58 protein-coding genes (1 of these 58 cut by a window edge) are annotated in these 56,647 nt (G+C 60.2%); 15 read left to right on the top strand and 43 right to left on the bottom strand.

The genetic code is table 11. The features are described from left to right. The 16 genes from ABVS03_RS08955 to glpK form a co-directional block, all read right to left on the bottom strand. Positions 1–102: the 5' end (the start) of a UTP--glucose-1-phosphate uridylyltransferase gene (locus tag ABVS03_RS08955; RefSeq protein ID WP_368018832.1), read on the bottom strand. Its footprint begins 795 nt before the window's first position; only the first 102 of its 897 coding nucleotides appear in the window; its start codon is at positions 100–102; its stop codon lies beyond the left edge, outside the window. A 182-nt stretch (positions 103–284) separates the two neighbouring features. Continuing rightward, a complete protein-coding gene (locus ABVS03_RS08950; protein WP_368018831.1) occupies positions 285–1,208 on the bottom strand; it encodes a homocysteine S-methyltransferase family protein in 924 nt (307 codons plus the stop codon). 6 nt (positions 1,209–1,214) lie between these two features. Further along, on the bottom strand, positions 1,215–1,637 hold the full coding sequence (locus tag ABVS03_RS08945; protein WP_330971498.1) for a metal-dependent transcriptional regulator: 423 nt from the start codon (positions 1,635–1,637) through the stop codon (positions 1,215–1,217). Between the two features lie 158 nt (positions 1,638–1,795). Beyond that, positions 1,796–3,079 (bottom strand): UDP-N-acetylglucosamine 1-carboxyvinyltransferase, encoded by a 1,284-nt coding sequence (gene murA, locus ABVS03_RS08940; protein ID WP_368018830.1) that lies wholly within the window; start codon positions 3,077–3,079, stop codon positions 1,796–1,798. A gap of 11 nt (positions 3,080–3,090) precedes the next feature. After that, entirely contained in the window at positions 3,091–3,525 is a 435-nt protein-coding gene (gene atpC / locus ABVS03_RS08935; RefSeq protein ID WP_330971500.1) for an ATP synthase F1 subunit epsilon, read from the bottom strand. A 10-nt stretch (positions 3,526–3,535) separates the two neighbouring features. Continuing rightward, the gene (gene atpD, locus ABVS03_RS08930) at positions 3,536–5,026 is read right to left on the bottom strand and encodes a F0F1 ATP synthase subunit beta (protein ID WP_330971501.1); all 1,491 of its coding nucleotides are present in this window, start codon (positions 5,024–5,026) and stop codon (positions 3,536–3,538) included. Continuing rightward, positions 5,026–5,940: an ATP synthase F1 subunit gamma gene (atpG, locus tag ABVS03_RS08925; protein WP_330971502.1), complete on the bottom strand. Its 915-nt coding sequence runs from the start codon at positions 5,938–5,940 to the stop codon at positions 5,026–5,028. The genes atpD and atpG overlap by 1 nt, the downstream gene beginning before the upstream one ends. A gap of 10 nt (positions 5,941–5,950) precedes the next feature. Continuing rightward, positions 5,951–7,564, bottom strand: a complete 1,614-nt coding sequence (atpA, locus tag ABVS03_RS08920; protein WP_330971570.1) for a F0F1 ATP synthase subunit alpha — start codon at positions 7,562–7,564, stop codon at positions 5,951–5,953. Beyond that, positions 7,561–8,028: an ATP synthase F1 subunit delta gene (atpH, locus tag ABVS03_RS08915; protein WP_330971503.1), complete on the bottom strand. Its 468-nt coding sequence runs from the start codon at positions 8,026–8,028 to the stop codon at positions 7,561–7,563. Before atpH ends, atpA begins: the two co-directional genes overlap by 4 nt. Then, complete coding sequence (gene atpF, locus ABVS03_RS08910; protein ID WP_330971504.1) at positions 8,012–8,626, bottom strand: F0F1 ATP synthase subunit B; 615 nt, start codon at positions 8,624–8,626, stop codon at positions 8,012–8,014. Before atpF ends, atpH begins: the two co-directional genes overlap by 17 nt. Positions 8,627–8,657: 31 nt before the next feature. After that, positions 8,658–8,846 carry an ATP synthase F0 subunit C gene (gene atpE / locus ABVS03_RS08905; protein ID WP_330971505.1) on the bottom strand — a complete coding sequence of 63 codons (189 nt, stop codon included), beginning with the start codon at positions 8,844–8,846 and terminating at the stop codon, positions 8,658–8,660. A 90-nt stretch (positions 8,847–8,936) separates the two neighbouring features. After that, positions 8,937–9,746 carry a F0F1 ATP synthase subunit A gene (atpB, locus tag ABVS03_RS08900; protein WP_330971506.1) on the bottom strand — a complete coding sequence of 270 codons (810 nt, stop codon included), beginning with the start codon at positions 9,744–9,746 and terminating at the stop codon, positions 8,937–8,939. Between the two features lie 34 nt (positions 9,747–9,780). Beyond that, entirely contained in the window at positions 9,781–10,053 is a 273-nt protein-coding gene (locus ABVS03_RS08895) for a hypothetical protein (protein WP_330971507.1), read from the bottom strand. A gap of 167 nt (positions 10,054–10,220) precedes the next feature. Beyond that, positions 10,221–10,865: a uracil phosphoribosyltransferase gene (upp, locus tag ABVS03_RS08890; protein ID WP_330971508.1), complete on the bottom strand. Its 645-nt coding sequence runs from the start codon at positions 10,863–10,865 to the stop codon at positions 10,221–10,223. 2 nt (positions 10,866–10,867) lie between these two features. After that, complete coding sequence (gene rpiB, locus ABVS03_RS08885; RefSeq protein ID WP_330971509.1) at positions 10,868–11,338, bottom strand: ribose 5-phosphate isomerase B; 471 nt, start codon at positions 11,336–11,338, stop codon at positions 10,868–10,870. A gap of 76 nt (positions 11,339–11,414) precedes the next feature. Beyond that, positions 11,415–12,896 carry a glycerol kinase GlpK gene (gene glpK / locus ABVS03_RS08880; protein ID WP_330971510.1) on the bottom strand — a complete coding sequence of 494 codons (1,482 nt, stop codon included), beginning with the start codon at positions 12,894–12,896 and terminating at the stop codon, positions 11,415–11,417. Between the two features lie 255 nt (positions 12,897–13,151). On the opposite strand from glpK, the gene ABVS03_RS08875 reads away from it, so the two are divergent. Further along, positions 13,152–14,030: a PTS transporter subunit EIIC gene (locus ABVS03_RS08875; protein WP_330971511.1), complete on the top strand. Its 879-nt coding sequence runs from the start codon at positions 13,152–13,154 to the stop codon at positions 14,028–14,030. A 75-nt stretch (positions 14,031–14,105) separates the two neighbouring features. On the opposite strand, the gene tnpB is transcribed toward ABVS03_RS08875, so the two are convergent. Then, positions 14,106–15,287 carry an IS200/IS605 family element RNA-guided endonuclease TnpB gene (gene tnpB, locus ABVS03_RS08870; protein WP_368018829.1) on the bottom strand — a complete coding sequence of 394 codons (1,182 nt, stop codon included), beginning with the start codon at positions 15,285–15,287 and terminating at the stop codon, positions 14,106–14,108. A gap of 2 nt (positions 15,288–15,289) precedes the next feature. Continuing rightward, positions 15,290–15,682: an IS200/IS605 family transposase gene (tnpA, locus tag ABVS03_RS08865; RefSeq protein WP_330971513.1), complete on the bottom strand. Its 393-nt coding sequence runs from the start codon at positions 15,680–15,682 to the stop codon at positions 15,290–15,292. A gap of 79 nt (positions 15,683–15,761) precedes the next feature. On the opposite strand from tnpA, the gene ABVS03_RS08860 reads away from it, so the two are divergent. From ABVS03_RS08860 to ABVS03_RS08850, 3 genes are all read left to right on the top strand, one after another. Continuing rightward, on the top strand, positions 15,762–16,238 hold the full coding sequence (locus ABVS03_RS08860; RefSeq protein WP_368018828.1) for a hypothetical protein: 477 nt from the start codon (positions 15,762–15,764) through the stop codon (positions 16,236–16,238). Positions 16,239–16,297: 59 nt separating this feature from the next. Further along, a complete protein-coding gene (locus ABVS03_RS08855; protein WP_368018827.1) occupies positions 16,298–17,785 on the top strand; it encodes a subtype B tannase in 1,488 nt (495 codons plus the stop codon). 96 nt (positions 17,786–17,881) lie between these two features. Beyond that, positions 17,882–18,643, top strand: coding sequence for a MurR/RpiR family transcriptional regulator (locus tag ABVS03_RS08850; protein ID WP_368018826.1), 762 nt, complete (start codon positions 17,882–17,884; stop codon positions 18,641–18,643). Between the two features lie 74 nt (positions 18,644–18,717). On the opposite strand, the gene ABVS03_RS08845 is transcribed toward ABVS03_RS08850, so the two are convergent. The 4 genes from ABVS03_RS08845 to ABVS03_RS08830 form a co-directional block, all read right to left on the bottom strand. After that, positions 18,718–19,356 (bottom strand): L-threonylcarbamoyladenylate synthase, encoded by a 639-nt coding sequence (locus ABVS03_RS08845; RefSeq protein WP_368018825.1) that lies wholly within the window; start codon positions 19,354–19,356, stop codon positions 18,718–18,720. 3 nt (positions 19,357–19,359) lie between these two features. Further along, positions 19,360–20,430, bottom strand: coding sequence for a class I SAM-dependent methyltransferase (locus ABVS03_RS08840; protein ID WP_368018824.1), 1,071 nt, complete (start codon positions 20,428–20,430; stop codon positions 19,360–19,362). Between the two features lie 71 nt (positions 20,431–20,501). Next, positions 20,502–21,569: a peptide chain release factor 1 gene (prfA, locus tag ABVS03_RS08835; protein ID WP_330971520.1), complete on the bottom strand. Its 1,068-nt coding sequence runs from the start codon at positions 21,567–21,569 to the stop codon at positions 20,502–20,504. A 141-nt stretch (positions 21,570–21,710) separates the two neighbouring features. Then, the gene (locus ABVS03_RS08830) at positions 21,711–23,873 is read right to left on the bottom strand and encodes a DUF6273 domain-containing protein (protein WP_368018823.1); all 2,163 of its coding nucleotides are present in this window, start codon (positions 23,871–23,873) and stop codon (positions 21,711–21,713) included. 141 nt (positions 23,874–24,014) lie between these two features. Here ABVS03_RS08830 and ABVS03_RS08825 point away from each other — a divergent pair, with 141 nt between their 5' ends. Beyond that, on the top strand, positions 24,015–24,818 hold the full coding sequence (locus ABVS03_RS08825) for a hypothetical protein (protein WP_368018822.1): 804 nt from the start codon (positions 24,015–24,017) through the stop codon (positions 24,816–24,818). A gap of 880 nt (positions 24,819–25,698) precedes the next feature. On the opposite strand, the gene rpmE is transcribed toward ABVS03_RS08825, so the two are convergent. Continuing rightward, positions 25,699–26,133, bottom strand: a complete 435-nt coding sequence (gene rpmE, locus ABVS03_RS08820; RefSeq protein WP_330971523.1) for a 50S ribosomal protein L31 — start codon at positions 26,131–26,133, stop codon at positions 25,699–25,701. Positions 26,134–26,328: 195 nt separating this feature from the next. Between rpmE and ABVS03_RS08815 the strand changes: the two genes are divergently transcribed. Beyond that, a complete protein-coding gene (locus tag ABVS03_RS08815) occupies positions 26,329–27,111 on the top strand; it encodes a type III pantothenate kinase (RefSeq protein WP_368018821.1) in 783 nt (260 codons plus the stop codon). On the opposite strand, the gene ABVS03_RS08810 is transcribed toward ABVS03_RS08815, so the two are convergent. The 3 genes from ABVS03_RS08810 to ABVS03_RS08800 all read right to left on the bottom strand — a co-directional run bounded on the left by ABVS03_RS08810 (position 27,108) and on the right by ABVS03_RS08800 (position 30,119). Then, positions 27,108–27,818 carry a hypothetical protein gene (locus tag ABVS03_RS08810; RefSeq protein WP_330971525.1) on the bottom strand — a complete coding sequence of 237 codons (711 nt, stop codon included), beginning with the start codon at positions 27,816–27,818 and terminating at the stop codon, positions 27,108–27,110. The genes ABVS03_RS08815 and ABVS03_RS08810 overlap by 4 nt on opposite strands. 3 nt (positions 27,819–27,821) lie before the next feature. Then, complete coding sequence (gene folP / locus ABVS03_RS08805) at positions 27,822–29,264, bottom strand: dihydropteroate synthase (RefSeq protein WP_368018820.1); 1,443 nt, start codon at positions 29,262–29,264, stop codon at positions 27,822–27,824. Between the two features lie 114 nt (positions 29,265–29,378). After that, positions 29,379–30,119 carry an NAD-dependent protein deacylase gene (locus tag ABVS03_RS08800; protein WP_368018819.1) on the bottom strand — a complete coding sequence of 247 codons (741 nt, stop codon included), beginning with the start codon at positions 30,117–30,119 and terminating at the stop codon, positions 29,379–29,381. A 63-nt stretch (positions 30,120–30,182) separates the two neighbouring features. Here ABVS03_RS08800 and ABVS03_RS08795 point away from each other — a divergent pair, with 63 nt between their 5' ends. Next, positions 30,183–31,082, top strand: a complete 900-nt coding sequence (locus ABVS03_RS08795; protein WP_368018818.1) for a patatin family protein — start codon at positions 30,183–30,185, stop codon at positions 31,080–31,082. Between the two features lie 54 nt (positions 31,083–31,136). After that, positions 31,137–31,916 carry an exodeoxyribonuclease III gene (locus tag ABVS03_RS08790; RefSeq protein ID WP_368018817.1) on the top strand — a complete coding sequence of 260 codons (780 nt, stop codon included), beginning with the start codon at positions 31,137–31,139 and terminating at the stop codon, positions 31,914–31,916. Between the two features lie 54 nt (positions 31,917–31,970). On the opposite strand, the gene ABVS03_RS08785 is transcribed toward ABVS03_RS08790, so the two are convergent. From ABVS03_RS08785 to tilS, 6 genes are all read right to left on the bottom strand, one after another. Next, positions 31,971–32,780 carry a phosphatase gene (locus ABVS03_RS08785; RefSeq protein ID WP_330971530.1) on the bottom strand — a complete coding sequence of 270 codons (810 nt, stop codon included), beginning with the start codon at positions 32,778–32,780 and terminating at the stop codon, positions 31,971–31,973. A 106-nt stretch (positions 32,781–32,886) separates the two neighbouring features. Beyond that, entirely contained in the window at positions 32,887–33,279 is a 393-nt protein-coding gene (locus ABVS03_RS08780; protein WP_368018816.1) for a hypothetical protein, read from the bottom strand. Beyond that, on the bottom strand, positions 33,279–34,448 hold the full coding sequence (locus ABVS03_RS08775; protein WP_368018815.1) for a pyridoxal phosphate-dependent aminotransferase: 1,170 nt from the start codon (positions 34,446–34,448) through the stop codon (positions 33,279–33,281). Before ABVS03_RS08775 ends, ABVS03_RS08780 begins: the two co-directional genes overlap by 1 nt. A 69-nt stretch (positions 34,449–34,517) precedes the next feature. Next, positions 34,518–36,449, bottom strand: a complete 1,932-nt coding sequence (gene ftsH / locus ABVS03_RS08770; protein ID WP_368018814.1) for an ATP-dependent zinc metalloprotease FtsH — start codon at positions 36,447–36,449, stop codon at positions 34,518–34,520. A gap of 56 nt (positions 36,450–36,505) precedes the next feature. Next, positions 36,506–37,054 (bottom strand): hypoxanthine phosphoribosyltransferase, encoded by a 549-nt coding sequence (gene hpt, locus ABVS03_RS08765; protein ID WP_330971534.1) that lies wholly within the window; start codon positions 37,052–37,054, stop codon positions 36,506–36,508. A 4-nt stretch (positions 37,055–37,058) separates the two neighbouring features. Then, positions 37,059–38,597 carry a tRNA lysidine(34) synthetase TilS gene (gene tilS, locus ABVS03_RS08760; protein ID WP_368018813.1) on the bottom strand — a complete coding sequence of 513 codons (1,539 nt, stop codon included), beginning with the start codon at positions 38,595–38,597 and terminating at the stop codon, positions 37,059–37,061. 93 nt (positions 38,598–38,690) lie between these two features. Between tilS and ABVS03_RS08755 the strand changes: the two genes are divergently transcribed. Further along, a complete protein-coding gene (locus tag ABVS03_RS08755; RefSeq protein ID WP_368018812.1) occupies positions 38,691–39,515 on the top strand; it encodes an MBL fold metallo-hydrolase in 825 nt (274 codons plus the stop codon). Positions 39,516–39,611: 96 nt separating this feature from the next. Here the strand turns inward: ABVS03_RS08755 and ABVS03_RS08750 are convergent, their stop codons facing one another. Further along, positions 39,612–40,034 (bottom strand): Hsp20/alpha crystallin family protein, encoded by a 423-nt coding sequence (locus ABVS03_RS08750; protein WP_368018811.1) that lies wholly within the window; start codon positions 40,032–40,034, stop codon positions 39,612–39,614. Between the two features lie 318 nt (positions 40,035–40,352). On the opposite strand from ABVS03_RS08750, the gene ABVS03_RS08745 reads away from it, so the two are divergent. The 3 genes from ABVS03_RS08745 to ABVS03_RS08735 all read left to right on the top strand — a co-directional run bounded on the left by ABVS03_RS08745 (position 40,353) and on the right by ABVS03_RS08735 (position 42,336). Beyond that, on the top strand, positions 40,353–40,931 hold the full coding sequence (locus ABVS03_RS08745) for a hypothetical protein (protein WP_368018810.1): 579 nt from the start codon (positions 40,353–40,355) through the stop codon (positions 40,929–40,931). Positions 40,932–41,102: 171 nt separating this feature from the next. Continuing rightward, entirely contained in the window at positions 41,103–41,849 is a 747-nt protein-coding gene (locus ABVS03_RS08740; protein ID WP_368018809.1) for an RloB family protein, read from the top strand. A gap of 331 nt (positions 41,850–42,180) precedes the next feature. Next, complete coding sequence (locus ABVS03_RS08735; protein ID WP_368018808.1) at positions 42,181–42,336, top strand: hypothetical protein; 156 nt, start codon at positions 42,181–42,183, stop codon at positions 42,334–42,336. A 238-nt stretch (positions 42,337–42,574) separates the two neighbouring features. Here the strand turns inward: ABVS03_RS08735 and ABVS03_RS08730 are convergent, their stop codons facing one another. The 8 genes from ABVS03_RS08730 to dnaK form a co-directional block, all read right to left on the bottom strand. Next, positions 42,575–43,270 (bottom strand): DUF4230 domain-containing protein, encoded by a 696-nt coding sequence (locus tag ABVS03_RS08730; RefSeq protein WP_368018807.1) that lies wholly within the window; start codon positions 43,268–43,270, stop codon positions 42,575–42,577. Positions 43,271–43,655: 385 nt separating this feature from the next. Beyond that, entirely contained in the window at positions 43,656–43,832 is a 177-nt protein-coding gene (locus ABVS03_RS08725; protein ID WP_368018806.1) for a hypothetical protein, read from the bottom strand. A 2-nt stretch (positions 43,833–43,834) separates the two neighbouring features. After that, entirely contained in the window at positions 43,835–45,853 is a 2,019-nt protein-coding gene (locus tag ABVS03_RS08720; protein ID WP_368018805.1) for a PASTA domain-containing protein, read from the bottom strand. A 181-nt stretch (positions 45,854–46,034) separates the two neighbouring features. Next, positions 46,035–48,713 (bottom strand): ATP-dependent chaperone ClpB, encoded by a 2,679-nt coding sequence (clpB, locus tag ABVS03_RS08715; RefSeq protein WP_330971546.1) that lies wholly within the window; start codon positions 48,711–48,713, stop codon positions 46,035–46,037. A gap of 255 nt (positions 48,714–48,968) precedes the next feature. Further along, positions 48,969–49,424 carry a helix-turn-helix transcriptional regulator gene (locus ABVS03_RS08710; protein WP_330971547.1) on the bottom strand — a complete coding sequence of 152 codons (456 nt, stop codon included), beginning with the start codon at positions 49,422–49,424 and terminating at the stop codon, positions 48,969–48,971. Then, positions 49,411–50,385, bottom strand: coding sequence for a DnaJ C-terminal domain-containing protein (locus ABVS03_RS08705; RefSeq protein WP_368018804.1), 975 nt, complete (start codon positions 50,383–50,385; stop codon positions 49,411–49,413). Before ABVS03_RS08705 ends, ABVS03_RS08710 begins: the two co-directional genes overlap by 14 nt. Before the next feature lie 77 nt (positions 50,386–50,462). Continuing rightward, positions 50,463–51,194, bottom strand: coding sequence for a nucleotide exchange factor GrpE (gene grpE / locus ABVS03_RS08700; protein ID WP_368018803.1), 732 nt, complete (start codon positions 51,192–51,194; stop codon positions 50,463–50,465). 76 nt (positions 51,195–51,270) lie between these two features. Continuing rightward, on the bottom strand, positions 51,271–53,190 hold the full coding sequence (dnaK, locus tag ABVS03_RS08695; protein WP_368018802.1) for a molecular chaperone DnaK: 1,920 nt from the start codon (positions 53,188–53,190) through the stop codon (positions 51,271–51,273). A gap of 277 nt (positions 53,191–53,467) precedes the next feature. Between dnaK and yfcE the strand changes: the two genes are divergently transcribed. After that, positions 53,468–54,043 carry a phosphodiesterase gene (yfcE, locus tag ABVS03_RS08690; protein ID WP_368018801.1) on the top strand — a complete coding sequence of 192 codons (576 nt, stop codon included), beginning with the start codon at positions 53,468–53,470 and terminating at the stop codon, positions 54,041–54,043. Positions 54,044–54,286: 243 nt separating this feature from the next. On the opposite strand, the gene ABVS03_RS08685 is transcribed toward yfcE, so the two are convergent. Further along, positions 54,287–54,511 carry a DUF2188 domain-containing protein gene (locus ABVS03_RS08685; protein ID WP_368018800.1) on the bottom strand — a complete coding sequence of 75 codons (225 nt, stop codon included), beginning with the start codon at positions 54,509–54,511 and terminating at the stop codon, positions 54,287–54,289. A 335-nt stretch (positions 54,512–54,846) separates the two neighbouring features. Between ABVS03_RS08685 and ABVS03_RS08680 the strand changes: the two genes are divergently transcribed. Beyond that, entirely contained in the window at positions 54,847–55,923 is a 1,077-nt protein-coding gene (locus tag ABVS03_RS08680; protein ID WP_368018799.1) for a hypothetical protein, read from the top strand. A 1-nt stretch (position 55,924) separates the two neighbouring features. Further along, positions 55,925–56,224, top strand: coding sequence for a hypothetical protein (locus ABVS03_RS08675; protein WP_368018798.1), 300 nt, complete (start codon positions 55,925–55,927; stop codon positions 56,222–56,224). Between the two features lie 166 nt (positions 56,225–56,390). Here ABVS03_RS08675 and ABVS03_RS08670 read toward each other — a convergent pair. Then, the coding region (locus tag ABVS03_RS08670; protein ID WP_368018797.1) for a hypothetical protein at positions 56,391–56,647 on the bottom strand (257 nt) is incomplete at its 5' end.

The following is a 56,647-nucleotide window of genomic DNA, read 5'->3' as shown; positions in this document are numbered from 1 at the left end:
GATGACCGGCTTGTCGATGACGGGAAGGAGCTCCTTCGGCGTGCACTTCGTGGCCGGGAGGAAGCGGGTTCCGAGTCCTGCAGCTGGAATGATGGCTTTCATGGAATTGACCTTTCAGAAGCATTGTTCAGTCATTTGCACTATCAGTCAGCCTGTTCAGGATAGCGCTCATTGCCTTGTACATGCCACCCATCGGCTTGTGCGGCCCGACATTGCGCCGCAGACGGCACAAATCTGCCTGTCTTGCACGGATGCTCCACAATTGGGGCCCCGAGTCTCCATCCCTAGAGATCGAGCTGGTCGAACGTGTCTGCCATGACGCCAGCCATTTCAGGGCCGGCACCTTTGCCCGGGCCGACAAGGCGGATGCCAGCACGTACAAGGTCGGCTATAGCCGTCGCCACGGCATGCATGCTGTCGAGGCGCGAGCGGTCCGTCCGGGCGCCGCGCTCCGTCGTGTCGGCAATGCGCACGAGCAGAGATACGCCTGCCTCAGCCGCTGCCTCGGACAGACGGTCCGAAAGCGCGCAGGCGCTGACCGCATCGAGCCCTTCGACACCGAGCGTGGCAAGCCCCAGCTTTCCTGCTTCTGCCACCGCATCGAAGACCGAGGCCCCGTCTGCGAGATTGTGTCCGGAGTCGAGCACGACAGAGCCGATGATCGGACGGTAAGCTCCCAGCTCGCGGGCGATTGCCGCATAGCCTGCACCCTTGGCAGCAGCCCTCAGGTGCGCCAGATCAGGCATCGAAGCCAGCAGCAGCCCATGCACGCCCTTCGAGATGAGGCAGCGTGCCTCATCCTCATAGGCCCTCACTGCTTCATCTTCTGACGAGGCATCGTCCAGGCAGCTCGGACCGAGCGCGCCTACGACGAAGGGGGAAGCACTCCTGAAGGCAAGACGCACGCCACGCGCGCAGGCATCCTCCATGCGGATGCCAGTGCCTTCCTTTGCAAGCGTCGGTGCCGAGCAGCGCTCCGTGAACGTCACGGCGACATCTGCACCCACATCGTGATAGATTCTGTGGGCATGGGCCACCGTCTCCTGCTCGAACATGAGCCATTCAGCGTCGGTCACCTCTTCGCCCGACGGGAACTCCGACAGGATGTAGCGGATATCCCCCGGGAAGACGAGCGTGCCCTTCCCATCAGGCGCCAGGAGCTCGCTCAGGCTCTGCGCCGCCTCATCATCTGCATCAAGCTCAGCCATAGGCCCTTACCTCTCGAATGTCACGCCCTGCTTCTTCATGTACTCGATCCAGCGCTTCTGCGTATCGTGGGAGAGTGCATGCTCCATGAGGCAGGCCTCTTCGTCTGCCGTCTCGGGCTCGACACCCAGATCGTTTGTGAGGAAGCTCCTGAGCACGCGGTGGCAGAGCCACACGTGCGCAGCGTATTCCTTGCCTTCCGGCGTGAGCGTGACCTTGCCATAGCGGGTCTGCTCGACCATGCCGGATTCCTTGAGCGTCGAGAGCGCCTTGTTGACCGAGGCCTTCGAGACCCCGAGCTGTTCAGCCACATCGACCGACCGCACGCCGTCCGTGCTTACCGCCTCTTTCGAAAGCCGGTAGATCGACTCGAGGTAGTCCTCGTTTGCCATCGTCAGGCTATGCTCCGGCGCGATATCGTTTCTTGCCATATGCTTCTCCGCATCCAAAGTTGCTGTCTGCGTTCTCTTACCCATCTTGGGCGCATCTGCATGCAGCCCATTTCAGACGAGCATACCAGACCCTGCCTCCGCATGAAAAAAGGGCACAGCCTTGAAAGCTGCGCCCTGAAACGTTCAATGAGTTCCTATCAGAGGAAATCCTCGTCGTCGGCCTCGATCGTCTTCCTCACGACGTGGGCTCCGAGGGACTGGAGCTTATCGACGAAGCGCTCGTAGCCGCGGTCGATATGGTGGATTGCCGATACTGTCGTCGTGCCTTCCGCGACAAGGCCTGCCATCACAAGGGCAGCGCCACCACGGAGATCGGGCGACTTCACCTGCGCACCCTGCAGGGTCTTGACGCCGTGCACGATTGCGTGGTGTCCCTCGATCTTGATGTCTGCTCCCATGCGGTTGAGCTCGGAGGCAAACATGAAGCGGTTCTCGAAGATGTTCTCCGTGATGATGCAGGTGCCTTCGGCAAGCGCGAGCACGCACATGGTCTGGGCCTGCATATCGGTCGGGAATCCCGGATACGGAAGCGTCTGGATATCGACAGGACGCAGGCTTCCCATGCGGGACACGGTGCAGCAGCGGCTGCCGCGCTCGACCTTCATGCCCATCTCTTCGTACTTCCTGAGCACGAGCCCCAGATGCTGCGGCTCGAAGCCGCGGACCGTGATCGGATCCTTCGTGAGTCCTGCCATCGCGAGGAAGGTGCCCGCCTCGATGCGGTCGCCGACGACCGCATGCTCGACCGGGTGGAGCTCCTTCACGCCTTCGACCTCGATGATCGGAGAGCCTGCACCCTTGATGCTGGCGCCCATCTCGTTCAGCATGTTCGCGAGATCGACGATCTCAGGCTCGCGTGCGGCATTGTCGATGGTCGTCGTCCCTTTTGCGAAGACGCTTGCCATCATCAGGTTCTCTGTCGCGCCGACCGAAGCGAACTCGAGCGTCACCATGGCGCCCTTGATGCCATCAGGTGCCGACGCATGGATGTTGCCGTGGTCGATCTCGAACTTCACGCCCAGGGCCTCAAGGCCCAAGATGTGCATATCGATCTTGCGGGCGCCGATGTTGCAGCCGCCAGGCATAGCGACAATGGCCTTGCCGAAGCGGGCAAGCAAGGGGCCAAGCACTGCCGTGGAGGCGCGCATCTGGGCAACGAGCTCATAGGGCGTCTCCCACTTGTCCACGTTCGAGGTATCGATCACGAGGGTATGGGTGTCGCGCACCTTGATTGTAGCGCCGAGACGCTTCAACACCTTCCCCATCACATGGACATCCGAGATGTTCGGGACGTTCGTGAGCGTCGTCGTGCCGGGCGCCATGATCGTTGCCGCCATGAGCTTCAGCGCGGAGTTCTTTGCACCCTCGACCGTTACCTCGCCTGTGACGGGATAGCCGCCCTCTATCTGGATAACTTCCATGTACTTCCTATCTATGCGGTCTGCTTGGCCGCAGCCGTCGGCGCTTCCTTCAGAAGGAGGTCGCACCAGTCGATCTTGTTCTGGTAGTACGCACGGCGGTGGTCGTCTTCCGGCAGGGCGTTCTTTGCATTGAGCGCCTTCTGCTTCGTCTGCTCGACGACGACAGGATCGATATCATCGATGTCGCGGGCATGGTCGGCCAGCACGATGACCGTGTTGTTGTCGATCTCGGCATAGCCGCCGGAAATGACGATACGACGCAGGTCGCCGCCATCCTCCTTGCGGCGGGTGATGCGCATGACGCCGTCGCCCAGAGCGAGGATCTCAGAGGCATGGCCCGGCCAGACGCCGACTTCGCCGGTATATGAGACAAGCACGACATGGGCGATAGGCCCCTCAAGGAGGAGCCTATCCGGTCGCACTATCTGACAGGTGAGTTCTGCCATCTGTACTTCCCTACTCAGCCTCGGCGGAGCCCTCCGCCTCGGCCTTCATCTTTGCTGCACGTGCACGGACATCGTCGATGTTGCCGGCATTGCGGAATGCCTGCTCGGGGATATCGTCGCATTCGCCGTCGATGATGGCAGCAAACGAGCGGACGGTATCTTCGACCCTGACGTAGACGCCCGGCTGGCCCGTGAACTTCTCGGCCACGTGGAACGGCTGGGAGAGGAACTGCTGGACCTTGCGGGCACGGTTGACGGTCTGGCGCTGCTCTTCGGAGAGCTCGTCCATACCGAGAATGGCGATGATGTCCTGGAGGTCGGAGTACTCCTGTAGGATCTCCTGCACGGCCGTGGCGACACGGTAGTGCTCTTCGCCGACGACAGCGGGGTCGAGGGCGGAACTGGAGGAGGCAAGAGGATCGACTGCCGGGTAGATGCCAAGCTGGGTAATGGCACGCGAAAGGACCGTCGTGGCGTCGAGGTGCGTGAACGTCGTGGCAGGTGCCGGGTCGGTCAGGTCGTCTGCCGGGACATAGACTGCCTGGACAGACGTAATCGAGCCCTCGCGCGTCGAGGTGATGCGCTCCTGCAGGTCGCCCATCTCCGTTGCGAGCGTCGGCTGGTAGCCGACTGCGGAAGGCATGCGGCCAAGAAGTGCGGAGACCTCAGAGCCTGCCTGCGAGAAGCGGAAGATGTTGTCGATGAAGAGCAGGACGTCCTGGCCCTGATCGCGGAAGTACTCTGCGGTCGTAAGGCCGGCAAGAGCGACACGAAGACGTGCTCCAGGTGGCTCGTTCATCTGTCCGTAGACCAGGCAGGTCTTGTTGATGACGCCAGACTCGCTCATCTCGAGGTAGAGGTCGGTACCCTCACGGGTACGCTCGCCGACGCCGGTGAAGACGGACGTGCCGCCGTGCTCCTGTGCCAGGTTGTTGATGAGCTCCTGGATCAGGACGGTCTTGCCGACGCCTGCGCCACCGAAGAGGCCCGTCTTGCCGCCGCGGACATACGGCTCCAGGAGGTCGATGGCCTTGATGCCGGTCTCGTAGACCTCCATGGTCGTCGTCAGGTCCTCGAAGGCAGGTGCCGGACGGTGGATCGGATAATACGCGAGTCCCTCAGGCATGGGCTTGCCGTCGACCGGCTGGCCCATGACATTCCAGACGCGGCCGAGCGTTGCCTCGCCGACCGGCATCATCATAGGCTGGCCCGTATCCTTTGCTTTGAGGCCACGCTGCATGCCGTCGGTCGATGCCATGGCGACCGTACGGACGACACCGTGCGGAAGCTGGGACTCGACTTCGAGCACCACATGGACCTTGCCCATGGGGGTCTCGCCGTCGACGATGAGGGCGTTGTAGATGTCAGGCACCTGGTCGTCGAACGCGACGTCGACGACAGCGCCGACGATGCGCACGACGGTGCCGACACCGGCGCTATGCTTGCGGTAGTCGCGCGCAAGCGCCTCGAAGTCGACGCTGTTCTTTTCTTGTTCTGCCATCAGTTGTCCTCCAATGCGGACGCACCGCCGATGATCTCGTTGAGCTCGGTAGTGATGGAGCCCTGCCTGACGCGGTTGTACATGCGCGAAAGCGATGTGATGACCTCGTTCGCGTTGTCCGTAGCGGACTGCATGGCGCGACGGCGTGCGCCATGCTCTGCTGCGGCGGAGTCAAGCAGCGCGTGGAAGATGACCGTCCTGATGTAGGCCGGCATCAGATATCCAAGCACCTTGGAAGCGCTGGGGTCGAACGTGAACTCCGTATAGAGCTCGTGTCCGACATGCTCGAGCGCCTCGGGATTGCGCGGTGCGTTAGGAATGACAAGATCCTCGGTACGCACGGGCAGGAGCTGCTCGGTGACCTTGTCCTGGTCGACCCTGTTGCGGGCGTGCATGTAGTAGAGCATGACGCGGTCGATGGTCTCGGCCTTGTAGCCGTCCATGACATAGGAGGCGATACGGTCTGCCTCGTCCATCGTCGGCTCGGAGGAGATGCCCACGAAGGACATGACCGGCTCGAGGCCGCGGTAGGTGAAGTAGTCCGTAGGCTTCCTGCCGCACGTGATGAGGAGGCTCTTCTTGCCCTGGCGCTTCAGGGTCTCCATCTCATGCTGGACCTCGCGCTGGAGATTGATATTGAAGCCACCAGCAAGGCCGCGGTCGGATGCGATGAGGATGAAGAGGACGCACTTCTCCTTGTCGTGCGTGGCCAGGAGCGGCTGCGACAGGTCGACGCCGGCATTGGCGACGTTTGCGAGCATGCGCTTGATTGCATCCTTATAGGGTGCTGCCTGCTCGGCGCGCTCCAATGCCTTGCGGATCTTGGCGGTGGAGACCATCTCCATCGTCCTCGTGATCTGCATCGTCGCTGTGACGGAGGAGATGCGCTTGTTTATCTCGCGAAGGTTCGACATGTGCCGTGCCTCACGCCTTCTCGTTCTCGTCCGTGTCTTCCTCTTCCTTCTTCACGCCGTGCTTCTCGAGGAAGCTCGCCTTGAAGTGGTCGAGGTGCGTCCTGATCTGGTCGGCCATTGCGTCGGAGATGCGGTTCTTGCGGATCTCCTGGCGAATCCCGTCATGGCGGGTAGCCATGTACTGGACCATCTCATCCCTGAACGGGACGACGAGGTCGAGATCGAGATCGTCGACGTAGCCTTCCTTGCCCGCGAAGAGCGTGAGCACCTGGTCGGCGACATCGAGTGCGGCATAGCGGCCCTGCTTCAGCAGTTCCGTCATGCGTGCGCCGTGATTCAGCTGGTACTGGGTCGTTGCATCCAGGTCGGAGCCGAACTGGGAGAAGGCCTGCTTCTCGCGGTAGTATGCAAGGTCGGAGCGCAGCGTGCCTGCAACCTGCTTCATGGACTTCAGCTGTGCGGCGCCGCCGACACGAGACACCGAGATGCCGACATCGACTGCCGGGCGCTGGCCTTGGAAGAACAGGTTCGTCTGCAGGTAGATCTGGCCATCCGTGATGGAAATCACGTTCGTCGGAATATAGGCCGAGACATCGCCGTCCTGCGTCTCGATGATCGGGAGTGCCGTGAGCGATCCTGCGCCGTTGGCGTCAGAAAGCTTGCAGGCGCGCTCGAGCAGGCGCGAATGCAGATAGAAGATGTCGCCCGGGTAGGCCTCGCGTCCAGGCGGACGATGAAGCGTCAGCGACATCTGACGATAGGCCACGGCCTGCTTCGACAGGTCGTCGTAGACCACGAGCACGTGTCCGCCGTGATGCTGCGCATCTGCGGGATGGCCATGCTCGTCGTTGTACATGAAGTACTCGCCGATGGCAGCGCCTGCCATAGGAGCGATGTACTGCATAGGAGCAGAATCGGCAGCCGTAGCAGAGACGATGATCGTCTTGTCGAGGACGCCGTGCTGCTTCAGGGACTCGCGGATCGATGCAACCGTCGAGGCCTTCTGGCCGATAGCGACGTAGATGCAGATGATATCCGTGTCCTTCTGATTCACGATCGTATCGATTGCAATGGCGGTCTTGCCCGTCTTGCGGTCGCCGATGATGAGCTCACGCTGGCCACGTCCGATAGGCACCATTGCATCAACGGCAAGCAGGCCTGTCTGGACAGGCTCGCAGACCGGCTGGCGCTCCATGATGCCAGGAGCCTTGAACTCGATCGGACGGCGGTGCGTCGTGTTGATCGGGCCAAGACCGTCGATCGGCTGGCCGAGCGGATTCACGACACGGCCGAGCATCTTGTGGCCGACAGGAATGTCCATGACGCGACCGGTCGTGCGGCACTCGTCGCCCTCCTTGATGGAGTCGACTTCGCCGAACAGGACCGCGCCCACATCGTGCTCGTCGAGGTTCTGCGCCAGGCCGTACACGGTATGTCCCGTCTCAGAGCTCGTGAACTGCAGAAGCTCTCCTGCCATGGCAGACTTGAGTCCGGAGACACGGGCAATGCCGTCGCCGACCTGGGTCACCACAGACGACTCCTGCGTATCCACCGTGGCGGTCACGCCAGCCAGCTGGCTGCGCAGCTGCGCCATGATGGCTTCGGAGCTGATTTGGCTCACTATTCTTCACCTCCGAGGAAGGATGTAGAAAGCTTCTTCCTGATGTTGACGAGCTGCGCCTTCACCGAAGCGTCATAGCGGTTGCCACGCTCCTCGATGACGATGCCGCCGATGATTGAAGGATCGACACGCTCGACGAGATAGATCGGGGCCTTGAGGTCCTTCTCCATCTTTGCGCGCACCTCTCCCCTCAGCTTGTCATCCATCGGCACAGCTGTCGTGACCGTGACGGACACGGTCTTGTCATCCTGGTCGACCAGGGTCTTGTACTGATGTGCAACATCCTTTACAAGATCGAGGTCATTGTCCTCACGCATCGCCGTGAGGGTCTCGAGGACCTCAGGCGTGAACTTGACGGCATGCTGCCATTGGACAAGGTCGGCATTGGCTCTTCCCTCGGAACGGGCTGCATCGAGCAGTGCGCGGGTATAGGCCTCGACCTTCTCCTCATCATTCTTGCTTGCCATCAGCGCTACCTACTTCCGCAAGGTACTTCTCGGCCAGCTGACGCTGCTGATCCTGGGTCAGTCCATCGCCGATGATCTTGCTGGCGATTTCGACCGAGAGGTCGACGACAGAGCTGGAAATCTCGATCATGGCCTTGTGGCGCTCGGAATCGACCACATCATGGGCCTTTGCGACGGTTGCGGCTGCATCCTTCTGGGCTTTGGCAAGCACCTTGGAGCGCTCGGCTTCGGCCTCCTTCTTTGCAGCTGCGACAATCTCGTCGGCCTGGCGGTTGGCATCTGCGAGACGCTTCTCGTATTCCTTCTTCGTCGCCTCGGCATCTGCCTTTGCCTTTGCGGCATCGTCCAGATCGCCCTTGATCTTGGCCTCGCGAGCATCCATTGCCTTCAGCACGGAAGGCCAGGCGAACTTCGCGAGAACGATCCAGATGATGATGAAGGCGATGCAGGCCGGGATGAACTCTGCCGGCCTCGGCATGAGCAGTGCCATGCCGCCCGAAGACTCCTCAGCAAATGCCAGCGTCGGGAGCGCAAAGGCGACGACGCCCGCCGCGCTCGCAGCTATACCGCGGAAGAAGCTGTTGTTCTTCAAATCCATATTGCTCCCTCTTTCCGCTTGCTGGCCTGGACTACATAATCGAGACGACGAAGCCAATCAGGCACAGAGCCTCGATGAATGCCGCTGCCAGGATGAAGACGGTAAAGAGTCGGCCCTGGACCTCGGGCTGGCGAGCCATGCTGTTTGCAACGTTGGCTGCAGAGAGGCCGATACCAAGTGCTGCACCAATGACGCAGAGACCGTAGCCAATAACGTTCACGATTCCTCCTTTGTCATTCGCCAGTCCTTATGGCCGGCGAATACCGAACTATGTACTAGCAGGAAGTCCCTGCGAGTAACCTCGAAGCTATTATTCTTCCGTGCTCTCGGCGCCATTGATGTAGACGGCAGAAAGCAGAGTAAAGATATACGCCTGGATGAAGGCGATCATGAGCTCGACGCCGTAGATCATGATGAGCAGGACCATCCAGAGGGCAGACATGGCGCCCGTGCCGACTGCAGCGGCAGAGATCGCACCATTGATGAGCGGCTCGAGGAAGATTGTGCACATGATTGCGAAGGTGCCCATGACGACATGGCCTGCGAACATGTTGCAGAAAAGACGGACGGCCAGCGTGATCAGGCGAAGGAACGTCGAGAAGACCTCGATGATCCACACGACGACGCGGATCGGAAGCATGAGGCCGGAAGGCGCGAGGCTCTTCACATAGCCCCAGAGGCCCTTCTTGCGCACGCCGATGTAGATGAAGTAGCAGAACGACATGAGCGCGATGGCGCCCGTGACACCGGTGGAGCCGGTGCCCGGCTTCCACGTCGGCAGCATGCCGATGTAGTTGCCGAAGAGAACGAAGAAGAAGAGCGTTGCAAGGAACGGGAAGTGCTTCCTCCACGTATCGCCGAGCATTGCCTTCGCGATATCGTTTCTGACGAACTCGATCAGGTACTCGACGCCGTTCACGAAGACGCCGTGCGGCACGAGGCTCGCGCTCTGCTTCTTCGTGAAGACGAGCAGCACAGCTACGCACAGAGCGCATGCAACGAGGAGCCAGAACGTATAGATCGTCAGGCCGAACGTCGTATCGCCGACAACCGCAGTCGGATAGAACGTATTTATGAGCTCGCTCATCGAATTCGAGACTTCGGCAAAGGCTTCGCCCACGATGACTACTTCCCTTCACTCACACATATCATGCTCAGTCTGAAGAGAGGGCGGAGCGTATGGCTTCGACTACCCATGCAGACAGGAACACGCCTATTGCTGATACCCCAAACATCAGGACATCTTTCGGTTTCAGCACGTACACCATAACAAACGCAGCCATCAGGAGAGCAAAGGAGAACACGGCTGCACCGAAGGCACGGCCCAGGCGCGCTTCTATCCTCTTCCTCCTGACCAGCTCCAGAAGGACAACGCCTGGCAGCGCCGCCAGAAGGCCACACATGAGCCCTGCCGCGGTCACGCCCAAGCGCTACCTCCTTCTTGCTGCAGCATTCGCGCTGAAAAACGTCTTCAGACAATATTCGTACCCACCGAGAATGTCCACTCATCCACCTAAACTCGGGTCTGCACCTCAGTTTCGACACATTTCTGACTTGCGTTCAAAAACAGGAGACACCCCCGGTGGGAACGGAATTACTTCGTGCCGTAGATGCGGTCTCCCGCATCGCCCAGGCCCGGCAGGATGTAGGCATCCTTGTTGAGCTCGCGGTCGAGCGCGCAGGTGTAGAGGCGCACATCCGGGTCGTAGTCGAGGACAGCGTGCACGCCTTCGGGAGCAGAGACGAGCGTGAGCGCACGGATGTCCTTCACGCCGGCCTCCCGCAGGAACTGGATTGCCGCTGTCATGGATCCGCCCGTGGCAAGCATCGGGTCGACGATCAGGCAGGTGCGCTTGTCCACATCGGGCGGGAACTTGCAGTAGTACTGGTGCGGCTCATGCGTCTCGGGATCGCGGTACATGCCCACGTGTCCCACGCGGGCAGACGGCACGAGGTCGAGGATGCCATCGACCATGCCCAGTCCTGCACGCAGGATCGGGATGATGGCGACCTTTTTGCCGGCGATGCGCTTGCAGACCGTCTTCTCGAGCGGGGTCTCGACCTCGACATCCTCGAGCGGGAAGTCGCGCATGGCCTCATAGCCCTCGAAGATGGCAAGCTCGGTCACGAGCTCGCGGAACTGCTTCGTGCTCGTGTTCTTGTCGCGCAGGATGTGGAGCTTGTGCTGCACGAGCGGGTGGTCGATGATCTGGAAGCGTGGATCGTTGATTTCTGCCATATCTAGCACCCCTCGGAATCGACGCCAGCAAACTTCGGATCGTCCTCGCGCATGATCTTCGTGACCCTGCGCTCATGCCTGCCACCCAGAAAGTCGGTCTCGAGGAACGTCTTCACGAAGTCCATGTTGTCGGAAAGCGACACGAAGCGGCCCGAGAGGCAGATGACATTGGCATTGTTGTGCTGGCGGGCAAGCTCTGCGAACTCATGCGACGTGATCGTCACTGCACGCACGCCCGGCACCTTGTCAGCCGTGATGGCCATGCCGAGGCCGGTACCGCAGATGAGGACGCCGAAATCGGCCTCTCCTGCTGCAACCTTGCGCGCCACCTTGTCGGCGTAGTCAGGATAGTCCACGGAATCGAAGCTCTCAGGCCCGAGGTCTTCCACCTCATGGCCCAGAGACTCGATGAACTGCACCATAGGCGGCTTGAAGCCGTATCCGCCATGGTCGGATGCTATGGCAATGCGCACGTCGTGCTCCTTTCAAAGGCTATACCTCTTTCGATTATGGCACCAAACGCGCAGCTTGGCTATGTGCGCTCCTGCCTCACGAGAGGGCACGCTCAACAGCGCGGCGCCACCCTGCGATGAGGCGCGTGCGCTCTTCCTCTTGCATCTCGGGCACGAATGTACGCTCGATGCTCCGGAGCTGGCAGAGCTCTTTGCGCGAGCCCCAGACGCCTGTGGCGAGCCCTGCGATATAGGCGGCACCGAGAGCCGTCGTCTCGCCGACTGCGCAGCGCACGACATTTGCCTGGAGCAGGTCCGCCTGGAACTGCATGATGAAGTCATTGCGCGACGCTCCGCCGTCGACCTCGAGCGAGGAGAGCGAAGACGAGGTGTTCCCGAACATGGCCTCGGCGATATCGTAGGTTTGGTACGCAAGAGACTCGCAGGCAGCGCGCACGATGTGCGCCCGCTTCGTGCCGCGCGTGAGGCCGCACAAAAGGCCTCTGGCATCTGCGTCCCACCAGGGTGCACCGAGTCCCGTGAATGCAGGAACGAGATAGCAGCCCTGCGTATCTGGAATGGAGAGTGCAATGTCTGCCGTCTCCTGCGCAGAGGAGATGAGGCCCACGTCGTCTCTCAGCCACTGGATGACCGTGCCGGCATTGAAGACAGAGCCTTCGAGCGCATAGGCGATCTCTGAGCCCTGGGCGATGCCGATTGTCGTGACAAGACCATGGTCAGAAAGCTTCGGCTCGGCACCGACATTTGCAAGCAGGAAGCAGCCCGTACCATACGTGTTCTTGGCAGATCCCGACGCAAAGCAGCAGTGGCCGAAGAGCGCTGCCTGCTGGTCGCCTACGACGCCCGTGATCGGAGGCCTGTGCGAGAGGATATTGTGCGTCACATAGCCGAAGTCGCCATCCGATGGCTTTGCCTCAGGCAGGAGATTCATGGGCACGCCGACAAGATCGCACAGCTCCTTGTCCCAGCAGAGCTTCGTGATATCGAAGAGCATTGTGCGCGAGGCATTCGTATAGTCTGTCGCATGCACCTTGTGCGCCGTGAGGTTCCAGACAAGCCACGTATCGATCGTGCCGGCCAGAAGCTTTCCTGCCTCCGCATCAGCACGCGCTCTCTCCACATGGTCCAGGATCCAGGCAATCTTCGTGCCCGAGAAGTATGGGTCGGGGATGAGGCCGCACTTCTTGTGGATGAGCTCCCCTGCCCCTTCGTCCAAAAGCTTCTGGATCTGGGGCGCCGTGCGGCGGCACTGCCACACGATTGCGTTGTAGATAGGATGCCCCGTCTCCTTGTCCCAGACGACCGTCGTCTCGCGCTGGTTCGCAATCGAGACCGCAGCAAGCCGGTCCGAATGGATGCCGGTCTTGAACTGCACCTCGACCATGCAAGCCACGATGCCCGAGGCGATCTCTTCGGGATCCTGCTCGACCCAGCCCGGATGAGGATAGAAGTTCTTGATCGGGCGGCTGGCCTGTCCGACAGGCTTTCCTTCCTCGTCGAAGATGATGGCACGCACGCTCGTCGTTCCGGCATCGAGCGACATGATATAGCGGGACATGGGCTGCCTCCTGGGATGGCTTCCTCCGAACAGACGCCCCCATTCTGCGAGCCAAGGCCGCAGAAAACACTACCAGTTCCGCAGACGTCATCCCGCTCTCGGTTGAACTCCGCCTTCTGCCGCCCACCCGCGAAATCCTGCCGTTCGCTGATTCTGATTCATCGATTCAGATATTTCTGAATCATTTATCTATTCTGATTCATTGTAGACTGGTTCGGCGATTCAGATCGCCCGGATGAGCAAAGGAGAAGTGGGGTGGCAGATTACAAGGCTCTTGCCCAGACCATCGTGGACAACGTCGGAGGAGCGAACAACGTACGCGCCCTCACGCACTGCGTGACAAGGCTGCGCTTCACGCTCAAGAATCCGAAGCTGACAAAGACAGATGTGCCCGAGAAGACCGATGGTGTCATCAAGGTCATCGAAGCCGGCGGCCAGTACCAGGTCGTCGTCGGCGCCAAGGTCACAGGCCTCTACGACGAGATCCTGGCAGACTTTGACGTCCAGGGTGCAGGCGCGGTCGAGCCAGCACCGGCAGAGGCAGACGGAGATGCGAAGAACAACGCCGTGAACCGCCTCATGGGCACGATGTCCGCCATCCTCATGCCGACGCTTCCGGTCCTTACCGCAGCCGGCATCATCAAGGGCCTCGTCGCCCTCTTTGCTGCCCTCGGCATCCTCTCCACGACAGACGGCATCTACATGGTCTTCTACGCCGTCGGCGATGGCTTCTTCTACTTCCTGCCGATCATGCTCGGCTACACGGCAGCGAAGCACTTCCACTGCAACGAGTTCATCGGCGCCACGATCGGCGCTGCCCTCGTCTATCCGAACATGGTGAACATCGCGACGACGCTTCCGGTCGCAGGCTCGCTCTTTGCCGGGACGCCGTTCCAGATGGACTTCTACAACACGTTCTTCGGCATCCCTATCGTCATGCCTGGCTCTGGCTATACGTCCCCTGTCGTCCCGATCATGATTGCCGTCTGGTTCGCCTCGATCCTGGAGCATGCCTTCAGGAAGCACCTCAATGAGATGGTGCGCGACCTCCTGACCCCGCTCTTCGTGCTTGCGATCTCCGTGCCTGTGACCTACCTCGTGATGGCCCCGTCGTCCAGGGCATCTGCGGCTTGACACTCCCCATGGCTAGAGCCAGGGGATTCTCGCTTCACAGCAGATAGCCTTTCCCCGCATGCGCGGGGGCGGGTCTTACGCCTGCTCCACGAGCGTTCGGGGCACTCGCGCGCCCCCGGTTCCCGCAAGCCCTGCGGTACCGTTTCCTTCCGCCAGCAGCCTCGCGCCCTCGGCGGCGATGTTCTTCGCCGCGTTGAGGTCGCGGTCGTGGCGGGCCCCGCAGGCGGGGCAGGTCCACTCCTCGACGCCCAGCACGACGTTCTTGTTCACGTAGCCGCAGCACGAGCACGTCTTGCTTGACGGGTAGAACCTCCCCACCTTCACGAAGGCACGCCCGTACCAGGCGCACTTGTACTCGAGCTGGCGGGCCATCTCGGACATGGAGGCATCGGACACCGCCTTGGCGAGGTGGCGGCTCTTCTCCATGCCAGCCACGTTCAGGTCCTCGACGGCGATGGCTTGGCTCTCGCGCACCGCGCTCGTCGTGGCCTTGTGGATGGCGTCCTTCCTCTGGTTCGCAATCTTCTCATGGACGCGGGCCACCCGGACCCGCTGCTTGCTCCGCCTGTTGGAGCCCTTCCTCTTCCTCGACAGCCTCCTCTGCTCCCGCGCCAGCCTCTTCTCTGACTTGGCGAGGCTCCTGGGGCTGGCGACAGCCTTGCCGTCCGAACGCGCCATGAGGCAGCGGATGCCGGCGTCTATGCCCATGACCTCGACAGGGCCTTCCGGCATGTCGGGCGCAGGGCAGCCCGTGCAGCAGACGGTGACGAAGTATTTGCCCGTCGGCGTCCGCTTGACGGTGGCGTTCACGACGCGGCCCTCGGGCATGCGCGAGACGCGGGCCTTCACCGTGCCGAGCTTCGGCAGCCTGATATGGCCGGCATCCGGCACGGCTATCCCCCAGTTGGTGCGGTAGCTCTGGCGGCTGTCGCGCTTGGACTTGAAGCGGGGGTAGCCAGGCTTGCCGCCGGTCTTGCAGCGGCGGAAGAACCCGTCGAAGGCCCTGCCCAGGTTCACCACGGCCTGCTGGAGCGCGTGCGAGTCCACCTCGGAGAGCCAGGGGGCCTCTTCCCCCTTCCAGGCGGTGACGAGCTTCTGGAGCTGGTAGACGGTAGGCGACTTGCCCGTCTTCTCGTACTGCTCCCTTTTCGTCTCCAGGCACCTGTTGTAGACCCACCGGCAGCAGCCGAAGGTCCGCTCGATGAGGGCGCACTGGTCTGCGCTGGGATAGATGCGGTATTCGTAGGCCCTCTCCATCGCTAGACCCCCTTCTGGCTCTCGATGTACTGCTTCACGGCTGAGAGGGGCGCTCCGCCCACGGTGGAGACGAAGTAGCTGTTGGTCCAGAGGGACGGGAGCCTCTTCTTGAGCCAGGGGAACTCCTCGCGGAGGTCGTGGCTGGTCCTTCCCTTGATGCGCTTCACGGCCCTGTGGATGCCGAGCTGCGGGTCCACCTCCAGCAGCATGTGGACGTGGTCGGGCATGACCTCCATCTCGATTATCTCGAAGGAGAGCTCTTCGGCGACCTCGCGCGCTATCTCCTTGAGGCGCTCGTCCACGCCGTCCACGAGCACCCGACGGCGGTACTTCGGGCAGAAGACCACGTGGTACCTGCAGCTGTAGACGACGTTGTTGTTGCTCTTGCACTCCATGCAGGCATTATACCACATCGACCTGTCTATTGTCGCCTTCGGCGATGCGCGGCTTGGCCCCATGCCTGAAGGAAGAGGCTTGCGCCGCGGGTCTGGCCATCCCCTCGGCCTCTCCAACATCGCCCTTGCCGGCTTCGATTACGTCATGGCTGCAGGCGGCATCGGACCTATGGTCGGCATGGCGCAGGGCCTGTGCATCACGCTGCGCACGAAGTCCAAGAAGGTCCGCGACCTCGCCCTTCCCTCCTTCATCTCCCAGGTCATGGGCGTCGGCGAGCCCCTCATGTACTCGATCCTGATCCCGCTCAGGAAGCCCTACGCGATCAACATCATCGGCGGTGCCATCGGCGGCGCCATCATCGGCGCTCTCAAGGGCAAGATCTACGTCTTCGGCGGATCTGGCCTCTTCGGCCTTGCGAACTACGTCGATCCTTCGGGCGATCCGACGAACTTCATCCACTGCCTGATCGGCATTCTCGTCGCAATGGTCGCTGTCTTCATCATCCAGTGGATTGCCTATGATTTCGATGCCGAGAAGAAGGTCATCGGAGAATAGAAAGCCTTGCAGAAGAGGCCGGCCAAGGCCGGCCTCTTATCTGAAAGAGAGAGTGTCTCATGCTCCAGCATCTTGCACCGAAAGACTTCGAGCCGGAAACCATCACGCTCGATGGCCGTACGCTCAGATACCGCTCATGCCGTGGCGTCCGCTACTGCGAGCGTCCCCAGGATCCGATACAGGTCCTCAACATCTTCGTTCCTGAAGCCTACTTCGAGGGTGGCAGCATCTCGGGCTACACGGCAGAGACCGCCCCCGTCTTCTGCCCGAGCACGGTCGGCGGCTACATGCCAGGACCAGCTGCAGAGCCAGGACCCGACCACTTCTTCCCGACGAACGCCGTCTTCGAGGCCCTTGCGCATGGCTACGTGATTGCAGGCATCGGCGTACGCGGAAGGACGACCGGCAGCACCTCCACGGAGTTCTTCATGGGAGGCTCCGTGGAGGCCAGGGAGGCCGCAGCCACCGGCAGGCTCTGCGACCGCGCCCCTGCCTTCATCGTCGACCTCAAGGCGGGCATCCGGTACCTGCGCACCTATGCCCAGGATGTGCCAGGAGACCTCGGCCGTATCGTGACGAACGGCACCTCTGCCGGAGGCGCCCATTCAGCCCTTGCCGGCACCTCGGGCGACTCTTCCGACTACACTGACGAGCTCGAGCGCATCGGCGCTGTCATGGACGCCTCCGATGCTATCTTCGCTGCCAGCTGCTACTGCCCGATCCACAACCTCGATCATGCAGATATGGCATACGAGTGGCAGTTCAAAGGCATTGCCGACTGCCACTACACACATTTCAGGAAGCGCGATGGCAAGATCGTGAAGATCAGCGAGGATTCCGTCCTGACGGCGGAGCAGCAGGAGCTCTCCGAAGAGCTTGCCTGTGCCTTCCCGGTCTATGTCCGAAGCCTTGGCCTCACAGACAAGGACGGCACCTCCCTCACGCTTGCAGAGGACGGCACCGGCTCCTTCCTTGACTGGATCGAGCGCCAGCTCATTGCCTCAGCACAGCGCGAGCTCGAGACCGGGGCAAACACGCAGAACCTTCCCCAGCTCATGACAGAAGGCTCTGCTCCTGAAGCGCTTTCCTGCCTCTCGATCGAAGACGGCACCGTGAAGGGCATCGACTGGCCTGCCTTCGTCCGCACGATCACCCGCATGAAGCCCTGCCCCGCCTTCGACGCCCTCGATCTCCATTCTCCCGAGAACGAGGAGTTCGGCACAGAGGACATCATCGCCCGCCACTTCACGGCATTCTCGCAGGAGCACACAGCAGTGCCGGCAGAGCTTGCGCCTGACAGGACGATACGGATGATGAATCCGCTCTCATATGTGAGCTCGCCTGGCTGCTGCACGCACTGGCGGATTCGCCATGGCTCCTATGACCGCGACACGTCGCTTGCCATTCCTGCCATCCTTGCGCTCTCGCTTGCGAATGCAGGCAAGGACGTCGACTTCCGCTATCCCTGGGGCCTTCCCCACAGCGGAGACTACGACCTGCCCGAGCTCTTCAGCTGGATAGACGGGCTCTGCCTGAACGGACGCTAGACAAGATGCGGCCCCGGCTCAAAAACCGAGGCCGCTTCATGATGGTACGGTATGGAACATAATGTATGTGATGCCTGATGCGGGAAAGGACATGCGATGGACGTCTTCGACGAGATAGCGCTTCACAAGGACTCCCTCACGCCTGCTGAGCAGGCCGTGAGCCGCATCGTCCAGGAGCATCCCGATGCGATACTCGGATGCACGAGCAACGAGCTTGCCCGCCGCTTCGGCGTCTCCCAGAGCGCCGTCTCCCGCTTCTGCCAGAAGCTTGGCTTTGCCGGCTACGGAGAGTTCCGCATGGAGCTCCACAAGACATTGACGCTCAGGAGCTTCGGAGGCGATGCAGAGCCGGAAGACCGCATCTCCTGCTTGACCAGGCTCATGCAGGCGGTAAGCGATGCAGTAGGACCTAAGACCTTCGCTTCCTTCTATGGACGCATAGAGAAGGCCAGAAATGTCTATGTCTTCGGCGCCGGCCAGAGCTCCATCCCTGCCCGCATGCTTGCTGGCAGGCTCCTCGAGGATTCGATTCCCGCCCGCTATGTCGCGCTCGGCTACGAGACCGAAGTGCTCCACTGCATGTCGGACGCAGATGAAGTCGTGATCTTCTCTGCGAAGAACGACACGTTCAAGCAGCTCCTTACGACCGCATCGACCGTAGAGCCCAAGAGGCGTCCGCACATCACGCTCATCGCGAATACGGCCAAGCACCCTGAGCGCAAGCATGTGGACGACGTGATCGTCCTTCCGACGTGGTCAGACCTGAAGCTTCCGCTCTATCTCGAGCCGCAGCATTCCATGATCTTCTTCTGCATGCTTGTAGGCGGTGCGCCGAAGAAGCGGTCCCAGCAGTCCTAGGCAGAAAAAGCCGGGCCCTGCTCCATGCTTGGAACAGGGCCCGAATATTGTGCGCTGCAGAATCTGCCTCTTAGCTAGGCAAGCGCCTCTTCGATGTCTGCGCCTGTGATGGCACCCTCACGCAGAGTCTCTGGCTTCCCCCTTGTGCAGTCGACAATCGTCGAGGCAGCACCGATACGCGACACTCCCCCATCGACCACGAGATCTGCCAGCTCGAAGAGCCTGTCCTCAATCTCCGAAGCCTTTGTGGCAGCAGGGTTTCCATGCGTATTGGCGCTCGTCTGCGCAAGCGCGCCGACCTTCCTCACAAGCGCCCGCACAAGGCCTGAGTCCGGCACGCGCAGCGCCACCGTGCCGGTGCTCTGCTGCACATATTCAGGTGCCAGCCTGTCCGACGCACGCACGACAAGCGTGAGCGCTCCTGGCCAGTACTTCTGCGCAAGCGTATGCGCCCAGGCGGGCACGTCTCTTCCATACACGTCGAGGTCCCACTCATCTGCGATGAAGAGTGGAAGGGTCTGCGCGAGCGGACGCTCCTTGATCTCGAAGATGCGCCTGTGCGCCGGATTTCCTGCTGTCGCCCGGCAGCTGAGCCCATAGACCGAGTCGGTCGGAAGGACGCAGACCCCATCGTGCAGGAGCACTCCTGCAATAGCATCGATAGCGCTTTCCGCAGGCGCCATCTGGTCAGCTTGAAGCATCTTCTCCTCCATGGCCTATGCCTTCCTTCTTGCCACAAGCACGCGCGGGCGGTGCGTCAAGTCCTCGCGCACCTCGGCTGAGGCCCAGCCGTCACGTGCGCGCACATAGGCAGCTGCGGTCTCGAGCGAATCCTCGAAGAGCTCGACGGCGAGCATGCCGCCCGGCAGAAGCGCATGCTCAGCCACGGGCACGATCCTTCTGAACACATCGAGGCCGTCAGCGCCTCCGTCGAGCGCGAGCCCTGGCTCGAAGCCGATGACCTCTTCGGGAAGCGTCGGCAGAACCGACGTCGGGATATAGGGCGGATTCGAGACAAGGACAGAGAACGTGCCCATGAGGGACTCATCGACACCTGAAGCGAGGTCTCCTTCGACGATATCCACATTGTCATTCAGATTGAGGGCATCCCTGTTGCGTGCGGCAAGGGCCAGCGCCTGCTTCGAGATGTCTGTCGTGACCACATGGGCGCCCGGGCGCTCCGAGGCGATGGAGAGGGCAATGCAGCCCGTGCCGCAGCCGATCTCGAGCACACGGGGACCTGCCGGCACCTTCACATGCTGCTGGAGCGGCAGGAGCTCTGCATCCTCTGCATGGAGCGGAGCGTCATCGCCGAGCTCGTCTGCATCTTTCGTCGATTCCTGGATCTTCTCTTCTGCCGCAGCACGGGCCTCCTGGGCCTTCTGGTCGCGCGCCTCGAGCTTCGGCTCGATATCGTCGAAGACATCTCCGCGCGCCATAGCCTCATCGACCCCTTCGAGCGCCGCATCGACGAGGATCTCCGTCTCAGGACGGGGAATCAGCACACCCTTCTCGCAGCGCAGGATGATGTGCCGAAACGGCATCTCTCCTGTCACGTACTGGAGCGGCTCTCCCCTGCCCCTCCTCAGCACCGCGTCATGCATGAGAGCAAGCTCCGACTCGTCGAGCGGACGGTCGAAGCTGATATAGATCTCGACCCTCGAGAGGCCGGTCGCATTGCTGATGAGCCATTCGGCAGAAAGCCTTGGATGCTCGTCTCCCTTACCCTCAAGATAGTCGGTGCACCACTTGAGCATGCGCCCGACAGTCCAGGCAGCGTCTCCCATCGCTTTTGCTCCTTCAGAAAGCAGGGCGCCCAAAGGCGCCCTGCACATGGCTTACGATTCAGATGAGGGCATCAGACGGTCTCTGCAAGCTTCTCTGCACGGTCTGCTGCTGCAAGAGCCTCAATGATCGATCCGAGCTGGTCGCCCTCGAGGACGCCCGTGTACGTCGCATTGAAGCCGATGCGGTGGTCCGTCACGCGGTCCTGCGGCTGGTTGTACGTGCGGATCTTCTCGGAGCGGTTGCCGTGGCCGATCTGCGAGAGGCGCTCTGCGCCCTGCTCTGCCTGCTGCTTCTCGAGCTCCATCTCATAGAGGCGGGCACGCAGCATCTGCATGCAGACGGCACGGTTCTGGATCTGGGAGCGCTGGTCCTGAGACTGCACGACCGTGTTCGTCGGCAGGTGCGTGATGCGCACGGCGGAATACGTCGTGTTGACGCCCTGGCCGCCCGGGCCGGAGGCGCAGTACGTATCGATGCGGAGATCCTCGTCCTTGATATCGATATCGATCTCGTCTGCCTCGGGCAGGACGGCGACCGTCGCTGTCGAGGTCTGGATGCGCCCCTGGCTCTCCGTCTTCGGCACGCGCTGCACGCGGTGCACGCCGCTCTCGTACTTCATGACGGAATAGACCTTGTCGCCCGTGACCTTGAACTCGATGGTCTTGAAGCCACCAGCCTCGCCGGGGCTCGAAGAGAGCACCTCGATCTTCCACTTGCGGGTCTGGGCAAAGCGCTGGTACATCTGGAAGAGGTCGCCTGCGAAGATGGCAGCCTCGTCGCCGCCGACGCCGGCGCGGATCTCGACGATCGTATTCTTCTCGTCGTTCGGATCGCCCGGAATCAGCATGATCTTGATCTCGTCCTCGAGCTTCGGCAGGCGCTCCTCGTTCGAGGAGATATCCTCCTGAAGCATTGCCTTGTCGTCCGGGTCGGACGTCTCCTTGAGCATCTCCTTGGCCGTCTCGATGTCCTCGAGCGCCTGGAGATACTCGCGCGCCTTTGCGACGAGCTCTGCCTGGTCGGCATGCTCCTTTGCGAGGCGGGCATATTCTTTCGGGTCTGCGATGACTGCCGGGTCTCCGAGCTTCTGCTCGAGCTCCTCGTAGGCAGCCACCAGCTTCTTCAGCTTCTCTGGCATGGCTGTGCTCCTTGCATATGATGCCGCATAGCGCGGCCGTGGCTTTTCCATCCATAAGGGTACCACCGAAGGGGCACTTCCATGCGCCTTGCAGATGGCTCCACCTGCCGCACAAGGATGCGGCAGGTGCATATTCAATTGCTAGTAGCAGAAGCCGACGACGACGCCGAGCTCCTGGGTCGCATTGTCGACCGCGTAGGGGCCGGAGACCGTGCTCACAGCACGGAAGTGATCAGAGGAGGACGGAGACGAGGTCCTCGTCCACCAGGTGTTCGCATCGGTGCCGATGCCGGATTTTGCCTCGACCTCGGAAGCCGTGCCGAAGCCGCCCGTGACGCCCGACTCGGAGAAGACGGCATACTGCGTGCCTTCAGACCCGAGGATCGTGTTGTAATTCGACGTGTAGCTCGATTCCCAGTTCCAGTTCACCGTGCCATAGACCTCGACGAAGGACGGAATCCAGAGGCTGTCTGTGGTCGACGTGACGGCAGCCGTGTTCACGGTGTAGCCCGTGTTGTTCGTCATCTTCTCGACCGGCACGATGTAGGTGGCAAGCTCATCCGGCAGAAGATCCATAGCATCGGAGGAGAGCCAGGAACGGAGCGCGGAGCTCTCCCAGCCGCCCTGGTCGGTCGCGGTCGTATTCATCGCATGCGTGAGCGAGCTTCCGGAAAGCAGGAACGTTATGCCAGCCTTTCCGCCGTCTGCCATATCGTCCGTATAGATGTCAGCGACACGGAGCTCGGCTGTCGTGCCATCCGTGAGCGTGATTTCGTTTGCCTCGGTCGTGACCGTGCCATCCTCGCTGCAGATGCCATACTGCTCGGCAACAGAGAGCGCCTCATCGCGCGAGGACGTCTTCTCGATTGCCTGGGCGATGCCCGCAAGCTCGGAGGCGCTGTACTCGCTGAAGCTCTTGGCAGAAGAGGGCAGTGCGGCCTGGGGCTCAGGCGACGTCTCCTCTGTCGTGGCAGCCTGCTCCGAGGTGGTTTCCTCGGTCGTCTCGCTCGTGCCCAAAAGGGCGCCCGAGTGCACGAAGGCGACAATCGCCACGACCGCGCAGACGCAGAGCACTGCAATGGCTACAGGCATCGCATGCGGTGCATGCTTCTCCTCCTGCTTCGCGCTGCGGCTGCGCACCACCGGTGCTGGCGGCAGGACGCCCGTCTTCTCTGTATCCGGCTCCTGCACGGCAGCAGCCGTCCTCTCGTCCTCGAGTGCCTCGTCCATTCCATTGAGGCTGTCCCAGGAGACGTAGCCGTCGATCGGATGCAGCTGGTCTTCGGATGCCTCCATACGGCGGACTCCGGCATGGAGATGCCTATGCGGGGCTGCGACAGGAGAGAGCGGTACAGGCGAGGAGACAGTCTCGTTCTCGTCTGTGGCATCCTCTTCGCTCACCGGTGCTGCTTCGGGGATGTCTGCCACATCGTGCGAGGCAAGCTCCTCGTCCATTCCATCGGTCAGGACCTCGGTCCTGTCTGCCTCATCGGAAAGCGCACCGATCCTCTGCTCGAGCGCCTCCTCGTCAGCTTCCGAGAGCTCAGGCTCTTTCGCAGGTGCACCCTTTGAATCGAGACGCGGAAGGGCTCCCGTCGGCTCGTCGTCCCAGTCGTCTTCATCCTCTTCGGCTAGAGGCTCAGGTACAGGCTCGCTTTCAGGCTCTGCCATCTCGCCGAGCTCTTCGGAAGCAGCTGCCGGCGCTTCGGCTTCAGCGGACGGAGCAGCAGGGGCAGCCTCTTCTGATGCCACAGGCTCTTCTGCGGGCGCTTCCTCGACAGCCGTCTCCTGAGCAGGAGCCTCTTCGGCAGCCTCTTCTGCCGCAGGGGCTTCCTTGCCTTCAGGCACATGGATATGGATGCGGGCCACCTGGGGTCCGCGCTGGACCGTCACCTTCCTGCTGCCAGCCTGCGTCTTCCCGCTCTCCTCAGAGGCAGGAGCTTCCTCTTCTGCAGGCTCGGGCTCTGCCTCAGGCTCCTCCTTTGCGCCAGCCAGGAATGAGGGGGCCGAGCCCTCTTCGGCGGCATCGGCTGCAATGTCCGCTGCCACGTCGTGCGGCAGGACCTGTGTCGCTTCCGATGCGATATCTGCTGCCACCTCATGGGGCAGCACGGTCGTCCTGTCTGCATCAGGCGCCACTATCGCAGAGGCACCGCCAGGAATCACATGCGTCTCGTCGGGAGAGCCGAGCGCGGCCGTCTTTCCTGGCGCATTGATATGCTTCGTGCCCTTGACCCTCATGCCGCATTCAGGGCAGAATTTCATGCCTTCCTGAAGCTCATAGCCGCAATTGCTGCACTTCATGCGTCACCTTTCACCGCGTGTTCTGTATGAACCGATGATACCTTGTGCATGCGCTTGGCGCATGCGGAAGGCCAAGTCTTGGGTATGTCTGCACACCGGACAGGGAAGATTCTACCCGTACCGCTGAAAGAAGGATGGACCATGGCTGAAGATGAAGGGGCAAGCGGACCGCGTCTGCGCTCCTATGAGCCCCCTGAGATAGAGATTGTCGTGCCCCAGGCAGGAGAGATGGATGTGCTTGCGGCGGCAGAGGCCTATCTCTCCTCTTCGGGAGCACATCTCCCGGATCTCACCGACGAGTGGGTCAGGAGCCACGCAGGTACGCTCCATGTGTCAGAGGGCACAGGAGCCAGAGGCTGGCTTGCAAAGCTCAAAGAGCAGCTCGTACAGGCACAGCACGATCAGGCGCTTGCAGAGAAGCCCGCCCGCTGCGCCCAGGCGCTGGCAGAAAGGCTCATCGAGCCTCCTGATGACATGACGGTCGAGCACGTAAGGCTCGGGCTTCTCCAGAGCCTTGCTGCCGAGCGCACGCATGACCCCAAAGGCTTCGAGGAGAGATTGAGGCTCCAGAAGGTTGCCTCAGCCGAAGAGCTTGCAGCGCAGCTCGCCCCGCAGGTGGCCGCACAGGCTTCTGCGCTCGATGCCTGGGGCGCACACGAAAACATAGAGGTCACCGAGGCAGAGCTTCCGCGCTATCTGCGCATGGCACCCATGCAGGCCAAGGCACGCATCCAGCAGGCAAGGCAGGACGGGAGCTATCCGGTCCTTCTCAGAGATGCCCGGCGCAACAAGTGCGCGCTTCTGCTTGCAGAGCGCTGCCAATGCCATCTTGTCCCTGAGTCAGAGGCTTCAGCCAAGGCGCGCTGGCAAAGCTACGAGACATATCCTGCCTTTGCCCATATCGACCTTGAACACGAACGTCAGCGCCTCTTCCCCGAGACATGAAAAGAGGCTCTTCGAGAGATCCATGGGGGCCGGGGACGAAAGAAAGGCTCCCGCTGTCTGTAGCGAGGCGCGAGAGAACACAGAAGACGGATCTTCCGCTACGGCACCTCAACCTGGCAGATTGCGACCTGAAGGCCATCTCCTCATCCATCCTCCCCATGCTCCACGGCGAGTGGAAGGGCCTCATGGCCGCAGAGAAGCACGTCTGAAGAGTCCCGCAGCGCTATATCGGGCACCGAAAGCCAAAGTCCGGTACTGTGCTGCCGGTCACCTGAAACCCTCTGCGACACCACAGCCAGCAGTGGGCGGTAGCGAGCGATAGTAAGGCGCATGCAGCGAACTCGAAGAGGAATCGCCATCTACCAATCCTTTTGGAGTACAGCATGCAAGGGCTCAGCCTCAAAGCTCTCTCCACGCGGTAGCGAGCGATACTAAAGAAGAGGGCCCGGTTTCCCGGGCTCCTTCCTCCATCTGCCTCAGTCAGAGCTGCTCTGCAGCGGGTGCCTCTGCGGCGTTCGTTGCCTCGGCAGCTGCAGTCTCTGCAGCCTCCTTGGCAGGCTCTCCCGCAAGTGCGTGAGGATCTACGGCTTCCTGCGTTACTCGGGGAAATCATAGGCACCTAGAAAATGGAAGTCCCCTGGCCTTCACCTGCAGTCCGCGTGACAGCACGCGAGCCTAGGTCCAGCCAGGGGACATACTCCCAAGCTTGGCGGCTCTCGCCGCTCCGTCACATCATAGCAGCTCCTCGAAGGCCTCCAAGCCCCAAGACCTCACGCATCATCCAGTACTTGTCGGCCCGTCAATCGCGCACGGGCCCTCAGCATGAAAGGAGGGAGCCCGGACATTCCGGACTCCCTCCTCCATCTGCTCTCAGTCAGATCTACTCTGCAGCGGGTGCCTCTGCGGCGTTCGTTGCCTCGGCAGCTGCGGTCTCTGCAGCCTCCTTGGCAGCCTCTGCTGCAGCCTGAGCCTCGGCCTTCTTTGCGTACTCTGCAGCACGCTTTGCCTTCTCGGCAGCCTTGGCCTCCTTTGCAGCCTTGCGGGCAGCCTCCTGCTCGGCAGCCTTTGCAGCCTTGGCAGCCTTGGCGGCCTTTGCAGCCTCGAGGCGTGCAGCTGCTGCTCCGCCGAACTTGTCGGAGAAGCGCTGGACACGTCCGCCGGTGTCGACGAGCTTCTGCTGGCCCGTGTAGAACGGGTGGCACTTGTCGCACAGATCGACGACGATCTCGCTCTTCGTGGAGCGGGTCTTGAACGTGTTGCCGCAGGTGCAGCGAACGGTGCACTCCACGTACTGAGGATGAATACCTTGCTTCATGGCAGGACTCCTTTGGTAGGTCTGGTTTCCGACCAGACGAGGGGCTATGGCCCTGATTGTATCCAGGGCTCGCAAGTTAAACATAGTACGCTTTTTCGCGCCTGATGTGCAAGCATTCGCGCAGAATATGGAGACACTGAGGTGCGCATCTGCGATACTGATGAGCTGAAATGTGGCAGGAGAGAAAGGTCGCGCATGTTTCTCGCGGTCGATGTAGGCAATACCCAGACGACGCTTGCGCTCTATGGCACGGGCGGCGAGCATGTGCATGGCTGGCGGCTGAAGACTGACCGCACCGACACGGCAGACGAGCTTCTGGCAAAGCTCCATGCCTTCTTCGCTGCAGCAGGCCTCGGCGCCACTGCAATCGATGCGGCAGGCATCTCCTGCGTCGTGCCGACGCTTGCCCGCGCCTGGAGAAAGGTCTTCCTGATCCTGACCGGGCAAGAGCCCCTGATCGTCTCTGCCAAAGACGTGTCCGATCTCGAAATCTCCATGCCCTACCCCGAGACGATCGGTGCAGACCGCCTCTGCAACGCCGTCGCAGCCAAGGAGCGCTACGGCTCTCCTGCCATCGTCGTGGACTTCGGCACTGCGACGAACATCGACGTCGTGGACAAGGATGGTGCCTTCGTGGGTGGCGCCATCGCTCCCGGCCTCATGCTCTCGGCCGCGGCGCTCTTCGAACGTGCCGCGAAGCTGGCAAGCATCCCGATCGAGGCGCCCGAGCATGCCCTCGGCAAGGATACGGCCGGCGCGCTCCAGTCAGGCCTCGTCGTCGGCACCGCCGCTATGGCAGAGGGGCTGGTGGAGCGCATCAAGCGCGAGATCGCAGCCCCTTCAGCTCCCGTCATCGCCACGGGTGGCTTGGCGCGCACCGTGAGCGAGGCGACCGACCTCTTCTGCGCAATCGACCCCGACCTGACGCTTCGGGGCGTCTACCTGATCTGGCACGCCGCGCAGGAGCGGCACTCCTAGCCCCGAATCTGGGACTCTGCGGCAGCGAACTCGAGCTCAGACCCGTCCTCGAGCACGACCGTGGCCCTGCCCCAGATATCGATGCCGGCAAAGCGGCCCTGGGCACGCACGCGTCCGTTCGGATACACGACATCGACGGTCTCGCCCATGAGGTGGACGCGGTCGAAGTAGCGGTCGAGCACTGGCGCCATGGGTCCTGCTCCGTTCGACTGCAGGCCCTCCTCCCAGACGCGGCACTCAGCAAGCAGCGCCTCGCGCACGATCTCTGCCAAGGCAGACGCCTGGGGAAGCGCGCCGCCGAATGCTCCTTCGAGCGCAGGCACGGATTCGTCGGCCGAGGCAGCCGTCAGCGTGACCGTTGCGGCACAGAACATGCCGGCATCTCCATATCCTGCCTTCGCGCGCACACGCCCTACCGTCGCGCCTTCGAAGACCACCGTATCTGGCCAGCCGACAGAAAGGCCCTGCGCCCCTGCGCTCTCGAGCCCTTCGACGACGCCCAGGGCAGAGACCGCAGGCAGGCTCTCGTAGTACGGCATCGGAATCTTCGGCGCAAGCACGACCGAGACGCAGAGAAGCGACGTACCCTTCTCCTCCGCGACCGCGAAGAAGGCGGTTCCTGCAGGAGCGCCTGCACGCCCTGCCTCCTCTGCCTTCGCCTGTGCCTCCTCGAAGGAACCGGTCCCGGAAAGCGGCATCTCTTCCATCTTTTATGCCTCCCAGAGGATGCGGCCGAGCTCGCGGCGGACATGCCCCACGCGCTCTTCAGGCGGCAGCACCTCGACGCCGGAATGCGCCAGGAAGCGTACGGGGTCGTGGAGCAGATCTTCCATCGGCACGAGCACGTAGTCGCGCTCGCCGAGCCCCTTATGCGGAAGCGTCAGCTTGTTGCCGGCATGGGTCTCCCCTTCATACCACGCAAGGTCGCAGTCGATGGTCCTGGGGCCCATCGATCCGTCTTCCGGACGTGTGCGCCCGAGCTCCTGCTCGACCTTCATGAGGGCATCGAGGAGCACGAGCGGCGCAAGCTCCGTCCTGATCTCTGCCACGGCATTCGCGACCTCATCCTTGAGCCCATAGGCAGGATCGGTCTCGTAGGCATGGCTCACGTTCACGACACAGGTGAGCGGAATCTCGTCGATCAGGCGGCAGGCATGGCCCAGGGTATCGAGCCGCTCGTCCACATCTCCCATATCTGTGCCGAGCGAGATGAAGGCCTGGCGTGCATCCGGGTGGCGCACAGCCCAGAAGGCATCGACGGCCTGTGCGACCTCGGGCACGTTGTGGACACGCAGAAGCCGGCAGCCGCCTTCGACCGCACCCAGGCAGATGCCGATTGTCGCAGCATCGCGCTTGTCTGCTTCCGTGACGCCCGAGACGGCACCGACGAAGCGCTTGCGTGACGGTGCGCAGAGATAGGCATAGCCCATGCTCACCATCTTCGGCGTCGCACGTTGAATCACGACATCCTCGTCGGCAAACTTGTCAAAGCCAGGACCCGGATCGATGCAGATCCTGTCATGCGCGATGCCGGCACGCATGAGCTTCCTTGCCTGGTCGCCCAGAAAGCCCATGACCTGACGCATGATCTGCGCCTCTTCGGGAAGCGTGAAGCGCCTGGACGAAGGAACGCGGCGTGCCACGGGGCGGTTCGGCCTGTTCACGTCGAGCTCGACAGAGCGCCTCGTCGCATGGGTGCCGAGGCCTTCCTTGTTCCAGTACATGACAATGAGGCCGCAGTCGCTCTCGGAAGCGACAAGCACCATCTCCGGGTCCGTGAAGCCGGTGACATCGTTCAGGATCGATGCTCCTGCCTCGAGCGCGGCCTCTGCGACCTGCGGATGGTAGGTATCGACCGAGACGATGGCGCCAGCATCGGCCAAGGCACGCACGACCGGAAGGATGCGTGCGAGCTCGGTCTCGGGATCGACCGGTGTCGCTCCCGGGCGCGTGGACTCGCCGCCGACGTCGATGATGTCAGCGCCGTCGTCGAGCATCTTGAGGCCATAGGCAATCGCAGAGTCGGCGTCGGCGTGCTTGCCGCCGTCGCTGAACGAGTCAGGGGTCACATTGAGGATGCCCATGATGTGCGGACGCGCCAGCGAGATCTCATGTCCCGCACAGTGCCACGTGGCATAGTTCTCTCTGAGCATGATTGGTCCTTCCATGCCGCAAGGGCAGCAGAATCTGTAGATGGATGGTTTCGATTGTAGCCGTCGCGCGCACCTTGTGCCGCTGAAGGCCGTACCTGTGCGTTCTTCGAAACCTTAGAAGTCGAAGGTCTTTGCGATATCGCAGGCGCAGATAAGGTCTGCAGCACTGTCGCGCGGCCCCGCCTCGAGGTTGCAGACGACAAGCGTATCGCCCTGGAAGTAGTCCACCAGCCCCGCCGCCGGATAGACGACCAAGGACGTGCCGCCGATGATCAGGACGTCTGCCTTCTGGATCGCCTTCACGGCACCGATCAGGTTCTCCTCTTTGAGGCTCTCCTCGTAGAGCACGACATCGGGCTTCACATCGCCTCCGCACTTCGGGCACTTCGGCACGCCTTCCGTATCCAGGATCCACTCCTCGGAGTAGACTGCTCCGCACTTCTGGCAGATATTCCGGTGCGTCGAGCCGTGGAGCTCTATCACATGCCTGGAGCCTGCTGCCTGGTGGAGCCCATCGATGTTCTGCGTGATCACGCAGTCGAGCTTTCCTTCTTGCTCGAGCTCGGCAAGCTTCCTGTGGCACTGGTTCGGCTTGGCTGAAGGCACGCACATGACATGGCGATAGAAGTCGAAGAACTCCTCCCTGTGCGTCATATAGAAGCTGTGCGAGAGCATCTCCTCGGGCGGATACTTGTAGCCACGCTGGTTGTAGAGGCCATTCGGGCTCCTGAAGTCAGGAATGCCGCTTGCCGTGGAGACGCCAGCACCTCCGAAGAAGACCGCATGGTGTGCCTTCTCCATCACCTTCTTCATCGCAGCCTGTGCATCGGCCGGATTGGTAAGATATTCTCCCATAGCACCTCATCCCTTCTCGCATGCCACAGTGCTCATGAGCGCTGTTCCAGAAAGGTCGCAGTCATGGAGACAGCTGCACATGAGCGCCACGTGAGCGATTGCGCACTCCTCTTCGAAGGAGGAGGCTACCGAGCCAGTTATACCGCAGGCTTTGCCAATGTGCTTCTGGAGCACGGCGTATCGTTCGATTTCGTCTGCGGCGTGAGCGCAGGAGCAAGCCATACGGTCGATTTCGTCTCGGGAGACCAGGAGCGCGTGAAGAACGCCTTCATCGTGCTCGCCGACAGGCGGCCCGAGGCAGGAGGCGTGCGTTCGTTCCTGACGGGGCACGGCTACTTCAATGCATGGTACGACTACATCGGCTGCATCGACGATGGCTATCTGCCCTTCGACTACGAGGCGTTTGCGAAAAACCCGACACCTATCGCGATCCAGTGCTTCGAAGGCGACACGGGACGCACGCTTGTCTGGACGAAGGACGATATGCCCGATGTCCATGAGCTCATGAGGAAAGTCTGGTCAAGCTCGACGCTTCCCGGCATGATGAAGCCGCAGGTATTGGGCGGCCACAAGCTCTTTGACGGCGGCATAGGAGACGGTGCCGGCATCCCGCTCCACCTGGTCCGCGAGCGCGGCTTCAAGCGCCTCATGGTCATTGCGACCCGTCCCAAGGGCTACCGCAAGAAGGAGCCGACACCTCTGATGCGCCGCGTCTACCACAGGATCGCAAAGGGAGACGAAGCCTTGGAGCAGGCGCTCCAGACAAGGAACGAGCGCTACAACGAGAGCCTGGATGAGCTTGACCGGCTGGAAGAGGAAGGACGCGCCCTTGTCGTCCGGCCACGCGTCATGCCGGTGAAGTCCACGACGATCGACCGCCCGAAGCTCGAGGATGCCTATGCACAGGGACATGCCCAAGGAGTCGAGGAGTGGCCCCGATGGGAGCAGTGGCTCTTTGGCTGAGGCCTGAGATACGCTAGTCTTGAAGCATCATTTCCAACCAGCAAGGAGCATCCTATGGGTGATACACATACGCAGAAGTTCATCTCCTGGAATGTGAACGGCCTGCGCGCCGTCCTCAAGAAGGAGCCAAGCTTCCAGGAGATATTCGAATCATTGGATGCCGATATCTTCGCAATCCAGGAGACGAAGCTCCAGGAGGGCCAGGTCGAGCTCGTCCTTCCCGGCTATACGCAGACCTGGAGCTATGCCGCACGCAAGGGCTATTCCGGCACGGCGGTCTTCAGCCGCGAGGAGCCAATCCAGGTGATCCGCGAGATCGGCTCGCCTGTCGCCGAGGACGAAGGCCGCGTCTGTGCCCTCGAATTCCCGAAATTCTGGTTCGTCTGCGTCTATACGCCGAACTCGAAGCAGGGGCTTGCCCGCATCGACGAGCGCATGGAGTGGGACCGTGCCTACACGGACTTCCTGGCAAAGCTTGCAAAGGACAGGCCGGTCGTCACCTGCGGCGACTTCAATGTCGCCCACGAGGAGATCGACCTCAAGAACCCTGACACGAACCACGAGAATGCAGGATTTTCCGACCAGGAGCGCGAGGGCTTCACGAAGCTCCTCGCTGCCGGCTTCCACGATGTCTTCCGCGAGGCGAACCCGACACTCGAGGGTGCCTATACGTGGTGGAGCTACCGCATGCGTGCCCGTGCCCGTGGCATCGGCTGGCGCATCGACTACTTCCTCGTGAGCGACGGTGCAGAGGACCGCGTCCAGAACGCAAAGATCCACGATGAAATCATGGGATCGGACCACTGCCCGATCGAGCTCGATATCGCACTTTAGAGCAGAACATGCAGCTACGAGAAGAGGCCGGGGTGACCCGGCCTCTTCTTTCATCTAGTCGATCTGGATATCTGCGACGTTGGCAACTCTCAGCGCCTTCAGGAACGCATCCTTCGAGCGCGTGGCCACAAGCTCTTCGGGGAAGTGGATCTCTTCGAGCATCGAGCGGGCAGCATCGAGATGCCCGATATCCGTCGCAATATGGGCATCCGTGCTCACGGCAATCTGGACGCCGAGCTCGGCCGCACGTTCGGCAATCTTCCGGCACTTCTTGCTGATCTTGCCTGACGGGGAGATATCGAGGCTGTGCTCGTTGATCTCGACCATCTTGTGGAGGCGAGCTGCCTCCACAAGCACGGGATCGAGCTCGAACTTCAGGCCTGAGCGTCCGATATGCCCCAGGATGGCGACCTTCGGATCCTGCAATGCCTTGATATACATCTCCGAGACCTGCACCGGATCGGCGCCATCTGCAAATGCCTTCCCATGCACCGAAGCGATTGCATAGTCGATGCCGCGGAAGACCATATCCTTCAGGCTCCGCTTCTTCTGGTACGGCATGTCCGTGATGCCTGTGGGCACGTCGATATCCCAGCCGAAGAGATGTCCCTGCATATCGACGATATCGGCCTCGCAGCCACGCAGGACAAAGACCCCGTCCCAGACCCTTGGCCAGACGTCGAGATTGATGAAGAACTGGAAGTTGCGCAGGTCCTGCTCTGTAAAGAGCATCGAGGAGAAGTGGTCGGTCGAGCCCAGGAGCTCGAGACCCTGGGCCTTCGCTGCCGTCACGTTCTCCTGGATCGTCGAGTAGGCATGGCGGGAGAAGAGCGTATGGGTATGGACATCTGAGACCAGATTCATGGGGCACCTCAAAGATTTCTGGATTGTCGTTTTCATGCCCATCGTAGCGGCAAGGGGGCAGGCACCGCATGGATGCCTGCCCCCTCTCACGCTATGCCCATATTTTTTAGGACCGCTTCTGGCGTGCCCTCAGGCGTGCCTCGGCGAGCTCTGCCTCGGCTTCTGCCGCCTCGGCCCGGGCCCTGGCAGCACGTGCCTTCGCCTCAGCCGCAGCAAGCGCGAGGTCGTCGTCAGTGGCCTCGACGGTCTCTGTGACCGTGACTTCCTCTCCTGCCTCCGCACGCCTCACGTTCTTGTGGGCCCAGAGGTTCATGGCCTCAAGGTTCTGGACGGCGTTCAGGCTCTTCATGCGCGGCACGAACCGCGGGCAGTGCCTGCCGCCTTCTGCGGTATCAGCACCTGACCCTTCTGGTGCCAGGCACACGGCCTTCGAGCGGAGAAAGCCCGGCTTCTCCGTCGAGAGCGCGCACTCCTCGCAGCTCCTTTTCTTCTTTGCCATTACTGGTACAGCTCCTTGAGCTTCTTCCAGGCAGGCATGGAGTTCACAATCGTGTCGTAGCTCACGCAGTAGCCGACGCGCACCCAGCCATGGCAGCCGAAGGAATCGGACGGCACCGGCAGGAGCTCGAGCGACTTTGCCTTCTCGAAGAACGCGTTCTCGTCCGGCTCGAGCGACTTCACCCAGAGATAGAAGGCGCCTTCCGGCTCGATGTACTCATAGCCAAGCGCAGAGAGGCCCTCGGTCAGAGCCTTCCTGTTCCTCTCGTAGGCGGCGACATCGGACGGCACATCGACGCAGTCTGCAAGCACACGCTGGAAGAGCGCAGGTGCGCAGACAAAGCCCATGGAGCGGCCAGCGCCAGCAACGGCCGGAATCAGCCTGTCGTGGTTCGGGTTCGTGTCAGGCACAAGCACCCAGCCGATGCGCTCGCCCGGAAGCGAGAGGCTCTTCGAGTAGGAGTAGCAGACGACTGTGTTCGGGTAGATCGAGGGCACCCAGGGCACCTCGGCGCCGAAGGCAATCTTGCGGTACGGCTCGTCGGAGACAAGGCAGATGTCCTGGCCAGCCTCGGAGAGAACCTTGGCCAGCTTTTCGAGCGTCTCACGCGAATAGACCGTGCCGATCGGGTTGTTCGGAGAGTTGATGACAACAGCCTTCGTGCGGGGCGTGATGGCAGCACGCACGGCGTCGCAGTCGATCTGGAAGGTTGTGGGGTCTGCCATGACCTCGACGCAGGTGGCACCTGCGGCCTCGATGAAGACCTTGTACTCCGGGAAGTAGGGAGCGATAACGATGATCTCGTCGCCCGGGTTCGCGATTGCGTGGAAGGTGATCGTGAGCGATGCTGCGGCGCCGCAGGTGAGGTAGAGGTCTCCGCCCTTGTAGGAGGTGCCGTACTCCTTGTTGAGGTGCTCTGCCACGGCGTCACGCACGAAGGGAAGGCCTGCTGCCGGCGTATAGGAGTGGAGGGCGACCGGATCGAGCTCGAGCGACTTCTCGATGGATTCCTTTACCTCCGCAGGAGCCGGCACAGAAGGATTGCCGAGCGAGAAATCATAGACCTTGTCTGCCCCGATCTCTGCCTTGCGGCGCGAGCCGTAGGCGGCAATCTCGCGAATCGATGACTTGGATGCACCCAGGCCATAGCTCGTCTCGTTGATATCCATGCTTCCTCGCTTTCTGCCTCCGGCAAACCGAAAGGCTCAGTCCTCTGTGTGGCCTGTCTCCTCGGCAGCCTATTCTTCCTTCTTCTGCTCCTCAGGATGGGACGCCAGGTACTCGTCCCACTTGTTGTCGAGAAGGGCCTCGACAGCTTCGCCCTCGACGGTCTCACGCTCCAGGAGCACCTGCTCCATGAGCTTCAGCTGGTCCTTGCGCTCGGAGAGGACGTTCTGTGCACGCATGTGCGCCTCGCGCATGATGCGCTCGACCTCGTCGTCGATCCTCTTTGCCGTCTCAGCCGAGTAGTCCTGATGGTTTGCATAGTCGCGGCCCAGGAACACCTGGTGCTGCGCCTCGCCGAAGACCTGCGTGCCGAGCTCTTCGCTCATGCCGTAACGGGTGACCATCTCGCGGGCCATCTTCGTCGCGCGCTCGAGGTCGTTCGAAGCGCCTGTCGTGATGTCGCCGCAGCAGAGCTCCTCTGCCGTGCGGCCCGCCAGAAGGACGGCAATCTGGTCGAGCATGCCATTCTTCGTCTCGAGGTAGTGGTCCTCGGTCGGAAGCTGGAGCGTGTAGCCAAGAGCTTGCCCCCTGCTGATGATAGAGATCTTGTGGACAGGATCGGAGTTCTCGAGCACATGTCCCACAAGGGCATGGCCGGACTCGTGGAAGGCGATCGTCTTCCTCTCCCCTTCTGTCATGACGCGGGTCTTGCGCTCGGGGCCGGCAATCGTGCGCTCCATGGCCTCCTCGATCTCTGCCTGCGAGATCGTGTCCTTGTTCCTTCTGGCCGAGAGGAGCGCTGCCTCGTTCATGAGGCTCGCAAGGTCGGCACCGGTGAAGCCCGGCGTGAGCTTTGCAAGCTTCGCGAAGTCGATGGATTCGTCGATCGGCTTGCCCTTTGCATGGACCTTCAAGATCTGCTCGCGTCCGCGCACATCCGGCCTGTCGACCGTGACCTGGCGGTCGAAGCGGCCCGGACGCAGCAGTGCCGGGTCGAGGATGTCCGGCCTGTTCGTGGCAGCGATGAGGATGACAGCCTCGTTCTCCTCGAAGCCGTCCATCTCGACGAGAAGCTGGTTCAGCGTCTGCTCGCGCTCGTCGTGTCCGCCGCCCAATCCAGCGCCACGCTGGCGACCCACGGCGTCGATCTCATCGATGAAGATGATCGAGGGAGAGGCTTCCTTTGCCTGCTTGAAGAGGTCGCGCACACGGCTTGCGCCGACGCCGACAAACATCTCGACGAAGTCGGAGCCAGAGATCGAGAAGAAGGGCACGCCTGCCTCGCCGGCAACGGCCTTCGCGAGGAGCGTCTTGCCCGTGCCCGGAGGGCCGACCAGAAGGACACCACGAGGGATCCTTGCGCCCATCCTGTGGTAGCGATCAGGATCTTTCAGGAAGTCGCGGATCTCCTTCAGCTCCTCCACGGCCTCATCGATGCCGGCGACATCCTTGAACTTGACCTTCGGGCGCGTCTCCTCGGTCGTCTTTGCCTTCGTGCGGCCGAACGACATCGCCTGGTTGTTCTGTCCCTGCATCTGGTTCATGAAGTAGATCATGACCGCGACGATCAGGATGGTGGGAACGACCGAGATGAGGATCGTCTCGAGCCAGTCATCCGTGCTCGTGTTCACATCGAACTTGACCTCGGTATGGTCCTGCATGAGGTCGTCGAGGTTGTCCGTGCCGACATAGGTCGAGCTGTAGTGCTCGAGCTTGCTGTCATTGCCGACATCGCCCTTGTTCTCCCAATACGTGCCTGAGAGGGTGCCGTTCTTCGTGGCGTAGGTCGCCGTATCGACACGCCCGTCCTGGACCGCAGCCACGAACTCGCTCGTGGTCAGGCTCTTCGTCTGCGGGGCGCCGAAGCTGCCGCCCATGTTCACAATCAGATAGACAATCAGGGCAATGATGATGAGGAGGGAGATGATGGAAGCGCGGCGGGTCGTGGTCCCGTCGAGCTTGTCGGGGTCGAGTCCCCGCTTCGGGTCTTTCTTGTCAGGCACGAATCGCTCCTTAAAGGCAGGGTCGAGCCGCCTGCGGAGGCAGGCGGCTCAAAAGATCAGCTATAGACTTCAGGCTTCAGCACGCCGATGTAGGGCAGGTTGCGATAGCGCTCGGCGTAATCGAGGCCATATCCGACGATGAACTCGTTCGGGACATGCGTTCCGACGTAGTCAGGCTCGACGGCCGGGACATGGTCGGGGATATCCTTGACGGCAAAGGCGGCAATGCGGACCGACTTGGGATTGCGCGCCTTGAAGAGGTCGATCAGGTACGAAAGCGTGAGGCCCGAGTCGAGGATGTCTTCTGCGATCAGGACGTCCCTGCCCTCGAGCTTCGTGGACAGGTCCTTCACGATACGGACGACGCCCGAGGTCTTGACGCCCGAGCCATAGCTCGAGACGGCCATGAAATCGACCTCGCAGGGCACCGTGATGGCACGCAGAAGATCGGACGTGAAGACGAAGGCACCTTTGAGGACGCAGACGACGAGCGGGTTCTTCCCCGCATAGTCGCGCGAGATCTCGCTTCCGAGACGCGTCACGATATCGTGGATGTCTTCCTCGGTCAGAACGATATGGTCTACATCAGGATGCAGCTGTTCCATGGGCTCATTGCTCCTTTGCATTCGCACCTTTGGACTTGGCTCCCTCAGAGGGACTCTCAAGCCGTAATTCTAGCAGCAGCTTCGTGGCAGCGCTCACGCGGCATCGCTCATCTGCCCGAAGACCGGCCACCCAGACGATGTGTCCGGTCGGCCCTGTATGGACGACGGCGACGTCCTGCTTGTCGGCAGCAGGAATCTTCGCATCGCAGAGGGCGTCAGAGAGCTTCTTCGACTGGCCATGCATGCCAAGAGGGCAGAAGACCTCCCCTGCCTGCGGCGGCTCCACCCAGAGCTCTGCATCATGGGCAGAGGCACCTGCACGCTCTGCATCGAGCAGGACCGAAGATCCTGCCCACTCGCGTCCGTGAACCCGGGCGATTGCCACAGGGTCGGAACCCTTGGCAACAGGCGTGATAGCAGCCGTGAGCACCGAGCCATCCGGAAGCTCGAGCGTGCCCGGCACCGGAAGAAAGCCGCCCGTGAAGCGTTCCCTCGCAGACCGTGCCCGGACAAAGAGAAGCCCATGCTCCACGCGCACATCCACACCGAGAGGGATGGTCTGGGAACCTGTGCCTTCTGCCACAAGCTCGAGCGTGCGCTCGATATGCCTGGCCTCGAGGCGGGCGTCAGGCGCCACCGCAAGGAAGGCTTGCCGTACGACGCGGCGTGCCACGGCGACATCGGTCGCAGCAAGGCGTGCAGCATCGAGCGCGACCATGCCCTCCTGCCGCCGTCTCTCCAGCTCATGGAACGTGCGGGACGTCACCTGCGTGAGGTACGCATCCTCATCAGAGAGGATGTCGCAGGTCGTGGCAAGGCTTGCGAGCACCTTCGGATTCCTGGCCTTCACGACCGGCATGATCTCATGCCGCACGTACGCACGAAGATAGGCGGTATCAGCGTTCGTCTGGTCCTCGCGCCAGACGATGCCGCGCATGCGCAGAAGATCGCAGAGCTCTTCGTGCGAATATCCCAGAAGCGGACGCACGATCCTGTTTCTCTGCCGAGGGATCGAGGAGAGGCCGGAGGGGCCGGTGCCACGGATAGCATTCATGAAGAAGGTCTCGGCACGGTCGTCTGCCGTGTGTGCCGTGACGATCCTTGCTGCTCCATGCGGAGCGCCGTATTCGGCACAGAGCTCGTTTGCGAGCTTTGCTGCAGCGGCATAGCGGAACTCGCGTCCCGCATTCTCGACGTTTCCGTCGCCCTTCTTTGCAAGCGCTGCTATGTCAGCATGCTCCACATGGCAGGGAATGCCGAAGCGCTCGGCAAGCCCCCGTACGAACTCCTCGTCCTCTTCCGCATCGATGCCACGAAGCCCATGGTTCACATGGAGGACGACCAAGCGCTCCCGTGCGATATGGGCCAGGCCCCTGCCATCGCCGATATCGAGCTTCGAGGTGGCTGCCAGAACGAGCAGGGCCGTCGAATCAGCGCCGCCCGAGACCATCAGGACGACAGGAGCTCGTCCCTCTGAGCCGGGCGCCGCTTTGGCAGGCGGCGCATATCTTCTGGCAACGCTTGTCATTTCTCTCCCTTGCATGTTCCTTCCCTAGGGTTTTCGGTGCCCCAGGCAAGGAATGTCTAAGCTAGTAAGGTCTGATTCTAGAACAGCGCCCCAAGAAACGGGAAATATATGACACCTTCAATACATCTTTTCGTGCTGGCAAGCGGCTCCAAGGGCAATGCTGCCATCGTCCAGGGCCCTGAAGGCTCAATTCTCATCGACGACGGCATCTCCTACAAGGCCCTGAGAACCAGAGCGCAGGAGGTAGCAGCCCCTCTGGACGATATCTGTGCCGTGCTTCTGACCCACGAGCACGGAGACCATACCTCGGGCCTCTCTGTCTTCTGCAACCACTTCGACGGCCCTCTCTTTGCCACGGCAGGCACCGTGGCAGGAAGGTCCTATCTCTCTGAGATGCCCTTCGAGCTCATCCAGGACAACGACTCCCTGGATCTTGCCGGCATGCACATCCGCGCCTTCCCTACCTCACACGATGTGAACGATCCCGTAGGCTTCCGCTTCGATGTGATAGACGGCGAGGGAGAGATCCAGGACTCGCTCGGCTGGTGCACCGATACGGGATATGTGACAGACGAAGCCTTGGATGCACTCTACGGCTGCCGCATCCTGGGGCTTGAGAGCAACCACGACGAGAAGATGCTCGAAACGGGTCCCTACCCCCGCTACCTCAAGGACCGCGTCAAGGGAGAGGGCGGCCATCTCTCGAACGCCCAGGCAGCAGCCGTGCTGCCGCACCTCGTCACGAAGGATACGGAGTGCGTCGTAGCCCTCCATCTTTCCGAGGAGAACAACCGCCCGAGCGTCTGCATCCGCACGCTCGCAGAGCCACTGGGCGCAGAGCCTACGAACACGACTTTCACGGAAGCCAGGACACCTGATGGCCTGCTTACCGTCTTTCCCGCCTCGCAGCATGAGGCAGTGAGCGTCTGGTAGAAGACCGCTCTGAGAAAACCTGCCAGTACAGAAAAAATGGGGGCAGAGCCCGGAAGCTCTGTCCCCATTGCTATCTCATACAGCCGACGTCAGCAGCTAGTCGATTGCAATCTTCGTTGCGTTCGGCTTTGCAGACTGCTTCGGCACCGTGACGGTGAGCACGCCATCTGCGTAGCGTGCGGTGAGGCCCTGCGTTGCGGCATCCTTCAGATAGACGCTGCGCGTAGCGCTCCACTCGCCGGTCTCCTTGTGGAGGTAGTTCTTGCCCTTCTCTTCGTCGGATTCCTTCTTGTCGACGGAGACGGACAGGGTGCCTTCATTCAGCTCCACATCGATCTGGTCCTTCTTCAGGCCCGGAAGCGGAGCAGAGACGACGTACTTGTCATCTGCATCCTCGACATCCATCGGGAAGGCAGGGGTGCTCTCGACGAACGGGAAGCTCTTGAAGAGGTCATCCATACCATCGAAGGCACGAAGCATATCACGGTCATAGCGATCAAACGGAACAAGGCCCATCATATCTATCACTCCTAGCAGATCCTGCGCGCCCCTCTTCTGGGACGCTCTTGTTGTCTGCTGGTATATGTGCCCTCCGAGAGGTCTTTTAAACACTAGAACAAAGATATTCTGCTCTTCATAGACTGAGCATATCTAAGTCTATATTGTTAGATATTGAGCGTAACAGTCTAACCCATTTAGTCTGCCGCAAGACACAGCGCCGCTTTGTGGTTTCTCGGAATCTGAAAGCCGCCAGCTGTCCAGTTTTGCATGGGGCAGGGCTCCATGAGATAGAATGGGGCGAGATGAAACTTCGCTCGCCTATGGGAGAGGATATCTGTGGACGAGAACGATTATAGATATGAGGATGCAGACGCCGGAGAATACGAGGGCTCTGCAGGAGAGCCCCGTCCGAGGACCCAGGCGCAGCATGTGAACAATATGGACAATACGGGATACGCTCCCGCACAGGATGGCTATGCCCCTGCTCCCCAGCAGCAGCCTGAAGCAGGCTATGCCGCTCCTGCCGAGCGAGATGTCCGTCCTTCCGGCAGCTTCCCGCGCCAGGGTGGCTACGTGCATCCGTCCCGTCCCCGCAAGACCCAGCCGACGATCTCCGAACCCCAGAACACGAAGTATCCGAGCGACTATACGCATGATTCCGGCATCGCTATCGGCGGTGGCGGCCCGCTCTCCGGCGCTTCCTACCGCCGTTCCCGCTCCGAGATGAAGCGCCTGCAGCGCGATCTGCACTACGGCCAGTACCTCGAGATCCCGAAGGGACGCCGTTCCATCTTCGCTTCTCAGGAGCGTGCACGCCGCACGAAGTCCGTCATCGCTCTGGCAGTCGTTGTTGCCATCCTCGCTATTGCCGCCATCTGCGTCTTCCAGCTTCTCGTGTCCAACTTCGGAATGTAGCCGGAGGCTTCATCCGCAGAGCGTGACTCAAAGCGGGTGCCTGTTCAGCAGGCACCCGCTTTCTTATAGTTCGGATATCTTCCAAATGTCTGAGATGCCGCAAATCGTCAAATTGGCTTCATTTGCCCTGCTCTAAAGACTTTGGCATGTTGCCTTCATCAGGCAGGGGAGGTGAGGGCACTGGCAAGTATCCATAGCCATAGCCGCAGGCGTCCCTCAAGAACTCCCGGGTCTTCGATTGCCATCTTGGTGGAAGGCAAGGTGACTGAGCCCGAATACCTCGATGCCCTCAGGAAAGCACTCGGGATACCGAAGGGACTCGTCGAGATTGAGAAATCAAGATGTACCGATGCAAACGGAATTGTCGGCGAGGCAAGAGAACTTCTGGCTAAATCCAGCAAGAAACGGGGAGGAGAAAACTTCGACGAAATCTGGGTTGTCGCTGACGCGGAGTCTGAGCACGAGAACGGATCATCAGAAAATATCTCCCATGCCATCAATCAAGCAGGAGACGACGTTCATCTCGCGCTTGATTCTCCGAGCATCGAGTACTGGTTCCTGCTGCATTGTGTCCGGACCACACGTGATTTTCCCACAGCAGCTGATGTCATCGCTGAACTTCGGCGGCATTGGCCTGGATACTCCAAACAGAGCAGGAAGCTCGACTGGTCTGCTCTCATCGAAAGGACGGAACCAGCCATGCAGAATGCTGCTTGCGTGAGAAGAATGCGCAGAGGCGCACGTGCCAGCCGTCCGCTTGCGGATATGGACGTCCTGGCAGCAAAGCTAGGCAGCATGGGCAAGCAGAGCATCCCGCGCGCTGAAGACAAGGTGGCCACACACCGTTCAGCATTTGAACCGCCCACCTGCAAGGATCTCTATTCCTGGGAGCGGCTCCATCAGAATCTTTCGCAATGATAGGTTGCAAGAGTCTGTTCGCAACCAATACCGCTCACATGGTGAGCGGTTTGTTCTCAGGGCATAGCTCTCACATGGCCTGCCTTTCAGCGGATGCCTGCAAATCAGGCATCCGCTTTTCTTCTGAATGCTTTGCCTATTTACGAAGTTCCATCAGGGGGACTGGAAGAGGCTTCGGGACGACATTGATGAGGCAGCCGAATCTGTTACCGATTTGGCTGCAAGCGCAGACATAGAAGACATCATGCTTTGCGATCTCGAGGACGTCCTTGTCTTCTTGAATCTCCCAGCAGACACACCCTTGCCGAGCGGGCGCAAAGGAAAGGTACGGATGAAGCGCCTCTTCCGGATGGTGGCAGTAAACCATCCGTACCATGAAGCGGAGAAGGCGCGACCTCTCATACAAGCTCTTGATATGGGCAAGATTGCGGAGAGGGCGCCCTTGCCTCTCGGCAGATTTGAAAGCACGCTCTTTGGTGGGGGCTAGAGGCAAGTGTAAATTTTGGGGCCCCAAAATTTACACTTCGTCTCACGGAAATGACGTTTGCCCAGTTGGCATCTTCCCCCTCAGAGGGCAAGTGTCATTTTACTGACGCAGTTGCTTGCACGAAGGACAAAATCATGACCACTCGCATAGCGGGTGGTTCTTTGTGCCGCACTGCGTGCGGCACAGGCTAAAGCCATGAAGAGGGAGAGACGGGCCTGTTGCCCGTCCCTTCTAATGCCTACTGATTGCTCGTGGAATCAGCGTCACGATAGATGAAGTTGATCGTGTATTTGCCCTCGTCAAAGGCTGCATTGTATAGGTTTGTAATCTGCTTCTCAGCATTGGTCCTTGCTTCTTCCAGGAGTCCTCCATTCATGGCCTCCTGCTCGCTCCTTTCGATACATTCCTTCTGGAAGGCATCAGACTCCTGGATGCTGATCGGATTGATAAGGTTGTTGTTCTCCTCCAGCACGCCCGACAGGTCCATATTGGGAGTGTTCGAGACGATATAGGGCTGGTCGAGGGTGATATTCAGCACAGTCGAGTCCTCGCTATCCTGCTCGATAGCAGCGGTCTTCAGATTGACACCGGCCTTGAGCGTGCCTGAGTAGCGATACCAGAAGCTGTTCTCAGTGAAGGGGACATCGAACTGGTTGAAGAGGTCACGGTTCGAATCAGTGACCTTGTCGACGTAGGTATAGTCCTGCGAGGCACTGACAAGCTCGCCCTGGTCCTGAACACGCGAGAAGACAACGGTCGGCGACAGCGTTTCGACATCAGAAGTCACCACCTCTTTGGAAGTCATGGCAAAGATGTAGTAGATGACAGCACCGCACGCCAGTGCTCCGATTATCAGGCCGATGAAGAACACGGAAATGGTGTGCTTGATGTTCTTGCCCTTGGCGGTCTTGGCTGGCTTGTTCTGGGTTTCCATGGATATCTCCTAGCCTGCGAAAGTTTCCCTCTCATTATGGGACGTGTAATTTTCGCGAGCGCAAGGCGATGCAGTGTCTATCTCTACGCGGCAGGGATTGAGCCGGGAGTGGCACATGCAGGGACGAAGAAGCAAGACGATGCTTGCGTCATGGTGGAGGAAATCTCCGAGACGCGCTCGCCTACGCTGACGCAGGGCAGGCACGAAAAACAAGGGGCCAAGAGCTGCATTTGCTCTCGGGGAAGCGACATTTGCTCAGCTGATATCAGCCCGCCGCGAGCTCAGACGTCATTCTGCTGGCGCATCCGCCCATCCGAAGGGCAACGACGGAGGGGCGCCTGCACTTCGCAGACGCCCCTTCTTCTCTATCTTCTGAATGGCAGAGCTAGTCCCACGGATCGCGCTCGAAGAGCGGCTCTGCCTTGGGCCTTCTGTCAGACCACGGGTCGTATCCGTCGTCGTCCTCGTTCTCAGGACGGGCGAAGGCTGGGTCTACATCCGGCTTCTTCCTGTCCTGTTCCTTCTTCAGTTCCTTCTTCTTGCTATCGTCTGGCTTCCCCATGGCTACTTCACTCCCAGATACGTATCTGCTGCATACTGTGCAATCTGCTTCAGGTCTCCCGACTGTGCCGAATAGGCATCCTTCGGAGCGCAGGTCACGACTGCCTGGATGGTCGAAGAGCCCGACTCCTGATAGAGCAGCACGGTCCAGATGAGGTCTCCCTGGCTGCCAGCACTGCAGATATAGGAAGTGCTGGATGTGGTCTTCGTGCTCGAGCTGCCCTTCGAAGCATCCGTAGAGCCATTCGAGTTCGCATTCGTGCTTGTGGACGTGCTCGAAGAGGAGCTCGAGGAGTTCGCCGTCTGGCTCTGCGACGACGTGCTGGAAGAGCCCGTCCCGGACGTGGATGTCGTAGAAGAGCTGCTGCTCGATACCGTGGCACCCTTCGTGGAAAGGCCGCAGAACGACATGGCCGCAGACACTCCGTCATCCGTCAATGCCGTGGCACCGGCATCGGAGGCGGCAACCGTGAGCTGCACGCCCGAAATCGTGGCGCCAGAGGCAAGCACATCGTCCGTCGCACCTGACGTCTGTGCCTTTGCATGAGGCGTCGGCGTGAAGGCAATGGTAGGTGCATATTCCTTCGTATAGGTGCAGGTGGCTACATTGTCAGAAGACGCGCCATAGACGAGCGCATAGCCCTGCTGTTCCATGAACTTGGCAATGTCCTGCGGGGTGGCAGAGAAGTAGTCTGCGATATGGTCTGCATCGGTGAGAGACGAGCTTTTCTCTTCCTTCTTCTCGTTCGCGACACGCACGGTCACGACCGTGCCCGAAGAGACCTGGGTTCCGGCGGCAGGATCGGTCGAATCCACGGTGCCTGCCGTACGGTCTGCATCCACATAGACGACCTTTGCCACAAGGCCGCTCTGGGAGAGCGTGCTCACAGCAGCGTCTTTTGTCATGCCTATGACGTCAGGCACTTCATAGCCCTGGGCAACCGTGAGCGTCACGGTATCGCCTGAAGAGATTGTGGTACCCACATCAGGATCAACAGCTAGGACCGTGCCAGCATCGGAGTCTGAGCTCTGGTACACACAGTGAATCGTGCCTGCACCGATCTCGGAGAGTGCGGCAGATGCATCCTCCTTCGTCTTGCCGATGATGTCGGGGATGGTGCGGGCCTTGCCCACCTCAAGAGAGATCGTCGTGCCCTTGGCTTCGCGCTCTCCTGCTTTGGTTCCCTGCGAGAGCACCTTGCCGGCATCTGTATCCACATACGTGTAGCCGACGTCTGCCACAAAGCCGGCCTCCTCGATCTTCTGGACCGCTACATCTTCTGTAAGTCCCTGGACATCAGGGACGCTCACGCCTCCCCACCACTGGAACATGTAGCCGATGAGGCCAATGGCAAGAGCGGCAGCCACGGCGCAGATTGCGATAGCGGTCGTGCGGCGGCGCTTGGGTGTGGAGCCGTGCTCTGTGCCATCTCCCTCTTCTGGCTTCTCCTGATCTGCAGGAGCCTCCGCGCCCTCTTCTCCTGCAGGCCCCTCCTCGGAGGGCAGCTCTTCTGGTGCCGGCTCAGGCGCTGCCGCCATATCGAGTGGCACCGCGACCGGCGCGACCTGTGTGAGCGTGGAATCGGAATCGATGCTCTCGCCGTCTATGCGCTCAAGGCCCAAGGAAGGATCTGTGTCCTCTTCCTCATTCTCGAAGACAGCCTCGGTAGCCTTCTCCTTGATATAAGTTTCGAAGTCCACCGCATTTGTGGGCCCCTCTTCGACCTTGGCTGTTTCTGCCATGGCTTCAGGGACGACGCGGGCCGTCGCTTCAGGTGCATGGGTCGTAGGGACCGTGGCATCTCCCACCGCCCCCATAGGCTGGGTCTGTCCCTGGGAACGTGCTTCGGCGGCCTTCCTCACTGCCTCATCGATCTGGCCTGCAGCAACGGTCGCTGCAGCATCCTTTGCTTCCACGACATGCACCTTCGGCGCCTTGGCACCAGGCTTCAAGGGATAGCCGCACTGCGTGCAGAAGCAGGCTGTATCCAAGACTTCTGCTCCGCACTTCGGGCACTTCATAATCGGCAAGCTCCTTATCTTATGGGCAGGCATGCGTCTGCCCGAAACATTTCTGAATGAAATGATACGCCAGCGCCAGTTCCCCGGCATATATCCGCATACGCAAAGAGGCCTCCTGCACCATTGCTGGCACAGGAGGCCTCTCATATCAGGCAGCTGGCTAATCAGCTGCTATGCGCAATTACTCGACGTCGTCAGGCTCGAGCGGCTCGTCTTCGGAGCTTTCGGAGGAACCTGCCTCCTGCTCCTTCTTCCGGGCCTCGGAAGCGGCATCGTCGCGCTCTGCATAGAGCCTGTCGTCTGCCCCCACATCGACCTTCACGACATCGCCCTCGTGGAGCTTGCCGTCGATGATGAGGTTGGCGACATTGTCCACGACCTGGCGCTGGATCAGACGCTTCAGAGGACGTGCACCGAAGACCGGATCCAGGCCATCGAGAGCCAAGGACTGCTTTGCGGGGTCCGTGAGCTCGAGCACGATGCGGTCACGCTCGAGACGCTTGCGGACGTCCTTGAGCTGGATATCGACAATCTTCTCGATGTCTTCGAGTCCAAGCGGATGGAAGACCACGACGTCGTCGATACGGTTCAGGAACTCCGGCTTGAACGTCTGGCGCAGGGCATTGTTGACCTGGCGCTGGACCTCTGCCGGGTCGCTCGATGCATTGGCACCGGCGATGTACTGGCTGCCCACGTTCGATGTCATGATGATGATCGTGTTCTTGAAGCTCACGACCCTGCCCTGGCCATCCGTGAGGCGGCCATCGTCCAGGACCTGGAGCAGGATGTTGAAGACATCAGGATGTGCCTTCTCCATCTCGTCGAGCAGGATCACGCAGTAGGGATGACGGCGTACGGCTTCGGTGAGCTGGCCACCTTCGTCGTAGCCCACATATCCAGGAGGAGCACCGATAAGACGCTGGACCGAGAACTTCTCCATGTACTCGGACATATCGATACGGACCAGTGCCTTCTCATCGTCGAAGAGGCACTCAGCCAGAGCCTTTGCAAGCTCCGTCTTGCCGACACCGGTAGGGCCGAGGAAGAAGAAGCTGCCGATAGGACGGTCAGGATCCGAGAGTCCCGCACGGCTGCGCCTGACAGCGGCTGCGACGGCACGCACGGCCTCGTCCTGCCCCACGACACGCTTGTGGAGCTCGGTCTCGAGGTTCCTGAGCTTGTCCATCTCGCCCTGCATCATCTTGGACACAGGAATGCCGGTCCAGCTCGAAACGACCTCTGCGATCTCTTCCGAGGTGACCTCCTCTTTGAGGAGCCCTCCCTCTTCCTGCTTGGCATTGAGCGCCTTCTCTGCAGCGTCATACTGCTTCTGAAGGGCCGGAATCGTGGCATAGCGGAGCTCGGAGGCACGGGCCAGGTTGCCTTCGCGGGTGACGCGCTCCATCTCGGTCTTCGCGTCCTCGATCTGGCTCTTCAGGTCCTGCACCTTGTCGATGGCAGACTTCTCGTTCTGCCAGTTCGCCTTCATGCCATCAAGCTTCTCCTGGGTCTGGGCAATCTCCTTGCGGAGCGTCTTCAGGCGTTCCTTCGAAGCATCGTCCTCCTCCTTCATGAGAGCCTGCTCTTCGATCTGCATCTGCGTGAGCTGGCGATCTACTGCATCGATATCGGCAGGCATGGAATCGAGCTCCATGCGGAGCCTCGATGCTGCCTCATCGACGAGGTCGATGGCCTTGTCCGGCAGGAACCTGTCGGAGATGTAGCGGTTCGAAAGATCGGCGGCCGCAACAAGCGCCGAGTCCGTAATGCGGACGCGGTGGTGCTGCTCGTACTTGTCCTTGATACCACGAAGGATTGAGATTGTATCCTCGACACTAGGCTCGCCGACCATGACAGGCTGGAACCTGCGGGCCAGAGCCTGGTCCTTCTCAATGTACTTGTGGTACTCGTCCAAGGTCGTAGCACCGATTGCGTGAAGGACGCCACGGGCCAGGGCCGGCTTCAGGATGTTGCCTGCATCCATCGAGCCTTCCGTGGCACCGGCACCCACAATCGTGTGCAGCTCATCGATGAAGAGGATGATCTTGCCGTTCGACTTCTCGACTTCCTTGAGGACGCTCTTGAGCCTGTCCTCGAACTCGCCACGGTACTTGGCGCCAGCCACGAGCGCGCTCATATCGAGCTCGATGAGCTCCTTGTCGCGCAGGGTGGACGGCACATCGCCGTTAACGATACGCTGGGCCAGGCCCTCGACGATAGCGGTCTTGCCGACACCCGGCTCGCCGATCAGCACTGGGTTGTTCTTCGTACGCCTCGAGAGCACCTGGATTGTGCGGCGGATCTCCTCCACTCGTCCTATGACAGGATCGAGCTTGCCCTGGCGGGCAAGGTCCGTGACGTTCCTGCCGTAGCGCTCGAGCGCCTCGAACTCAGGCTTTGCATCCTGCGATGTGACGCGGGAGTCGCCCCTGAGCTCTGTATAGGCCTCTTGGATGCGCTTTGCCGTGACGCCCGAAGCCTTCAAGATCGAACCTGCATCTGACTTGTCGTCAGCCAGCGCAATGAGCAGATGCTCGGATGTGACATACTGGTCATCCATCTTCGCTGCAATCTTCTCTGCGTCGTTCGTGAGGCGCACGAAGTCATTGCTCATGCCCATCTGAGAGCTGTCTCCCGATACCTTGGGAGCACGGGCGATTGCCTGGTCGGTCTGGTTCTGTATGCTCTTCGGGTCTGCGCCGACACGCTCGATGATGGCAGTGATGTTGCGCTCGCCGGAATCGAGCAGCGCCTTCAGCAGATGGATGGGCTCCAGAGCGCCAGCCTGCGCATCAACAGCCACACCCATAGCGCTCTGCAGCGCTTCCTGGGCTGTCACAGCCCATTTGTTGATGTTCATATAGCACTCACCTCTCTTTGGAATGGAAGGCATCTCTTCCAATCCGTCTTTCCTTTTCAGGTATTAGTGTTCCCGCATTGCCCCTCTCTCATACATATCTAAGTCATCTCATATCAGATTTTTTGTATCTCCATGACTTAGTCTTTGAGGGCTATCGGGAGTATCAGTGACGATAGATAGGGTCAGGAGGTTTCTCTCCTACGAAGGAAGGCAGCCGCGAGGCTGCCTTCCAAGCACGCTCGTATGCAGTTTTCCCTAGACGTCCCGATCTTCATCGACGTCGTCGTCCGCATCTGCCCCTGAAGAGAGGAGGCCGCGCATGACCTGCTCTGCGGTCTGTCCCTTGTAGGGAGTAAGCGCCACTATCTTCTCGCGCATGCGGAGCTCGTGGACCTCGTCCTCGAGCTCGCGCACACGTTCTCTGAGCTCGTCTATCTCCTTGTTGCGCTTGTCTGCAACCTCGCGCATATCGAGGATGCGGATGACGCCTGCAAGGTTGATGCCTTCGTCCGTGAGCTTCGCGATAAGGTTCAGGCGCTCGATATCTGCCTGGGAGTAGAGACGGGTATTGCCTCTCGAACGTCCCGGTGTCACAAGCCCCTTCTGCTCATAGACACGAAGCGTCTGGGGATGCATGCCGGTAAGCTCTGCGGCTACGCTGATCATGTAGAGCGGCTTGTTCTTCCCTGTACGGTCGTCACTGCGAGCCATAGCGCTCCGCATCCTTTCTGTAGTCGCGGGTATCTGCGTCCTTCAGGACCTGGAGTGCCTCGCGCTCCTTCTGCGTGAGCTTGCGAGGAACGGCAATCCTGATCGTGACGTAGAGGGCGCCCTTCTGTCCCTTGTGCTTCACATCAGGAGCGCCAAGATCGCGGAAGCGGAACGTCTTGCCATCCTGCGACCCTGCCGGGACCTTGAGACGCACCGTCTCGCCCTGAGGTGTCGGCACATCGACGACAGAGCCCAGTGCCGCCTCATAGAAGCTCACCGGGAGCTCCATCCTGATATCGGCGCCGTCACGCTTGAAGAGCGGATGCTCCTGCACGCGAGTCGTGATGACGAAATCGCCGCGCTCGCCGCCGCCGTAGCCATAGTCGCCACGTCCGCGGTAGCGGAGCTTGCCGCCGTCGACCGCACCTGCCGGAATCTTGACCGTGATGGTCTGCTTCTCCCCCGTCGAGGGAATCGTATAGGAGACCTTCCGTGTCGCACCCTTCAGGGCATCCTCGAAGGGCACCTCGATAGTAGCGGTGAGGTCTCCGCCCTTCTGGGGCCTCGGCTCACGGCGCGTATTCCCTGCACCGCCGCCAAAGATCGTCGAGAAGTCGAAGCCGTTGAAGGCTCCGTCTCCCGAGCGGATATTGTCGAAGATATCGCCCCAGTCGACGCCCTGGCCGTTCGTGGTGTACGTATACGTCCTGTTGCGTCCGCCCGAACCGCCGAAATCGGCACCTGGAATGCCGCCGAACATCAGGAGCTGGTCATACTCGCGGCGCTTGTCCGGATTGGACAGCGTCTCGTAGGCTTCCGAGAGCTCCTTGAACTTCTGCTCGTCGCCGCCGTTGTCCGGGTGGTACTTCACGGCAAGCTTGCGGAATGCCTTCTTGATTTCGTCCTGGGTGGCGTCACGCTTTACGCCCAGCACGTCGTAGAAGTTTCTCTTGTCAGCCATAAAGCTTCTCGCCCCCTTCTTCTCTTCTCATAGACAAGCGCCCGAACCGCGAGGCCCGGGCGCGCATCTGGTGTGGCTTACTTGCTGCCTTGAGCCGCGCCATCCTTCTTCTCCTGCGGGCGCTTCTTCCCGCCGTAGGTGACTGTCACCATTGCGGAGCGGATGACCTTGCCTCCCATGCGGTAGCCCTTCTGGTAGACCTGGGAGACCGTGTCCTCGTAGACATCGGCATTCTCCTCGCGTCCTACCGCCTGGTGCGTCAGAGGATCGAACGGCTCGCCTGCCGGGTCGATGACCTCGACCCCCTCGCCGCCGAGCACCCCGAGCATCTTGGTGTGCACCGCCTGGATGCCATCAGCAAACTGCGCGAGGTTCGCATCCTCGCCTGCCGTATTCTTCGCATGCTCGATGGCGCGCTCCATATCGTCAAGCACGGGGAGGAGCTTCTCCACGAGGCGCTCGTTTGCACGGGCGCGCTCGTTTGTGCGCTCCTGCTCGGTCCTCTTGCGGAAGTTCTGCCACTCTGCCTGGAGCCTCAGGTACTTGTCCTGGGCCTCCTTGGCGGCATCCTCGGCCTTCTTCTGGCCTTCCTCTGCCGCGTCAAGCTTCTTGGCATACTCATCGCGCTCGGCTGCAAGCTTGTCGGCATCCTTCTTCAAATCGTCTGCCGCTGCCTGCTCGCCTGCCCTGATGGCAGCCTCAATCATATCCTGCTCTGACATGCCCGATGTGTCGGTCTTCTGGGCAGCATCGGATGCACCCTTCTCAGGGCCTGTCTTCTTCTCATCGCTATCGATGGGCACCTTCACGTCGCCCTCCTTCCAAGGCGGGGAAGGCGCAGCAGCCCGAAAGCTGCTGCGCTTCCCTTATTCGCTGCTATAAGACCTACTCGGACTTCTTCTTGTCGTCGTCCACGACTTCGTAGTCGGCATCGACCACGTCGTCAGCAGAGCCGGACTGCTGCTGGGCGCCTGCGTCAGCCGTGCCGCCAGCGGTCTGGGCATTCGTCGTGGAGTACACGATCTCTGCGAGCTTGTGGCCCACGTCCTGGAGCTTCTCGCCTGCGGCCTTGATAGCATCGATATCGGTGCCGTCGAGTGCCTTCTTGGCCTCTGCAACTGCGTCCTCGACCTGCTTCTTCATGTCAGCAGGCACCTTGTCGCCGAGGTCCTTGAGCGTCTGCTCGGTCGAGTAGGCAAGAGAGTCGGTCTGGTTCCTGACCTCGATCTCGTCCTTGTGCTTCTTGTCCTCCTCGGCGTGGGACTCTGCGTCCTTGACCATGCGGTCGACTTCGTCGTCAGACAGAGCCGTGGAGCCAGAGATCGTGATCTGCTGGGACTTGCCGGTGCCCTTGTCCTTTGCCGTGACCTTCACGATACCGTTGGCATCGATATCGAACGTGACCTCGATCTGAGGGACGCCACGCGGTGCCAGAGGAATGCCGGTGAGCTGGAACTTGCCGAGCGACTTGTTGTCGCGTGCCATCTCACGCTCGCCCTGCAGGACATTGATCTCGACGGACGTCTGGTTGTCTGCTGCCGTGGAGTAGACCTCGGTCTTGGAGGTCGGGATCGTCGTGTTGCGGTCGATCATCTTCGTCATCACGCCGCCCATGGTCTCGACACCAAGGGAAAGCGGGGTGACATCGAGGAGCAGGATGCCATTGACATCGCCGGTAAGGACGCCGCCCTGAACAGCTGCGCCATCAGCGACAACCTCATCCGGGTTCACGGACATGTTCGGCTGCTTGCCGGTCATCTGCTTCACGAGCTCCTGGACAGCAGGCATACGGCTGGAGCCGCCGACGAGGATGACCTCATCGACCTGGCTAATCTGGAGGTTCGCATCGCGGAGAGCCTTGGTCACAGGCTGCTTGCAGCGGTCGAGCAGGTCACGCGTGATGCGCTCGAACTCGGCACGCGTGAGCGTATAGTCGAGGTGCTTCGGGCCATTGGCATCAGCGGTGATGAACGGAAGGTTGATCTGTGCCTGCTGGGCAGAGGAGAGCTCCTTCTTCGCATTCTCGCAGGCCTCCTTCAGACGCTGCAGTGCCATCGGGTCCTTGCGCAGGTCGATGCCGTTCTCCTTCTCGAACTTCTCTGCACACCAGTCGATGATGCGCTGGTCCCAGTCATCGCCACCGAGGTGGTTGTCGCCGTTCGTGGCGAGAACCTCGACGACGCCGTCTGCAAGGTCAAGCAGCGAGACATCGAACGTGCCGCCGCCCAGGTCGAAGACGAGCACCTTCTGATCGACATTCTTCTTGTCGAGGCCGTAGGCAAGAGCTGCTGCCGTCGGCTCGTTCACGATACGCTTGACATCGAGGCCTGCGATCTTGCCTGCATCCTTCGTTGCCTGACGCTGGGCGTCATTGAAGTAGGCAGGGACCGTGATGACAGCTTCGGTGACCGGCTCGCCGAGATACTTCTCAGCGTCTGCCTTCATCTTCGAGAGGATCATTGCGGAGATCTGCTCCGGCGTGTAGTCCTCGCCGTCAATCTCAACGACAGCACGTCCGCCGGTGCCGCTCTTCACCGTGTACGGAACGGTCTTCAGCTCAGAGCCGACCTCGTCGTAGCGACGGCCCATGAAACGCTTGATGGAGAAGACGGTGTTCTTCGGGTTGGTGACAGCCTGGTTCTTTGCTGCCTTGCCGACGATGCGGTCTCCGTCAGAACGGAAGCCCACAACGGACGGCGTTGTACGGTCGCCCTCAGCGTTAACGATAATGGTCGGCTCGCCGCCCTCAAGAACGGCCATAGCCGAGTTGGTTGTACCAAGGTCGATTCCCAGAATCTTTCCCATGGTCTATTCCTTCCTTCGCTGCGGATTGCGTGCCCTCTGCACGTTGTGCCGCATTCCTTTTGCTTTACAGTCTCTATGATATCCCATCAATCCGATTCTTATACATAATCTAAGTCTCAAAACATTAGATTTTTTCTAGCAGCCACCGAAAGACTTCTAATTCAAGCTCACGCATGCTTTCTCACAGCCACGATATGCCCTTCATGCTGCAGAAAGACCAAGTTCCTGCGCGTACAATCAGACATAGATATAGAGATACGAGTGCAGAGGAGCATATATGAAGCTTCTGATCGCTTCCGATATCCACGGTGCCGCCAAATGGTGCCGCTCCCTCATGGACGAGATAGAGAAAGAGAACCCGGACAGGGTGATCCTTCTGGGAGACCTCCTCTATCACGGGCCCAGAAACGACCTGCCCGAAGACTATGCCCCCAAAGAGGTCATAGCCATGCTCAATGGTATAAAGGATCAGGTCATCGCCGTACGCGGCAACTGCGAGGCAGAGGTAGACCAGATGGTGCTCGAGTTCCCGTGCATGGCAGACTACGACGTGCTCTGGGATCCGGAAGCACAGAATCCCGTCACGCACGGCAAGGGCCAGGAGCTCTTCTTCACCCATGGACACATCTGGGGTCCCGGCATCCACAACTCGGTGGACCATCTGCCAAATCTCCCCAAGGGTTCTGCCTTGGTCTATGGGCACACGCACAAGAAGGTCAATGAGCCAGCACCAGGCAACCCAGACATCCTCTGCTTCAACCCAGGCTCTGTCGGCATCCCCAAGGACGGCACCCACAGCTATGGGATCTATGAGAGCGGCGTATTCAAGCACTGCTTGCTTGAGACGGAATAGCTTATTGCCCCCCATAATGTGCAGCAATGAGTCAGCACGGGACGGAAGCTAGCATCTGCTTCCGGCCCGTGCTTCGTCGAGATGGAGTCTCTTCCTACAAAGCAATCAGTCCATACTCGAGCCCGCCAGAGCCGCAGAACCGCAGAACCGCAGAACCGCAGAACAAGTCTGTAGTACAGGGCATCTTGTGCAGGCTGCAGCTGGTACTGGTCAAGCTCCAGATAGAAGAACTCTGGTTGCGGCCTATCCGCGTGGAGGGTATGGATCGTTGCCGTACGAGCGCTTGTCGCGAATCTTGCCATCAGTTCCGAAGATGGTAAGTTCGCTGCCGCGCTTGCTGGCAATCTCCTTACCACGGGCGATTGCCTCGGTCTGTGTCTTGAACTGTCCTGCCGCACGCGAAGCGCCCTCGCTCTTTGTGTACCAGCCATCGTCATTCTTGGCCACGAAAACATTCTGCTTTGTCATGTGGCATCACCTCCTCACCTGCCGAACTCCGGATGTGCATCGGGCATATCTTGCCCTCATCTAATTTAGAATCTCATAACGACGAGATTCCCTCGTGCCTGTTATGCGATGGCTCTAGTCTTGAACCGAGCGACACAATCGACTGTGCTGCCCTCACAATCCGACATGAGACATTCGGAGAAACAGTGTTTACTCCATTACAGACAAATGTTTCATCCCGCACCGGATCTAGGCCAATCGACCATTTCAAGTCAGGTCAGGCCGTTCGCCTGATGTCTAATTGCGTGGTTCCATCCAAGCAGCATAATTAAGGCACAGCGGAAGGTGGTGTCAACATGTCAGCGGGCACAAGCGATTTCAAGCATCGTCTAGTTGATCGAATGACCATCCATGTTGATACCGAGAACCTTCAACATGAGATTGCATATAGTCGCTTGCGCGAGATTCTTGACGGCTACGACATCCTTATTGACGCTCTTGAAGACGATCGCGCATATAACGCGGATGACACTCGTACTCATCAGCGCAAGTCAGCCGAGGCGAAATCTAGTCACAAGCTATATCTTGCACCAGCTACCGCAGGCTCATATGCATGCGAGGCCCTGCTATATGATGACTCAGAGCTCGGTAAACAAGCTTCTCCCCTATTCGGAGAGGGCTTTACCCGCATGTTAAAGGTCATGGACGCCGTGTCCGAAGGGGATAAAGCAAAGTTTACAGAGAGGGTCCCAAGTCGCTTTGCGCGATCTCAAGTTCTCTCTGGAATGAAGAAGGTAACCCCACATGCTGGAGAGAAGATAACAGTAACTGCTGGACTAGAACATACAGTAACGGAAAACCTCAGGCAGGCTGATGTCATTCCGTTCAAAGAGCTTGAACCATATGATGACAGCTATGTGGATGCCGAAATCATCGGGACAATAGCATCTGTCGATTTTGAGAATAGAAAGCTTAATCTAAGGATTCACGGAGCGTCGAAAAAGTTCTCGATTCCATATGACGCCGAGATCGAAGACCGCCTTATGGAATCGAGGCATAAGACCATGACGGTCAAATGCAAGGTGAGATACAACCTTAATGGCGATATAGACGATGTACAAGACGCTGACGGTATCGAAGAGCTAGTGCTTAAGCCAATCGAGATCAAAACCTTCAAAGCAGATGGCATTACCCACACATTTAAATCTCCAATAAGCGTCGAGGTAAGCCTGGACGAAACTGGACAGGTTTATCTTGGTATATTTGAGCCGCTCGGTCTCTGTGTATATGCAACTCACCAAGACGAACTAAGAGAAGAAGTACTGAACGATCTTGCATGGAGATGGTCAGAGATAGCGGTGGCTGATAATGAAACTCTTGCCTCAGATGCACTAGCAATCAAAGAAGCCTTCATTAAGCTTGTAGGTGATTAATATGGCCTCGCTTAATAAAGACTTGGTTATCCGTAACCTGACAAAAAAGGGCTTCGTGCTGTGCGAAGGAGATCACCACTACCTCCACTATGTTACCCTTGACGGGAAGAAGACCGGTATCCGGACAAAGATCAGCCATGGCTCTCATAAGGACATAACCAGCGGACTCGTTTCGGCAATGGCTACTCAATGTAAGCTGACAACACATGATTTTGTAGAATTCGCCAAATGTCATATTGATCAGAACCAATACGAAGCAAAGCTGACGGCAGGTAATTATCTGCCGCGCAGTCCAAGATAGAGGATTACTGAGCCTAGGCTTCAATGCCTATTACAGCAGGAAATCAGCCTGCTCGTGTGTAGCATTGGTTAGCGATTTCTCTTGTAGCTGATCCTTGATTATGTATATTGGCGCAACCACCTTGGTGTCAATGAGATATCGGCAGCATCCCAAGCCTGCGCATTGCTCATTCGCCGCTCGAGGCTGTTCCGCTAGCGGCTTCTTGCAACAACTTTTGCACGTCCGCGTCAGGGCTAATGCAGCTGCCACTAAAGTCTTTAGTTTCCGCCAATTCCCCGTAGGCATCTCCAAGTAGCACCTTGAAAACGGCCTCGACCACAGGCGCTAGTTCATCGTCAAGACCAAGTCGCGGATCAGTTCCAAATGCAAGCTTACACTCTTCGCCGTGATTGACGTCTAATCCATAGCATGCAAACGCCTCTG

It is taken from the genome of Olsenella sp. AGMB03486, assembly GCF_040884255.1.
Classification (GTDB): Bacteria; Actinomycetota; Coriobacteriia; order Coriobacteriales; family Atopobiaceae; genus Olsenella_L; species Olsenella_L kribbiana.
The sequence above is the reverse complement of the archived record's forward strand: the minus strand, read 5'-3'. Positions and strand labels throughout refer to the sequence as shown.

Coding starts and splice junctions, on each gene's coding strand:
- prfA (WP_330971520.1), bottom strand. CDS start 21,569: ATGCCAGAGAAGCTGAAGAAGCTGGTGGCTGCCTACGAGGAGCTCGAG.
- ABVS03_RS08850 (WP_368018826.1), top strand. CDS start 17,882: ATGGACGTCTTCGACGAGATAGCGCTTCACAAGGACTCCCTCACGCCT.
- ABVS03_RS08790 (WP_368018817.1), top strand. CDS start 31,137: ATGGGTGATACACATACGCAGAAGTTCATCTCCTGGAATGTGAACGGC.
- ABVS03_RS08950 (WP_368018831.1), bottom strand. CDS start 1,208: ATGGCTGAGCTTGATGCAGATGATGAGGCGGCGCAGAGCCTGAGCGAG.
- ABVS03_RS08800 (WP_368018819.1), bottom strand. CDS start 30,119: ATGGGAGAATATCTTACCAATCCGGCCGATGCACAGGCTGCGATGAAG.
- ABVS03_RS08830 (WP_368018823.1), bottom strand. CDS start 23,873: ATGAAGTGCAGCAATTGCGGCTATGAGCTTCAGGAAGGCATGAAATTC.
- ABVS03_RS08730 (WP_368018807.1), bottom strand. CDS start 43,270: ATGGAAACCCAGAACAAGCCAGCCAAGACCGCCAAGGGCAAGAACATC.
- tilS (WP_368018813.1), bottom strand. CDS start 38,597: ATGCAAGGGAGAGAAATGACAAGCGTTGCCAGAAGATATGCGCCGCCT.
- hpt (WP_330971534.1), bottom strand. CDS start 37,054: ATGGAACAGCTGCATCCTGATGTAGACCATATCGTTCTGACCGAGGAA.
- dnaK (WP_368018802.1), bottom strand. CDS start 53,190: ATGGGAAAGATTCTGGGAATCGACCTTGGTACAACCAACTCGGCTATG.
- rpmE (WP_330971523.1), bottom strand. CDS start 26,133: ATGAAGCAAGGTATTCATCCTCAGTACGTGGAGTGCACCGTTCGCTGC.
- ABVS03_RS08735 (WP_368018808.1), top strand. CDS start 42,181: ATGAAGCGCCTCTTCCGGATGGTGGCAGTAAACCATCCGTACCATGAA.
- ABVS03_RS08825 (WP_368018822.1), top strand. CDS start 24,015: ATGGCTGAAGATGAAGGGGCAAGCGGACCGCGTCTGCGCTCCTATGAG.
- ABVS03_RS08775 (WP_368018815.1), bottom strand. CDS start 34,448: ATGGATATCAACGAGACGAGCTATGGCCTGGGTGCATCCAAGTCATCG.
- tnpB (WP_368018829.1), bottom strand. CDS start 15,287: ATGGAGAGGGCCTACGAATACCGCATCTATCCCAGCGCAGACCAGTGC.
- tnpA (WP_330971513.1), bottom strand. CDS start 15,682: ATGGAGTGCAAGAGCAACAACAACGTCGTCTACAGCTGCAGGTACCAC.
- murA (WP_368018830.1), bottom strand. CDS start 3,079: ATGGAAGTTATCCAGATAGAGGGCGGCTATCCCGTCACAGGCGAGGTA.
- ABVS03_RS08795 (WP_368018818.1), top strand. CDS start 30,183: ATGGAGACAGCTGCACATGAGCGCCACGTGAGCGATTGCGCACTCCTC.
- ABVS03_RS08685 (WP_368018800.1), bottom strand. CDS start 54,511: ATGACAAAGCAGAATGTTTTCGTGGCCAAGAATGACGATGGCTGGTAC.
- ABVS03_RS08725 (WP_368018806.1), bottom strand. CDS start 43,832: ATGGGGAAGCCAGACGATAGCAAGAAGAAGGAACTGAAGAAGGAACAG.
- ABVS03_RS08780 (WP_368018816.1), bottom strand. CDS start 33,279: ATGGCAAAGAAGAAAAGGAGCTGCGAGGAGTGCGCGCTCTCGACGGAG.
- ABVS03_RS08815 (WP_368018821.1), top strand. CDS start 26,329: ATGTTTCTCGCGGTCGATGTAGGCAATACCCAGACGACGCTTGCGCTC.
- atpF (WP_330971504.1), bottom strand. CDS start 8,626: ATGGATTTGAAGAACAACAGCTTCTTCCGCGGTATAGCTGCGAGCGCG.
- clpB (WP_330971546.1), bottom strand. CDS start 48,713: ATGAACATCAACAAATGGGCTGTGACAGCCCAGGAAGCGCTGCAGAGC.
- ABVS03_RS08705 (WP_368018804.1), bottom strand. CDS start 50,385: ATGGCTGACAAGAGAAACTTCTACGACGTGCTGGGCGTAAAGCGTGAC.
- ABVS03_RS08840 (WP_368018824.1), bottom strand. CDS start 20,430: ATGGGAGACGCTGCCTGGACTGTCGGGCGCATGCTCAAGTGGTGCACC.
- upp (WP_330971508.1), bottom strand. CDS start 10,865: ATGGCAGAAATCAACGATCCACGCTTCCAGATCATCGACCACCCGCTC.
- atpG (WP_330971502.1), bottom strand. CDS start 5,940: ATGTCGAACCTTCGCGAGATAAACAAGCGCATCTCCTCCGTCACAGCG.
- ABVS03_RS08845 (WP_368018825.1), bottom strand. CDS start 19,356: ATGGAGGAGAAGATGCTTCAAGCTGACCAGATGGCGCCTGCGGAAAGC.
- ABVS03_RS08855 (WP_368018827.1), top strand. CDS start 16,298: ATGCTCCAGCATCTTGCACCGAAAGACTTCGAGCCGGAAACCATCACG.
- ABVS03_RS08785 (WP_330971530.1), bottom strand. CDS start 32,780: ATGAATCTGGTCTCAGATGTCCATACCCATACGCTCTTCTCCCGCCAT.
- glpK (WP_330971510.1), bottom strand. CDS start 12,896: ATGTCCCGCTATATCATGTCGCTCGATGCCGGAACGACGAGCGTGCGT.
- ABVS03_RS08945 (WP_330971498.1), bottom strand. CDS start 1,637: ATGGCAAGAAACGATATCGCGCCGGAGCATAGCCTGACGATGGCAAAC.
- yfcE (WP_368018801.1), top strand. CDS start 53,468: ATGAAGCTTCTGATCGCTTCCGATATCCACGGTGCCGCCAAATGGTGC.
- atpD (WP_330971501.1), bottom strand. CDS start 5,026: ATGGCAGAACAAGAAAAGAACAGCGTCGACTTCGAGGCGCTTGCGCGC.
- ABVS03_RS08720 (WP_368018805.1), bottom strand. CDS start 45,853: ATGAAGTGCCCGAAGTGCGGAGCAGAAGTCTTGGATACAGCCTGCTTC.
- ABVS03_RS08750 (WP_368018811.1), bottom strand. CDS start 40,034: ATGATGGGCCTTGTTCCGTTTGATCGCTATGACCGTGATATGCTTCGT.
- atpH (WP_330971503.1), bottom strand. CDS start 8,028: ATGGCAAGCAAGAATGATGAGGAGAAGGTCGAGGCCTATACCCGCGCA.
- folP (WP_368018820.1), bottom strand. CDS start 29,264: ATGCTCAGAGAGAACTATGCCACGTGGCACTGTGCGGGACATGAGATC.
- ABVS03_RS08675 (WP_368018798.1), top strand. CDS start 55,925: ATGGCCTCGCTTAATAAAGACTTGGTTATCCGTAACCTGACAAAAAAG.
- ABVS03_RS08755 (WP_368018812.1), top strand. CDS start 38,691: ATGACACCTTCAATACATCTTTTCGTGCTGGCAAGCGGCTCCAAGGGC.
- atpC (WP_330971500.1), bottom strand. CDS start 3,525: ATGGCAGAACTCACCTGTCAGATAGTGCGACCGGATAGGCTCCTCCTT.
- ABVS03_RS08710 (WP_330971547.1), bottom strand. CDS start 49,424: ATGGCTCGCAGTGACGACCGTACAGGGAAGAACAAGCCGCTCTACATG.
- ABVS03_RS08810 (WP_330971525.1), bottom strand. CDS start 27,818: ATGGAAGAGATGCCGCTTTCCGGGACCGGTTCCTTCGAGGAGGCACAG.
- ABVS03_RS08680 (WP_368018799.1), top strand. CDS start 54,847: ATGTCAGCGGGCACAAGCGATTTCAAGCATCGTCTAGTTGATCGAATG.